Below are 57,671 nucleotides of genomic sequence, written 5' to 3' on the forward strand. Positions count from 1 at the left end.
CCAATGCCAGTCAGTTAAGCTGACTGGCATTTCTTTTTTTATGTGGGTACTTTGATGGCTTAGGCTTTATCGCTCTTGGGTATCGCCTATCTTCTCTTCTAGGTGGCAGTTTAAATAGTCTCAGCGTACCTAACAGATGCTCCCAGTGAATTGGAATATTACCGGGGCTCATAATTGATATTGATGAAAAGTATTGAATAACTGCCATCGAGCAGCTTGAGAAACTGAGTTGGTTAGGCCATATTCCTTCAGCTTTTGCTGCTAGGGTCATCAACCTTCGAATTAAATTGTATGCGAGGAGGATCCCCCATAGCTCCTGTCTAACCATATCAGGGCGCTTACTCCGAAGGTGGTATGTGCTATCTAGCATTGTTTGCTTTATTTCTCGATACCCTAATTCTATTTCCCAGCGATGGCTGTATAAATCAACTATTTCGCTACTTGGAAAACGAAGTCTATCTACCATCGAGGTTAATATTCGGTAATTTTTACCTTTTATGGTTTTACTAACCAGTCTTGCTTTAATAACTTCGGGAACATCGGGGAAATTCTTTTGCGCATGCTTAGTGGTTTTGAGCTCAATTATCAGGTCATTGTTACCAACCTTAGAAACGACTTCGTATTGTAAATCAGGTCTTGCAGGTATTAGCCAATGCCTTTCTTCTCCAGTGCTGTGCCATCGATTTAACAAGCCCAGTGAATAGTACCCTTTATCAAACATGGTCAACGAGTGGTTAGGTGTACGCTCAATCAGTCGTTCAGCAAGCTTCATTTCATTCGTCTTATAGTTATCAAACTCACTGCTTATCAGTTGGTGGCTGGTGAGTTCCATATGACAAACCATGCGAATTTGTGGGAATCCTGTATCACCATATTGGTTGCTAGCCGATGAGAATGCTTCACGATTCTCATCTGAATCGGCCGTACGCCAAACAACACCATCAACCGCTAATAAATTTAACCCAGCCCACGTGTCAAACTCTTCTGTATGGTACATATTATCAGCAGCTTTATTAAAGACTTGCTTAACGGGGTCATCACCTAATCGCTGGCGAGCTTGAACCATGGCACTCGGGGCGACTAACTGATTTTTGCCAGGCAGCATAATGTCTAGTTTATTCGCAATATTCCAGACAGATTCTTTACGAAATAATGCCATGCCAATAACAGACCAAAGCACAGCTTCTAAAGGCAACCTGCGCTTTCTAACTGTGGCTACTCCAGCTTGTTGAAAGCCTTGTTCAATCAGGTCAGAAGATAAAATTTCAGATAATTTTTCAAACGTGTGATAACGAGTGCTTTCTTCGAAAGCAGAATGAAGAGCTTGTTCTATATTCACAAAAAAATCCGTAGTTAGTTGCCTAACTACGGATTGTGCATGATCATTCTGATCGGTCAACTGATCAACTTCTTAACTGATCAGCATTAGGCTTAGCCGCTTTTTTTTATGCTTGTTCATTGAGCTTTTTCAGCTTCATAGCAAGCAACACCATCATTATGCCAAATACGATGGCATAGGTTGCAACTAGCCAAAGTAGAGTGATTATGCCCGCGCCAGGGTTAAATATCAGATAACCACCAAAGATAATCGAAATAATACCGCTACCAATTAACAGCCATTCATTACTGATCTCTTTGCGTAGTTTACTGGCAATCAATATTTCAATCACGCCGATAGCGATGGCCCATGCGGCAATAAAGTACAGCATTAAGATAGCTGTTACGTTGGGAGCAAACAGGGTTACAAGTGCAGCAGCAATTGAAATTAAACCACCCACTAATAGCATCCACCAAAGTGGGTTTTCATTTTTTGAAGCAATAGCTAACCAAGTTCTAATGGCACCATCGACAAAAAAGTAAGCGGCGAAAATAAACATCAGAATCGCTAATGAGGCTTCTGGGGCAAACCAACCACATAAGCCAAAAACGATGGCAATGGCACCGTGGATCATTAATGATGACCAATGAGGGATCAGTGAACTTGAGATTTGCATAATAGTATCCTTTGCTTAAGTCTCTATATAACTAACATTTCAGTGCTTGCTTGCAAAGATTTTTAATTATTTTTTGTACAGTTACACAAACCATGCTCTAATTTAATTAGCTGATTATTTCAGCGATTTAATGTTTATCGAACAAGGAATAGAGTGTGAGCCGTTGTAATACCAAGTTTTCATTACAATTTAGTAAGTTATTAGTGTGTTTTTTACTGTTGTTTAATGCGCCATTATGGGCAACAACCACACCAGAAGTGACCGTTAAATCCTTAATTGATAAAGACAACAAGGAAGAGGAAGCCGAACAAAAACCGGCCAAGCAAGAATCTGAAACGAATACACCTGCTACAACGGAAAAAGTGCAGGAGCCTCTTGAAGATGACTTACCCTATGATGCTTTTGACCGAATTACGCCACGCAGCTCCATGCAGGGGTACTTAAAAGCGGCCCGGGACCGAGATTTTGAACGTGCCAGCCATTATCTTGACTATCGTAACTTACCCAAAGAAGTTGAGGCATTAGGAAAAATTCAGCTTGCTGAAAATCTATCAGTGGTACTTGATCGTACCTTATGGGTCGATGTTGATAACTTGAGCAATAAGCCTAAAGGAAAACAAAAAGAAAGCGTGCCTAGTTATCGTGATTTGGTTGGAGAAATCAGCACTTCACAAGGTAAGGTGCAAATTTTATTGCAAAGTGTACCTGATGATAAAACAGGTAACCGGATCTGGAAAATATCGAATGCCACCGTAAGTCAAATCCCTCTACTCACCAAAGAGTATGGCTATAACCGAGTTGGTGAGTGGCTTTACGATAACCTACCAGACATTGAATTTTTGGGTGTGATGCTTTGGCAGTGGATTTATTTTGCCTTCACATTTGTACTGTTTTTAGCGGTCGCGATTATCATTACCCGCATAATCACGTTTATTCTCGCACACTTAAAAGTCCCTGTAGAAAAAGACGTTATTGGTTTTATTAATGGGCCGGTTAGCCTGTTACTTGCGGTATTTATGGCGCGTTCATTGAACGACCAATCTAATGTAACTATTGCTGTGATGGCGCTATTCCATGGCGCGACCGTGTTATTGATCGCTTGGGGCTGGATTTGCATACGGGCAGTTGATCTTGCCAAACACAGATTAAGCCAGCGCTTTATTAGACAAGATAAACCACAAGCGATTTTCTTATTACGCCCTATAAGTAATGTAGCTAAAACCCTGATTGTCATTTCGTTGCTATTCATGTGGTTTGAAAACTTAGGCTTTAATGCCACTACCTTACTGGCAGGTTTAGGTATTGGTGGCCTTGCAATTGCTCTTGCAGCGCAAAAAACTGTTGAGAATATCATTGCAGCAATCACCTTATATATCTCTGCACCAGTAAAAATAGGTAGCTTATGTAAGTTTGGCAGCCAGTTAGGCACGGTAGAAGAAATAGGGCTAAGAGCAACGCGAATTCGAACCCTTGATCGTTCAGTTATCTATGTAGCGAATGCAAAGTTTGTTGATATGCAGCTTGAGAATATCTCGGAACGGGAGCGTATTTCTTATCGACCTAAATTGATGCTCAGTGCCAATACTAAGCAACAAAACCTAATGTCGTTTATGCAAGCCCTAAGAGAGCTTTTAGAGCAACACAAGCACATTGCCTTTGAGCCTTGCCGTGTTCGCTTTAAAGGCTTCACGCCTTGGGCTTTACAAGTGGATGTACTAAGCTACGTAGAGACCGTCGACTTCGCTTTTTATATGGAAGTAATCGAAGAGTTAAACTTAGCAATCTTAGGCTTATTAAATGAGCATGAATGTGAATTAGCTAACCCAGAATTCGCACGTGTGACTGATTAGTTGCTAAAAAAGGGGTAAATGAAAGCGGCTCTCATTTGTACATAATGTCTACACATTGTTGTAATTAGATGCACAGGACATATGTCCGCTTTGGTGAAAAATAATTGCATAAAATCTTCTAAATGCGGCGATGTTGCCGCTAATTGTTGTAAAAAAATTGTATATTTATAATTTTTAATGCAGTAAAAGTGTCATAAAGTGTTATAATCGTCAGCGTTCGTTCAGCCTCTTTACTTCGTTTTGCACTCTCGAACTAGAGGTCCGCGCAGCTTATTACAAGGCGCGAAAAATTGGCCGAGCCCGTCAAATGAATTGACGCAACATCATCACCGTTGAATAAGAGTGCATAAAAAAGGTTAAAACCCGACATGAAAGCAATGAAAAGATCTACGTTAGCAACACTTATCAATGCAACGTTGTTCTCTGCCGTAGCAGGTACTTCATTTTCAACTCTTGCTGCCGACGAAGCGACAGCAGAAAAAAACAACCAACTAGAAGTTATTCAAATCACCGCTCGTAAACGTGTAGAAAACGCTCAGGAAGTACCTGTAGCTGTATCTGCATTACAAGGTGACAGCTTAGACGCTTACAGCTCAGCTGGTATGGATATTCGTTTTATGAATGCGAAGATCCCAAGCTTATCAATCGAATCTTCGTTTGGTCGTTCTTTCCCACGCTTTTATGTTCGTGGTCTAGGTAACACAGACTTTGACCTAAATGCTTCTCAACCAGTTTCGTTAGTTGTAGACGAAGTTGTTCAAGAGAACGCAATCTTAAAAGGTTTCCCTGTATTTGACGTAGCACGTGTAGAAGTTCTACGTGGCCCACAAGGTACTTTATTCGGTCGTAACACACCGGCTGGCCTTGTTAAATTTGATACAGTTAAGCCATCACAAGAATTTGAAGGCTATGGCTCAGTTTCTTACGGTAGCCGTGGCGCAGTTGATTTTGAAGGTGCTGTTGGCGGTGGCCTAACAGACCGTTTATCAACGCGTGTTTCTGTACTTTGGCAAGAAAAAGACGATTACATCGATAACCGTGCACCTGGTTTTGAACAAGATGACGTTTTAGGTGGTTACACTGAAAAAGCGGCACGTGTTCAGTTCTTATATGAAGGTGACGATTTCACAGGTCTTTTCAACTACCACGTACGTGATATGGACGGTACGCCAATCGCATTCCGTGGTAACGCTATTAAAGCAGGCACAAACGATTTAGCTGATAACTACGAACATGATGTGGTTTACCACGATGCTGCTTCTCGTGCGACACAACAAGTTGAATCTCAAGGCGCAAGCTTGAAGCTTGAGTGGGATATCAATGATTTAACTCTTACGTCAATCTCTGCATGGGAAAGCGCTGAAATCTATTCTCGCGCTGACATCGACGGTGGTTACGGTGCAAGCTACTTACCAGATATGGGCCCAGGTTTTATCCCGTTTTATTCTGAAAGTGCTGACGGTATTCCAGATCAAGACCAATACACGCAAGAACTTCGTTTATCTAGCAACTATGCTGGCGATGTAAACTTCCAAGTAGGTGTTTTCTACTTTGATGAAGCGCTAACAATCGAAAACTTCAGCTACGACACTTATGGTTCAACACCAGGTGAGTTAAACGGCTATGTTATCCAGCAGCAAGATACAAAAGCATGGGCGGTATTCGGTTCATTAGATTACACAATCACTGATGATCTAAAAGTCACTGCAGGTCTACGTTACTCAGATGACGAAAAAGAGTTCTCTGCAAACCGTACTTTAAGCCCAGCAGGTGGCGGTGCGTTATTCCTAACAGAAAATCCAAGTGACGACCACGTTAGCTGGGATTTATCTGCTAACTACAAGATCAACGACGACGTAAACTGGTACGCGCGTGTTGCTAACAGCTTCCGTGCACCAAGTATCCAAGGTCGTATCTTATTCGGTGACGAAGTAACTGTTGCTGAGTCTGAAACTGTGACGTCTTTCGAAACAGGTATCAAATCAGACGTACTTGACGGCCAAGGTCGTGTAAACGCAACTGTGTTCTACTACACAATGGATGACCAACAATTAACAGCTGTAGGTGGTGGTGCAAACTTCAACCGTTTAGTTAATGCCGATAAGACAACTGGTTACGGTTTTGAGTTAGACACTGAGTGGGTATTAACTGACAACCTAAACGCTACATTTAACTTAAGCTACAACAACACTGAGCTTGATGATAAAGACCTAGCCGTTGACGTATGTGCGCAGTGTACTGTAACAAACTCATTAAACAGCGCAGGCCAAGCTATCCTTGATGGTAACAGCTTACCTCACGCACCTGAGTGGATCTCTAACCTTACATTACGCTATAGCCGCGAAATGGCTGACGGTGAATTCTTCACTTACGCTGACGTGTCTTACCGCAGCGAAATCAACTACTTCTTATACGAGTCAGTTGAGTTTGAAGGCAAGCCATTAACTGAAGTAGGTTTACGTGCAGGTTATGCTTGGGCCGAAGGCGACAACGAATATGAAGTATCAGCATTCGTTCGTAACATGTTCGACGAGCAACAATCAATCGGTGCTATCGACTTCAATAACAACACAGCAATGGTGAACGAAGAGCGTTACATCGGTGCTGAGTTCAAAGTAAGCTTCTTCTAAGCTGAAATAATAAGTCCTATTAAAACCCGCTGTATAGCGGGTTTTTTCGTTTATAATCGCGTTGGTAACTGCTAAAGTGGCAGGATTAATTGAAGAGAAAGAGAATAACTATGGCTGGATTTTGGAACTACCGTGTAATTTTTTGTGAAGCAACAAAAGATGAAGCGGCACAATATCAAATTCATGAAGTTGAATATAACTTAAATGGTAAAGTGACTAACTGGTCAGAAACCGGTGCAGCACCATTTGGTAATACAGTCGAAGAACTTGAAGCAGATGCAGATCGTTTAAAAACAGCGTTTTCTAAGCCGATTTTAAAAGTGGTAAGAAAGCAACGTGGCTACGAGCTGGTTGATGTAGAAACAGGCGAAGAAGCGTTTGCTGAGCCACCTGCGGGCTTAACTGAATAATCATATTTAAGGGTGCCTATGGCACCTTTTTACTTTGAAGGAATGAGGATGACTTTAAAAGCAGTATTGTTTGATATGGATGGCACCTTGGTTGACTCTGAAAGTGTGCATTTTAATATTTGGAATGATTTGTTAGCTCCTTTTGGCGTGCAGTATGATGAAGCTACGTTTTGTCAGCGCTTCTCAGGAAGACCAACACTTGAAGCCGCTAAAGAGGTTGTGACAAATTATGGGCTTACTATTAGCCCAGAGCAATTAACGGATGATAAGTACGCTGCATTTGGCCGTTTTGTTAGTACTAATTTGCCTGCCTTTATGCCACACGCAAAAGCGGTGCTTGAGCAAGTCAAAGCCAGTGGTTTAAAAATGGCATTAGTAACAGGTAGTGCAAAAGATGAAGCCTATCCTATTTTAAAAGGCTATGGCATTTTCGATTGGTTTGACTGTGTGGTTACCAAAGATGATGTTAATAATCCTAAACCTGCTGGTGACCCTTATCAATTAGCTCTAGATACGCTAGATATAAAGGCTAATGAGGCTGTAGCCGTCGAAGATACCTTTACAGGTGTCACTGCAGCAAGCAATGCCGGTGTTGCTGTGTATGCGGTGCCGAATCATTTCACGTTAGAGCATGATTTTAGTAAAGCCGCGGGTGTGTTTGCTGATTTGAACGAATTTTTCAAATGGCTACAAACTAAACTATAATTAGCTGACTGTTGCTAAGCTGCTTTTGTTAAGTAGTCAAAGCCAGGCCAGTTAATACTCACAAATTTGCAAGGAAGCAATGATGGTTAAATTCACTCGTGCGCTTTTGTGCGCAATCACGTTATTTATAGGCTTTTCAGCCGAAGCGCAACAAGCCCCTTCAGTCCTTTTAGCAAACGTCTATCAAGCCGAAAAGGTAAATGTATCTGACTATTTAGTTAGTGAAAAATATGATGGCGTTCGGGCTATTTGGACAGGGAGTCAATTAGTAACCAGAAATGGTAACCCAATTTATGCCCCCAAGTGGTTCACAGATCCACTGCCAGGTGTATGGCTTGATGGAGAGCTTTGGACTAAGCACCAAGATTTTGCCAATGTGAGCGGGATCGTTCGAAAAATCACACCTGTAGAATCAGAATGGCAAACCGTCAATTACATGATATTTGATATGCCGGATGCGACAACGCCATTTAGTCAACGCTATGAAAACTACACAAGGTTAGTAAACCAGCTGCAAAGTGAGCATATTAAAGCCGTTGCGCAAATGCACTTTAATGATAACAAGCAACTTAGTTTGTTTATGGATGAACTAATCGCACAAGGAGCTGAGGGCGTCATGCTGCATCTAGCAGCTGCAAAGCATAGTGCAGGGAGAAGTGATGCATTGCTAAAGTTAAAGCCTTATTTTGATGCTGAAGCGATTGTAATCGGTTATATCGCAGGAAAGGGTAAGTATAAAAATATGCTTGGTGCACTCAAGGTGCGCAGCAGTGACGGTACCGAGTTTAAAATTGGCTCGGGGTTTACCGATCAACAAAGATCATCGCCCCCAGCGATAGGTAGTACAATTACCTACAAATATCATGGCTTTACTAAGAATGGCCTACCACGTTTTGCAAGCTTTTTACATGAAACGCCATAGCGTCATTCAAAAACGGCTGCGACTATGGTAAATTTCGCGGCCTTTTTATTGATGTATAGGTGTTAGAATGTTTGCAGGCTTTGATTACGGTAGCTCAAATTGTGCAATCGGTGTAATGAATAACGAGCAACAAGTCTCTTTAGTGCCGCTTGAGCAGGGTAAGCAATATTTACCATCAACACTTTATACTCATCACAGTGCATTAGTTGTCGATTTTGTGACAAAACACCTTACGGGTAGCCCATTTGAGCACGACTTTAAAACTGAGCGACAAGCGCTTTTAAATACCATTCCTCGTATTAAATCTGACCTAGATATTCAAGCTGGTGATGAGACCTTATTTATAGGTCGAGAAGCAATTAGTGAGTATGTGCAATTTCCTGAAGAAGGTTACTTTGTAAAGTCACCTAAGTCATTCTTTGGTGCAGTAGGCTTAAAGCAAGGGCAAATAAACTTCTTTGAAGACATTGCCACGGCGATGATTTTAAAAATTAAACAACGCGCCGAGCAATCTTTGCAAGACACATTAACAGAAACGGTAATTGGACGACCGGTAAACTTTCAATCAGTCGGTGGTGAAGAGTCTAATCAACAAGCGCTGGGCATATTAGAGCGAGCAGCAAAGCGTGCAGGCTTTAAAGAGGTGTCTTTTTTGTATGAGCCATTAGCGGCGGGGATTGATTATGAAACCTCATTACAGCAAGACCAAAAAGTGTTGGTTGTCGATATTGGCGGGGGTACTAGCGATTGCTCATTTGTACAAATGGGGCCTAGCTTTCGTGATAAGCAATGCCGTGACAATGACTTTTTAGCTCACAGTGGTAAGCGTGTGGGTGGAAATGATTTAGATATTGCGCTGAGCTTTCATGGTTTAATGCCATTGCTAGGTTTAGGCACTGAGTTTAAATCGGGTCTTCCTCTTCCGAATCAACCGTTTTGGCAAGCTTGTAAAATCAATGATGTAAATCTGCAAAGCCAGTTTTATAGCGATGCCCATTATCGTGAGTTACTGACTCAACTTCGTGAAGTTAAAGAGCCTGCGCTTTTTAAACGCTTAATTCAATTGCAGCAAAATAAGCAAGGTCATCAATTAGTGCAGCAAGGCGAGGCGGCAAAAATTGCGCTCTCGTCAGCGAATGAATTTACTACAGATTTGCGCTTTTTAGATTCAGACTTAACGCAGTGCTTAACGCTAAAAGATCTCGCTTTAGCTGTTGATGATTCGATAAGCCAGATAGTGAGCCTAGCTAAACAAGCGATTCAAGAAGCAGGCACAACGCCTGATGTCATTTACTTAACTGGCGGTAGCGCGCAATCACCACTGATCAAAGCCGCGTTAAAAGCCCATTTGGGTGATATTACTATGCTGAACGGGGATCACTTTGGTAGTGTTACTGCAGGTTTAACTAAGTGGGCGCACAAGCTTTATAGCTAATAGCCCCCACTTTGATATATCGACTTATAGAACTAAAGAGTCACTTGGCGCGTTGCAAGGTATTTTTCGTAATCTGGCAACGTGCGGCACAGCTCAGTTTCCATCATAGGTGAGCTTAATAGCATATCCGCACTGACTTCATTACAGGCAACAGGAATATTCCAAACCGCAGCTAAACGCAGTAATGCTTTTACATCAGGGTCGTGAGGCTGCGATGCAAGTGGATCCCAGAAAAACACCAGCATGTGCACTTCATGTTCAGCAATTTTAGCACCGAGTTGTTGATCGCCCCCCATAGGGCCACTTAGCAGCTTAATCACTTCAAGCCCTGTTGTACGCTCAATTAAATGACCTGTTGTGCCCGTACCGTATAGCGTGTGCTTACTTAAAATGTCTTGGTGTTTTTCACACCACGCCTGAAGGGCAGCTTTTTTACCATCATGGGCTACGAGGGCAATATTCTTTTTGGCTGGTAAGGCTTGTTGTTTTTGTTCCATAAGTGCTCTTATATCAATAGGTTAATTGCTAGTGCAATAAACACCAGCCCCGTGATCCGATCAATCCAAATTTGGGTTTGTGGGTGCTCACGAAAATAACTGGCTATCTTATCGCCGAAATAAATATACGTGCAGTCGATAGGAAAAGCAAAAAGCGGGTAGAGTAAACCAAAAAAAGCGAGCTGAAAGGTCGTTGAAGACAAGCTCGGATCGACGAACTGCGGAATAAACGCAATAAAGAATAGAGCGACTTTTGGATTAAGTACCTCGGTCATCATTGCTTGAAACATCACATTTTGCTTTTTACTGGTACTTACATGGGGTTTTTCTTCGCACTCTGACTCAGGCTGTGTAAAGGTGTCTTTTAGCGTCATTATGCCCAAATAGCACAGGTACGCTGCACCTAAATACTGCACTGTGGTATAGGCAACAGTCGACGCTTTTAAAATTGCTGTTAAACCCACCACCGCAAAAAAAGTATGCACCACACCACCTAAGGCAAAACCAAAGGCACTTTGCATCCCGGCTTTACGGCCATTGGCAAAGGTTTGTGCCATTAAAAATGCATTAGAAGGGCCGGGAGCTACGGCAATTAAAAAGCTGGCGCCTAAAAACGACAGTAGAAATTCTGGATTGATCATCGGCACAAAGATAAAAAGCTAGGTAGTTGATTTTAACAAGCTTCTAGAAAAAGAAAAAGCGGGCAATCAATGCCCGCTGATTTGGGTTGGGGAAAGTATTAGAATGTCACAGTGCTATTGTTTGAACAAACAGTTGTGCTTTGTGCCTCACATACTTGGTAAGTGTAAGTACCACCGCCTTTTGTTGTGATAGTGTCAGTGTAGCTGTTAGTGTTTGCCACTGAGCCTACTTTGCTGCCGTTACGGTAAACATCTACAGTGCTTGTAGCAGCGCCACTCCAGCTTAAATCTACATACGCTGTACCTTTCGATTTGTAACCTGAAGTAGAAAGGCTAATATCATCGCTACCTGGTGTTGTGCCACCGCCATTATCGCCACCACCTGCACAGCCATTGGCTGTTAGGTATGCATCTGCGTCAGCTGCTTTAACAATACCGTGACCGAAGTAAACATCGTGACCAGAAGCACCTTGATCTTCTGCCGTTGCTTTTAGTGCATCACGGATTTCTGTACCCGTACATTCAGGGTGATTTGACCATACTAGCGCTGCGATACCTGAAACAGCAGGTGTTGCCATTGATGTACCGCTCATGAAACCATAATCACTAGTACCAATTGCGATATCAATAGTTGTGCTTGAAAGAAGAGCTGAACGGTCTTCAAGTGCCGCACCGACAGCTGGAATTGTTGTATCGTTAGTTTCGCCTAATGTAGCGTATAACATGCCTGCTTCGTTATTGATGATAACAGCACCGATACCGCCTGAGTTCTCGCAGTTATTTACCTTGTCATAGAACGAGATATTACCGCGGTCAATCATACAAATTTTGCCCGCTGCGCCAGCATCTACGCTTTCAGCAGTACCCATGTAATACGCTGTGCCTGATGCATTACCTGAGTTTTCCATTGATGAAGTAGCAAAGCCTGCGCCATCAGCTGCTAAGCTAGCTGACGTTGCCATACCAGCAGGGTAAGTAGAAAGAGTATCAACACCGCCTGCTGTTACTTCAACACAGATAGTTTCATCTGTAGTAGCGCGTTTACCACGACCAGATGTACAGCTAGGGAATTGCGAGAAATCTGCAATTTGGTTGTCCGCATCATTTGCACCAACCATCATTACTGATGGATAGCCTGCAGGGTATGAACGTACGTTGTTACCATCGTTACCCGCCGCAGCAACAACTAAACCGCCAGCGCTTGTGAAATTAGCAAATGCGTTAGACTCGGTGCTATTTGAACCACCGCCACCAAGGCTCATGCTGATGATATTTGCACCTGCTTGAGAACATAAATCTGCTGCGTGTGCTAAGTCTGAAGAGTAACCCCAGCCTTCAGCGTTGAATACTTTGATGATGTGCATTGCCACACCGGGTGCCATACCAACCACACCAACATTGTTGTCTGCTGCGCCAATAGTACCTGCTACGTGAGTACCATGAGGGCCACCATTGTCGTACCAGTTGCCTGTGCCACTGTCATTATCACCTGTAATGTTACCCCAAATGAAATCAGGGTTTGTAGCATCTAAACCTGAGTCAATCACACATACTTTCATGCCAGCATTTGCATCGAAGGTAACTTGATCAGCTTGTGATTGGTAAACTGCGTAAGGCGTTAATTGCTGCTGCATTGCATTACCAGCGTCATCGTTATAAAGCGCCATTGGTACACGTTTTTGGTCTTCTTCAACCAGTTTGATGTGAGGGTTGTTTAGTAAGCCTTTTACACTTGCAAGGTCATGACCTGTAAATTGCGCTGCAATAAAGCCATTACCATCAACTTTAATATCACCACCAAGCTTTTTAGCGAGTGCTTTAACTACGCCTTTTTTATTGTTGTCTACTTGAATGATGTAACGGTCATTTGCTGCGTTTGCAGTTCCTGCTGCACATAGTCCACTGATGATCAGTGCTAATGCTAATTTATTCTTTTTCATAATTCGTATCCCAAACATGTTGTTGAGTTAACCAAATGTTAACGTGAGTAAGCAATAGTTTAATGGTGCTATAGGTACAAGCAAAATAATCCATAAAACTGGAACAAATTATTCTAGAAAGATGCTTTTTATAACGGTAGGAAATAACAGGATGTCTAAACGGGTAAATAGAATATAACGATTCTCATTTACCCATTATGACAAAAAGTATGATAAAACTTTTTTATGACAAGTGCTTATGTTTGAACAGTAAGTAGGTGAAAGGGATGAGCATTAAAAAATGCACGCCAATTAATACTGGTGTAGTCAAATTTAACAATTGCGTTATAAACACTAATAAGCTTGCGCCACTCATTTGCATTAAGCCAATAAGTGCTGATGCTGTGCCTGCTTGCTTAGGAAACAAGCTTAGTGCACGGCCTGCTGATGAGCCAAGTGTCAGTGCAAAACCAAACGCAGCAATAAACATCGGAAACATTAACGCAAGCGCAGTACGTTGTTGGCTAAAGGCCAACATTAAGGCACCTGCGATTACAAGCAACAAGAGTCCTGCTTTTAACGCGCGTTTTGGTTGGCGTTTGATGTACAGTGGCATAATAAAGCTTGCAACAATGCTCAAGACCGCATTACAGGTAAACCAGAAAGTAAAGTCGGTAACACTGCCACCTAATTCAGTAATAAGCCAGCCAGGTGCTAAGGTAACAAAGACTAAAATAGCCGACATAGTTACCAAGCAAATTAAGCTATGAAATAAAAACAATGGCGTGCTGATAATTGGCATAAAACGGCGCAGGTCAAGAATATGACCACTATATACACTATCTGCAGGACGGGTTTCTTTATACATTAACAAGGTTATGAATAAACCAATGAGTGCAAATACAGCCATGAATAAAAAGTTCATGCGCCAGCCAAACTGTACTGTGAGCCAAGCGCCTAAAATTGGTGCGAGGGCAGGGATAAAGCAGACGATACCATTAAGATAAGTAATGATTTGGCCGCTACGTTCACTACCAAATCTATCTCTTACAATGGCAAACGCTACTACAAATGTGGCACAGGCCCCCAAACCTTGCAGTGCTCTTGCAATCATCAGGCTTGTAAAATCAGGTGCCAGATAGGCGCCAAAAGCCGCTAAACCATAAATTGTCACACCGTTAATTGCCACAGGCTTACGACCAAATTTATCTGCTAATGGCCCTGCAATGAGCTGTCCAAGCCCAACGGTAAGCATAAAAATAGCGACGGTTTGCTGAATTTGCTTTTCTGAAGCGCTGAATTGTTCTGCAATGGTCGGAAATGCGGGTAAGTAAATATCAATTGCTAACGGGCTAAAGATAACCAGAAGGCCAAGAATAAATAGTAAGCTGAGGTTTTTGTGCTGGCGTGACTGCATTCGCTCTCCTTTAAAACGGTATTTTATGTGCCCCTAAAGGAAAAGAAAAGCGTTCACTTGGCTAAAAGTGTAATACATACGTAATCATTAAAACTGCTAACAAAAATTTTCCATTTCGCTATCTGGTCTGATGTGTTAGCTTTTTATCTCACATCATAAAAATAATGGATAAACGTCGTGAGCTCACAATCATCATTATTAAAAATTTGGACTAAATGCCTGTCACTGCCGAAGGGTAACTGGTTGTTTAGTAAAGCCGTGTGCTTTAAAGCTCCTTACTTTGGTTCAATAAAGCCATTGATCACAAATTTAACTGCTGGGCATTGCAGCGCAACTGTTAAAAATCGCCGAGCAATCCATAATCACATTGGTACCATCCATGCAATTGCACAATGTAATGTTGCTGAGCTATGCGCTGGCTTGATGGTTGATGCAACTGTGCCGGCAAAAACACATCGCTGGATCCCAAAAGGCATGACAGTGAATTATTTAGCGAAAATTGACACAGACATGCGTGCTGTGGCCCAGATAGACGTGCCGAGTGAGTGGTTAGAAAAGCAAGACTTGCTAGTACCCGTGAAGGTTTATAATAGCCGCGATGAACTCGTTTTCACCGCGGATATTACAATGTATGTAACCGCTAAAAAACGTTAAGACTTATCAGCGGCTTGTTTGTTTACAAACGACAGGTCGTTGTCATCATCAGCCAGTATTGAAGAGCTGTTTTGTTCTTCAGGCTTAATAGGCGCCACATTATCTTCTTCATTACGATGTTTTAAGCTGCCTTCAATGATTGCGCCGGCTTCGATGCTCAGGGTGTCATGAAATACATCGCCATGAACTTCTGCAGTGCTTTCAATTGTCACTTTATTGGCAATAAGCGAACCAATAATTTTACCTTTGACGATGACACTGTCAGCTTCAATAACACCTTCAATCATGCCAGTGTGACCAATCACTAAATGTTTAACGCGTAAATCGCCTTCGATGCGACCGTCAAGCTGAACTTCACCTTGGCTGCTGAGGCCGCCAGTTAAACGAACGTCTTCAGAAATAATTGAAGGAGTGTGGTTGGTTCTTTTTAAAGATGAGCCAGACGAGCTAGCTGCTGATTGTTTTTTTTTACCGAACACGAGAAAGCGCCTTTGTTATTTTAACCGGGTTGACATGTTTGCCATTCACTAAAACTTCGTAATGTAGGTGAGTGCTGGTACTACGGCCAGTACTACCCATTAAGCCGATGACATCGTCTTTAGTCACTGTTTGGCCTTTTTTAACCTTAATTTTATTAAGGTGACCGAAGCGAGTAACGAAGCCATTTTTGTGTTGTAGTTCGATAAAGTTGCCATAACCGCCATTACGACCAGCACGTAAAACGGTGCCGTCAGCGGGAGCAAAAATTTCGGTTTTATGCCAACCTGCTAAATCAACGCCTTTGTGAAAAGCGCGGCGGCCATTCATTGGATCTTTTCGTAAACCATAACTACTTGAAATGTAGTAATCGGCAGCAGGAAGTGTTTGTGGTAATTCGCTCAGTAAGTTTTCGAGGTTATTTAATGCCAGCAATTTGTCGGCAATTGCTAAAAACTCAAGAGGGATTTTTGATTCGTCGAATAAGTCTAATGGACCACCCTGTGCGGTATCTGTACCTTCTAATACCGAACCATTGGCAAGGCTACTATCAAGGCCTGCGCCCTCTAACATAGCAACAATTTCTTGGTGGCGAAGTTTAATTTGCTCATCTAATACAACAAAGCTGTTGTTATAAGCTGCATCAAGGCGAGCTAGGCGCTCAGAAATGCTTTCTAAGCGTTTAACTTGCTTTGGTTGCTGTTCATCTTCTAAAGGTGCGTGAAACTCTTCAGCGTGCTCCTGAACAGGTAAAAGCAATGGCTCTGCGTCGGTTGGCAGTGCCGGTTTGTTCATTGATTCTGGTAATGACTCGATCATGCTTTGCAATAGCGCTTGTTTTTGTTCAAGTACGGCTAATTGCTCGAGCTGTTTTTCATAGACAGCTTGTTGCTGATAATGCTGTTTTTGCCATTCTTGCTGTTTGGTAAGCTGGGTTTGTTCAATGCTGGTGATCTTGTCAGCTTGAGAAATGATTTGTAGTGTCGAAATGCTTAACCAAACAATAGCAGTTAAAATGACTAGTAAAGTCGTTAATTGCACCCAAGGGGCTAATACTAAGTGTTTTACCTCGCCATTTTGACGGATCAACAGCTGACGAGCTGGAAAAAACGTGCGATAAAAAGACTTAAGTTTAACTAACATGGCGTACAAAATTTGACTAATAACCGAGCTAAGATAGCAATCTGATTTAAAAAAGCCAGCAAAAAATTGTAACTCAACTGAAAAAAATGCAAAAAAAAGGGCAAAAAATGCCCTTAATCGTTGTTCTGGAAATAAAAATAGCTAGTTATTTTTATTTTGCAGGTAGTACTGTACCTTCGACTGAACCAAAACCAATACGTGCAAAACCGTCTTTTTCACACCAACCACGCATGATTACGTTGTCGCCATCTTCTAAGAAAGCACGTTGTTCGCCATTAGCTAGGGTGATCTTTTCTTTACCACCGCGTGATAGTTCTAATAATGAACCAGCTTCTTCGTGCTCAGGACCTGATTGCGTACCTGAACCTAACATGTCGCCTGGTTGAAAGTTACAGCCATTTACTGTGTGGTGAGTCACCATTTGCGCAACGGTCCAGTAAGAGTGCTTGAAGCTTGATTTAGATACTTGTGTTGGTGCTTCGCCAGCTGCACGCATCTTTTCAGTTTCGATTTGTACATCCATTTTGATATCGAATGCACCAAACTCACGGTTATGAGCTGACTCTAAATAGTCCATTGGTTGAGGATCGTTTTCGTCACGTGTCCAGCTTGTTCTAAATGGTGCCAGTGCTTCTGTGGTAACAATCCAAGGAGATACAGTCGAAGCGAAGTTCTTCGCAAGGAATGGACCAAGAGGCTGGTATTCCCATGCTTGTAAATCACGTGCAGACCAGTCATTAAATACACAGAAACCAAATACGTGGTTTTCAGCATTTTCAATGGCAATCGCATCACCTAATTCATTCCCTTTACCAAGGTAAATACCTAACTCAAGTTCGTAGTCTAGGCGTTTACAAGGGCCGAATGAAGGGACTTCTGCATCTGGCGCTTTAGTTTGACCGTTAGGGCGGTGGAACGTTTGACCAGAAACATCAATTGACGAAGAGCGGCCGTGATAACCGATTGGTACCCATTTGTAGTTAGGTAGAAGTGGGTTATCAGGGCGGAACAAACTACCTACCGCTGTTGCGTGGTAAATAGAAGTATAAAAGTCAGTGTAATCACCAATACGGCACGGTAGCGCAAATTCGATGTCTGCTTGAGCGATAAGCGCTTCGCTTAATTGTGCTTGCTCACTCGCACCTTCACGGAGTGCTTTTGATAGAGCAAGACGAAGTGCAGACCAATACTGCTGACCAAGACCCATAAATTCATTGAGTGTAGCTTGGCTTGCGGCTTTAACGGCAACCTGTGCATCACCAGAGAATAAACCAAGCTCATTTACTTTTGCTAAATCGATAACTTGATCACCAATTGCTACAGCGCCACGGAACGCTTCGTCTGAATTTTTACGACGTACTTCTGCAAAAGGAAGGTTTTGAATTGGGAAGTCACAGTTCGCTTCGTTAGCAGATGCAACCCAGCTTTTTAGATTAATATCGTGGGTTTCGTTAATTAGGCTCATACTCTTTCCTTATTTGTTCGCGCTGATTTATTAGTTATCTATATGGAGGCAATCAACGCAATTTAAACAGTTAGTTTAAAACAGAATTTAAAACGACAAAAAGCAGCGTGTGAATAACGCTGCTTTTTATTCATCATGATGAACTAGATTACACCACGACGCTCTTGATCACGTTCGATTGACTCGAAAAGGGCTTGGAAGTTACCTTCACCGAAACCGCCGTCATCTACACGTTGGATCATCTCGATGAAGATAGGACCAAATAGGTTCTTCGAGAAGATTTGCAGTAAGTAACAGTTTTCGCTTTGGCTATCTACAAGGATTTGATGCTTACGGATCTTCTCTTTGTCTTCTTTAACCCAAGGTACACGGTCGAAAATGGTGTCGTAGTACTCAGGGATGATATCAAGCGTGGCTATCGTTGATTGGTCAAGCTTATCAAGTGAGCTAACTAGGTCATTCGTTAGGAATGCTAAATGCTGTACACCCGGACCATTGTACTCATTTAAGTACTCATCGATTTGGTTATTATTGTTATCTTTACCTTCGTTGATTGGAATCGAGAAAGTACCGCACGGAGATTTAAGTGCGTAAGATAATAACGCTGTTTTTTGACCTTTAATGTCGAAGTAACGAACTTCAGTAAAACCAAATACGTCTTTGTAGAAGTTAGCCCATGTTTCCATCGTGCCTTTATAAACGTTATTGGTTAAATGGTCGATACGGATGAAGCCTTTGTCTTCAACAATGTTTTGCTCGCTTAAATCTTCAAAATCTGACTCATAGATAGAACCTTTGTCGCCAAATTGCTCAATGAAATAGATTAAGCTGTCGCCGATACCGTAGATAGCTGGGTAAGGTAAATCTTTGTGTGTTGAATCTGTGGCAGGTTTTGCACCGCGCTCAACAGCAACTTCGAATGCTTTTTGTGCATTCTCTACACGCCAACCCATAGAACAGATCGCTGGACCGTGGCTTTTAGCGAATTCAGCAGAGAAACCATCACGCTCATTGTTTAGTAAGAAATGAATGTCATGCTGGTTATAATAAACAATGTCTTTACCTTTGAATTTTTTTAGCTTTGAAAAGCCAAAATCAGTAAACACTTTGTCCATGTAATCTGCATCTGGTGTTGCGTATTCAGTGAATTCAATGCCCACTAGGCCTAACGGATTATTTACTTCGCTCATTGTCATTACTCCCGCAATTATAAGCACTGCGCTAAAAAGAATTATTGTTCTGTAATGAGCGGATGATTAACCAGAATCTTAATAAGGGGAAGATCTCGACTACATTTAGTCAAAGCAGCCTTTGTAAATTAAATGGGACAATGATTTTAATTTCAGCAATTGCACTTTCAAAGGCAATGAGTAAGCCACTAGGTTGACTAAAATAGGTCAGCCTCTTTTATATCTATCCATATGAAATTAATAGTGAATTTCAGTATTTTCCAGGCGATAAAAAAGGCCTGGAACGGCCTTTTTTATTAAGTTGATTGTATATTTTAGTTTACAGTTTGGCGCGCTTTGTTAAAAAACTTGCTGCGTTGTTGTAACCAAGGGTTACTCATAATTTGTGGCGCAGCTTGATAATGGCGCTCAACCACTTGGTTTAAGGTACGGGTTGATTGCGTAAAATTAAGTTGCTGCTGGGCTGCACCCATATTGGCAATCTCGGCATCAGTCATGGCACGACCAGCAAATAACAAGGCGTTTAAGTAACCCGGCTTAGTTTCGTAGTCATTATCGGTTAAAAGTAAGGCCGCATCGTTGATTGCCCAGCGCTCATTGATTTCACCTTCATCTTTAATACCAATCAGCTCGCCATCAAGATAAATTTTTAGTGCCCCGTTGTTTGGAGCAGCATAAAACACAAAAGCAATACGATGCCAACTGTTTGCCAAAAGCTCGCCAAAGTAACCACTGTCACTGGTGGCAATACCAATGGCGTTATCTCGGCTAACGTAAAGGTCTGCGTCATCACTATTAGTAATATCGGTTTGTAATAATGAACGCCACTCATTGGTGCTTTGTTCTGGCCACATAATATCCATCACTAAGGTGTAATCAGCGATAAGGCCTTCTGTTTGGTAATCACCGTTTGCGGCACTATTAGCCGTTAAGGTTAAGCCTTGCGTTGGGCTATGGCGAGCAAAGGCGAGCACGCCTGAGGCACCCGTCGGTAAATCAGCAATTTCAAGCTCACTGGTGGTGGCAAATTGGCTATCTTCTGGCCCCCAATTTTTGTCTTCAGGGTCATAAAAGCTGAGTGTTGCAGGGCCAAAGTCACTGCTAAAGCCTTGCTCAGAGTTGTTAAAATTCCATACTGTGACCGCATCATCTGCTTTACACGCATTAAGCATGTTATCGGTATCGATATATAAACATTGGCTGGTGCGTGCTCGCGCGTAGTTATCAAGTAGCCACCAACTTTCAGCGACCAATTGTGCTTCTAAGTTTGGCAGAGCAGGGAAGAACAATTCGCTATTTAGCGCTGGGCCTTTAAATAGAGCAACGAGGTAAGTGCTTGCATCATCAATGTTATCTGGCACAACCGAGACCCATTCTGGCTGGCTTTCGAGCATGCTTTTCAACTGGCTGCCTGTCACCTCAACTTGATAAATTGAATTAAAGCCCGGGGTATTCGATGGTTGGCGTTCAACCTTAAACGCGGCATGAAAATCTTCTTGGGTTAATGTACCCGGTAGCCAACGATCTTGTACTTGGCTTGCATCAAGTAAGGCGGCCTCAATCGCAGGGAACTGCTGCATAGTTGCTTTGGCTGTAATCGTGGTGAGCTCTTCTGCAGTAGGGTAATTTTCTGAAACGGCAATTTCGGTGTTTGCATCTGGGGCATAGCGACCCATGATTTCATCGATGGCGTTTTTAGTGCTTTCATCTTGGGTCGTAATGCTGGTGGTTGCGATGGTTTTGTAATCAACATCCGCAAGTGTCTTGTCTTCAAGGTTGAAGGTTAAGGTAAGATCGGTCAGACCTTGTGCAAAAAAGTTTGGCTGAATAACAATGCTGCCGTTATCTAAGGTTTGATAACTTTCACCGCCATGGGTATGCCCACCAAGCACTAAATCAATTCCCGTAACATTTTGTGCAATTCGGGTGTCAGTGCCTTCACCTAAGTGACTCACCATAACCATGTAATCAACATCTTGACGGTATTGGTTAACAAGCTGCTCAGCCACTTCTTGCCACTGCCAATTCATTTTGAAATTAGCGATAAAATCAGGAATAGGCTCGTCTTCAACTGGTTCATCAAGTTCATTCCAAGGCACTGAAGTCATACCAAAAAAGCCAATTCGAAGACAACCTACTTGAACAACTGAAAAATCGACACCGGCAAACGGCGTATCATCGTTACCATCATATTCGGTGTTACTTGAAAGCACGATGGCATTATCGTCATCGGCAAAGTCTAGTAGTTGCTCAGGTCCCCATGCGTAGTCGTGATTACCAATCACACGTACGTCAAAAGCCATGGCTTTTATTGCTTCGACTGTGGCTAACCCTTGTGATGTTTGTTCTGCTACGGTGCCTTTTTCATAATCGTCACCGCCATTGGTGAATAAAGTATTAGGGTTTTCAAGTTTAGCCTTGTCGTAGTAACTGCGAATACGGCTGAATAACTGCTCTTTAAAGCCAAAGCGCGCGTGTAAATCTGCAACATGAATAAAGCGTACCGTTTGGTTACTGGCTGTGTCATTACATTGCTCGCCAATGGTTTTACTGGCTGCAGGAACGGTGCGAGACATTAAAGCAAAACTACCAAATTCTGTAATATCACTGACAGCAAATCCATCATCGCTTTGTTCAGTACTGAGAGTTTGCCACTGCTCATCAACTAACTGCACTATGCTAAAGGCAAGGTTGGTTTGTTCATCTGGTAACTTAATCGCTAAACTTAATGGCTCAGCAAATATCAGGTTATTGGGGCGAAAGGTATGAATACTCGAGACAATACCTTGCTCTATATCTGTGCTTGAAGCGGTTGTTTCAGTGTAAGTAAACGTGGTATCTGTTGTAACCGTGTTACTTGTTGCGTTAAGTGTGACATCGCCTTGTGCAAATTGTGCGGAAAAACCATTTTCAACAGAAATAATTAAACCAGACTGTTCAGGAGCTGTTGCGACTTCTTTTGTTGTTTTATCGCCACCGCATGCTGTTAATAATAAGCTGGTCAGAATAATGACCAGTAGTTGAGTGTTTAAGCGCACTTGCTCAGTTCCTTTGCATACCAAATTAATATCGGAATATAGTATCAGTTTTAAGGACGCAGAGGGAATAGGGAAGAGAGAAATACCCCGCAGCGGGCGCTACGGGGAATAAAAATTATTGCTTTTCAGCTGTCACTTCTAGCTCTTCAGCTAGGATGTGCTCAGTAGTTTGTGGCTCATGTTGGCCTTCAGCTCCATGCATCCAAGCTACTAGTTTGTCGCTTAGTAAGTACATGATAACAGCAGAAAGAACCGCTGTTGCGCCTAAACCAATGAAGATACCCATAGCGTTATCTAGCGCTTCTTCACCTTCACCTAGGAATGAACCTACGAAACCAGCAATCTTGTTTGCAACCGCTGTACATAGGAACCAAATACCCATAAGCATTGAAGCTAAACGTAGAGGTGCAAGTTTACTTACCATAGATAGGCCAATTGGAGATAAACATAACTCACCTAGCGTGTGGAATAAGTAGAATAAAACTAACCACATCATGCTGATTTGTAGGTGCTCACCTTGACCTTGTGTCATAAGCGCTAGGATCATAGTGATGAAACCAAGTGCTAAGAAGATAAGTGCAATAGCAAACTTAACCGGTGAATTTGGTTCACGTTTATCAAGCTTTAACCAAATAATGGCAACTAAAGGTGCAAAAACAATGATGAAAATTGAGTTTAAAGATTGGAACCAAGAAGCTGGTACTTCAAAGTTAAATAGCATACGGTCAGTGTAATCGTTAGCGAAAAGGTTCATTAAACCACCCGCTTGTTCAAAGCCCATCCAGAAGATGATGCTGAATACACTCATAGTAAAGATAACTTTAATACGGTCAGTTTCAACTTTAGTTAGTGGCTCTTTAGTGTTTGATTCAGACTGTGCTTGAGAAAGCTTAGCAGAAGGCACAACACCGATATCGCCTAAGTATTTGTTGCTTAATGCAAGCTGTAAAAGTACAGATAACACCATACCAACACCGGCTACGATGAAGCCCCATTGCCAGCCCATTGCAGCTGCAGCATAACCCGCAACTAGAGGACCTAATGCACCACCTAGGTTGATACCCATGTAGAAGATAGTGAACGCGCCATCACGACGTTGATCACCTTCTTTGTATAGATCACCTACCATAGTTGAGATGTTTGGCTTGAATAAACCGTTACCAATACAAAGAAGTGTTAAACCAATATAGAATACGTTTTCTTCTTGGCCAGCTAAGTAGCTGTGTGGGATACCCATAGTGAAATGGCCTGCAGCCATCAATAAACCACCAAGGATAATTGCTTTACGTTGTCCTAATACGTTATCGGCTAACCAACCACCGAATAGTGGGGTGATGTATACAGCCATTGTGAAGGTACCATAAAGGCTTAATGCGTCTGCATTTGACCAACCAAAACCACCTTCTTGTACAAGCGCTACTAAGTATAAAACTAAGATGGCGCGCATGCCGTAATAACCGAATCGTTCCCACATTTCTGTGCCGAACAACAGGAATAACCCTTTAGGATGCCCTAAAAAGTCACCTGCTTTAGGTAATGAACTCATATTTACTTCCTAACTCTAAGTTTTTATTTGAGGCCTTATTGTTTTTGCTTTGGTCGTTCTATGTATTTATTTAGTGAACGGGCGGCCATGTTTTTTGATGCAGCTAAGATAATGGTTTGTTGCTCAAGTTTTGTACTTGAAGGAAAGGGACACACCCTTATCCTAGCTACAAGTGCGCTACAGTATACATAGACCTTATGGAGAGGGGAAGAACTTGCGACACTTGCCCCTTGTGATGCGACAGTTAGTAGCTTGCATAAGGCACAACAGGTTTACCTGGGAAAGCCAGTTCGCTATACACCGGATTAAAGTAATAACGGAAGTACAGCTGAGCATAATTCGGCTCGTAAAAATCGGCCCGATCTAAGTTGACGTAACCACCAAAGAACCAATGAGGCGTGAATCGATACTCAAAACTTGCCCCTAAGTTATACGATAAACCGTTGCTGGTATCGCCTTCAAAGTAAGGCACAACACCCGTTACAGCTGTTTGAGCCTCTGCTTGGCCTTGCAAAATCGGGTCGTTAGGGAAAAATGCGATGTCGTCTGTCGTGGTGGTTGACCAAGATACGCCAGCGCGCAGTCGGTATACAAAATTATGACCAACTCGCTTATCAAAAATCACAGGTAATGAAGCGCCCAAGTAGTTTTGTGGACTGTAATAGCCACCATGTCCCCAGGTTTCTTCACTTAAATTATACTTATACGACCAGTGCAATAAGTTAAGACCTAGACTTAATTCGGTGTTTCTTTCGCGAATATAACGATAATAGCTGCCACCCAATAGGCTGTAGCTTTGATTGTCTTTTACGTTTTTACCTTGCAAGATTTGGTAATTAGTACTGCCCCAAAAACCCCAATCTAGGCCAAGGTCATGAGATAGACTAAGTTGTAATTGCGTAGCTCTAACACCGCCCCATACTTGGTTGGTAAAGACATCTTCAAGTCCGGCGTAAGATAATACAGAGCTGGTAACCGGGCGTTTATTAAACGTGACGCCATAACCAAAGTCGCCTAAATCACCATTGTAATTAACGCCCCACACGATATCTTCGACTAAAAAGCCAAGTGGAGTGGTACCAACATCAATTCGCCATTGCTCGTTTTGCCAAGCAAGGCCAATATCCATACCTTGTTGCTTTGGTTTTATACTTAAAAGTGGGCAGTCAAAAATACACAGGGCTCCTTGACCATAGCGGCTACCAGCAAAGGTTTCATCAAAGCGGGTTTCTTGGCTCGATATTGTCATTGGGTCTAATTTCACAATCCCAGTGCCACCCCATAGCGGGAAACCTGCTTCAATAGGCGTTGCCCCAGCGCCCAGTGTGGACTCATTTTGTGTGCTGGTTTGGCTACTTAAGTTGATTGCAGCAGTGATATACGCTTGCTCATCGCGCTCAATACCTTGCAATTGACGCTTGGCATTATTGACATACCAAGCTTCATTTTCATCAAGGGCATACAGTTCATAGTTCTGCTCATCGCTTAAGGTGCTCGTTGCCGTATCTGGATCAACGGCAGCGCGGTACCAGCTTTGCGCAAGCGTAGTTTGTTGCTTAGCTTGCGCAACCGCTGCTGCTTGATAATAAAGCTCTTGGTTGTTGTTGGATTTAGCTAGCAATTGCTCAGCTAGATTTATTGCGCTCTGTTTATCTTCAAATTGTTCAAGGGCTGCCATTAATTGCTGCTGACGATAGCTTTGCTCACTCGAAACTTGATTAATTTGCCCAGCAATGATGCGATCTGCTAAATCATCTCTTTGCTGCTGACGAGCAAGTGTCGCAATAGCTAAAGCAGTATCCGTTGACACAGTTTGTCCTTTTGCAACGTGCTGCTCAAAACGGGTAATGGCCTGGTTACTATTGCCTTGCTCGATATGAGCATTGATCAGCGCCTCTGACAGTTCTGGGTTATCAGGGTAACGTGTTGCAAGCTCTGAGAGCTTAGCAACTCGTTGGTTACTATCACTAAAGCGATTAACGTAATTAACTTGTAGTGCTAACCATTGTGATTGCTCTGCATCGGTTGCGTTACTCGGCAGTTGATAGTCTGCAAACCAGCTATCAGCAGCGTTTTTATCGTTGCTTTCAATTAGCCAATTTGCATATGTCATGTGCCAATATGGGCTCAAACTTGGGTCACGAGTAAGAGCTTTTTTCAGTTGCCTTATTGCATACTGCTGCTCATTAATTTGTTGCCATTGACTGGCAAGCTCAGCTTGCATTAAAGGTGTTAATGGCTGTGCTTCTAACTCGGTGAGCTTATAAATCACCGTGGCTTTATTAGTGGCTGTATTGTTGGCAGAGAGCCTTTCTAGTTTGGTATTAATACTTAGCTGCTCTGTAAGCACATTAATTTGTTCAGTGCGCGCGTTATTAGGAATGTAATCTAAGGTTGCCAGTGCTCCTTGGTAATCGTTCAACGAACGTAAAAATAGTGCATGGCTATAACGCAACTCTGCATCTAGCGGAAATTGCCACAAGGTTTTTTTATACAGAGCTTTGGCATGATCAACTAAACCTTGTTGTTGATATAAATTTGCAAGGTCGTAGTAAAGCCAGCTTTGACGTGGGCTTTGTTTGATTGCCATAAGTAGCACATCAACTGCTTCATCTAGCTTACCTTCAGCAGTAAGCTCATCAGCACGGGCTCGCAATTGCTGTGTTTGTAACAGGGTGTAATCTTCAGCAATTAATGCCTGTTGCTGACGAGTTAAGCCATTATAAAAACGATGACTACGAGCATAATTACCATCTGAGGCGGTTAACTCAAGCATGGCACGCAAAGTAGGCTGTTGCAGAGGATCGTCTTTTAGCACTTGCTTATAAAGGTTCATCGCGTTTTGAAGTTGGCCTGCTTGTTTGGCAAGTTCAGCACGGTAAAACAATACCGTATTAGGGTCTTCATTTAAGGTGTCAGCTAAATCCAGCTTAAGCGTAGCCTGTTTGAGTTCATTGCTACTAATGGCTGATTTAGCTTCATCTATGTATTGCCAAAAACGAGCAGTATTGGCGAGGCCTTTTAACACCGTTATACGGTTTGCATCTATGCTGTATTTTTGAGCTTTTTTAAAGTACTGGTAAGCATTGGCATTACGACCTTGCCTTAAGTTCAATAAACCTAAGCTATTGTATATTTCAGGATCTTGAGGACGACCTCGCAGTGCTTTATTGAAAAGCTTTTCTGCTGCATCAAAGTGGCGTTTTTCAAGTTCGACACAGCCTTTAAGCCATGTCTGATAAGCAGGGTCTGCTTGCTTTTTTTGTTCAGCTAAATGCGTTTTTTTAAAGTCACTAAATTGTAGCTGACCTTTACTGCTTTTAGGGTAGGCTGCAAAGTAACGCTGATATTCGCGCTCAGTTTGTTTATTGAGCGGCATATCCTCAAGGGCTGCAAGCCACGCAAACTCAGCTTCAACACCATATTGGTTACTGTGTGCATAATGGCTCAGTAATTCTATGGCTTCTTTGTTTGTTGGGTTTTGCTTTAACAGATGTCTTGCGTAGGCAAGCTCAAAACGGCCACTATTTGGGTAGCGTTTTAGTAAAGAACGATAACCGCGCAGTGCTTGCTGATATTGATTTGGATCTTGAGCAAGCCAGTTTATGTGCTCCAGCTCATATTCAATATTAGGGTAGGCGGATTTAAATAGCCGATTGTAGATTTTTACCGCGTCACTGTATTGTCCGGCCCTGGCACGCAGCCTGGCTTGTTGAACCGCTTCTTTGTCTTGGTTATTGACGCGTGCAAGTAGGTTTAAGCTTGTTACGCACGGATGTGATAGGTTACTAAGCTCTGCTAAATGCGCATTGGCTTTGTCGGTTTCTTTGAGGCTATATAAAACGCGCACCTGGGCACATTGCACCTGGATATTTTTAGGTGCAATGCTTTGCAGCTTTTCTAAGCTGTCGCTCATCAATTGATTATCACGCTCAATTTCACCAAGTTGTACTTGGCTAATTAACCAATCAATTGATTGACTATCAAGGTCTTTGTTTATTGCTGCGGATGCACTGGAGCTTGCTAAAACTGCAGCAAGTAGCCACTTTATCGGCATTCATTGCTCCAGTTAGTTGTTAAAGCCCCGTTTTTATCAATACTAAAACGTTTGTTCAATGCGCTGTTACCAAATAAATACAACACGCTGTCGTAGTAGCGGCTGGTGGTAAAGCGGGTATCCATCATTATTTGCTGTTGTAAAGCCGTCACAGTTTGTGATGCATTATCTTCAGCAAGCAATGGCAATAAGGCGGCAACAAAACCACTTGGGGCGTTGCCTGCCGTTTTGCCTGTGGCAGCATTGGTTTCTAATGGCACTTTGCCTGAAGAAACAATGCTATCAACAAAAGGTTTAAACTGCTCTGTAAGGGCATTTTTATAGGGGGCATCTTCTGCCATCATACTGGCCCAAAGGTAGACGCGGATAGCATTGTAACTACCTGTAGCAGGGGCGCTTTTATCATGATAAAAGCCTTTTTCCACGCTGTAATTAACCCAATCAGGGCTCACGCCTTTTGGTGCTGTATCTATTAATAACTGCGCTGAGTTATCGTGTAATGTTTGCCAAGGCGAGTGCGGGTATAGGTGCGCAAATTGCGCAAATATAAATAGCGGTGCATAGCTTGGATTTAATTTCCAGCTACTGTCTTTTTCAAAACCTGTTGGCCCAGGTAAAAGAGTCAGACCGAGGTTTGGTATCTGCGCTGTTTCTTCACGAATGATGCGCTCAGCAAGCACTGAGCTGAGCACTGCGTAGCGTCTTTCATTCCATAAGATAGCCGCTTGCGACAGGGTATAAGCAATCCATAAATCTGAATCAGAAGCTGGATTTGAATCAAGGATTTGTCCTTGATTTTGCTTTATTCCCCATTGCCACGCTGGTAAACGGGTACTTAAATCACCTTCAGAAAGGTGTACTTCAGTCCACTCAAGCAACTTATCGAAGCTGGCTTTATCATTGGCAAGTAAAGCAAAGAATAACGCATAAGATTGCCCCTCTGAGGTGGTAATACTGTAATCACTACCCAAATCAATTACGCGTCCTTCTGGTGTAATGAAGTGAGTTTTAAAGTTATTCCATTGCGGCCAAGCGCTGCAGCTTAACTGAGCTAAGGCGTTGCTTGAAAAAACAAAAACGAATAGTAAAGAAGCGATAGTTTTCATTATGCCTGATCTCCTTCAGATAAACGTTTTTTGGTAAGTAGCGCGAGCACTCGCCACAACATAAATGAAATAAGTAATAGGGTTAGTAGTGATAGAATCGCTAACAATACTGGGCGGTCTGAAAAGTGGAACCAAATGAGGGTATGAATAGGCACGTGACCGACAAAATACTGTTCATCGGTTTTAATCGTTTTGATGCCTTGGCTATTGATAATGGCTGAGCTTCCCATTATTTGAGCTGTTTTATCATCATTCAGTAGAGCATCAGTGAGAAGTGCAAAAGCATTTTCATTACTGGCAATCAAAGAGACTACTGAGCGGTCTGAATCAAACGGTGACTGGAACCCGGACATCACGGCTAAACGACCAATGCTGCTTATATTTACTTTAATTTTTTCAGCACCTTTAGTGTCGTAGGCACCATTATAGATAGCTTGATCAACAATGCGTTGGTTGTTGTTGATAAGCACACTTAGGGCGCTGTCTTTGGCAAGTGAGTTTAAGAAAGAGTCAGGCTTACCAATAATAATAATGTCTTTATCGTTTAGCGCCAATTGGTTACTTGGAAATTGAATGTCTAAACGGTGCGCTGGGTAGCCTGTTATGGCACCCAAATGACCTGTGAAATTAAGCAATAAACTAATCGCGTTAACTGAGCTGTTAGCTTCCATTACAAGCGTGCTTTGGTGTAAATCGGCATATTTGGTGAATGGGAAACCGCCATTTGCAAAGGCGCGTAGGTTTGGCATGGCAATATAGTGATGGAAGTCACTTACATCAATGGTAGAGCTGCCATCAATTGCACCAAATTCACCGCCGGCAGGAATGGCGCTACACTCACCGGTTTTTACGACTGCAAAATTAAAATCATAAGTCAGCTGGTTATTTGTTGTTAAATCTAACCCTGTTAGCTCAAAGTCTTGACGAGTTTTGGTTGGATTGAATTCAGATAAAAGCGGTAACAAGGTATCGGTTGTAATCGTTTTACCACCTTCGTTATCAAGAATAAAACCATCCACAAACTTACCGTTAATCAACATATTCAAACGCGACAACATGTTCTGCTCAACAGGCGTGTTGCGGTAATTCAAGGTAATAGGAATACCATTTTCACGCCAAGTGAATAAATCTGGTGCAAAACGCAAGTCTAACCGAACAGGTAGACCGCGATAGCCTTCCGATTGCAGCTGAGTTGGGTATTCAATAAATTCATCAAAGCTTACTGGGCGATCAGAACGCACCCACAGTGGCGCATCGTAGGCTTCTCGAAGCGGTAAGTTGCTAATTGCATCAATGGTTGCACTGCGACCAGTCATGACTTTATAGCCAAAGACTAAACCTACTACGGCTTCTTTCAATTGTGCTGTGTCTTTACCTAAAACAAGCAGAACTTTGGCGTAGCGCTGAGTAGGGCTGCTGATAATTTCTACAGTTGGCTTTTCAACATCAGGGTAATTCAATAAAAAATCAGGCTTGTTGTCGTTTGTTGCGAATACGACACTATGTTCTGTCGGTGTTGCATTAATTTGCACAGGGAACTGTGCTTTGCGCCATTTTGCTTGAGCGCCAAAAAAGCTTGATAGTGCAGCCGCTGCTTCGAGTGTGTTTTCATCAGGTTGTGATGCAAACACAAAAGGCAAAGTGACCTTGTTGTAATCTCGCGAATCAAAAAATGGTGCAGGGAAATACTCAAGTAAGCTTTCAAGAGCAAGTGACTGACGGTCAATAGAAATACGGCTGCTTTTACTAAGCTCAGCCCATATTGTTTTACTATAGTCATCCTGACAAACCAGATCGTAAAAACCGACTAGTTCGAAGCGAATTTGGTTAAAGTCTTTAATTAGCTTAGGGTTAAGAACAATACTGCGCTCAGAGACTGTGCCAATTGGCGTTGTCTTATCATCAATAGGTAGCACAGTGACAAGGTTTTCATTTAAGAAAATTTTCAAATGTGAGACACGACCAATAAGTGATGGTGAAGTTGTGTATGAAAAGTCTAGGGTCAGTTTTTTCCCTAATTTATCGAGGCGGTTTGTAAAATCAACACGGGTACTATTACTCACTCCATCAAGCTTGAACTTGCTTAAACCAAGCTTTTCAAAGCTTAGCGTCATGCTTTCAATTGGTGCTTGCTCTGGGTAACCATCATCAAAAATCGCTTTATTAGAGAGAGGCTCAGCACTTATCGCCCAGCCAGATATGCCGAGTGTGCCAAAAGCTAATAACAAGGTTAAAAAAGTTTTTATCATGATGTTTTTAGTACTTTTGTTGGTTTTTTAGGTAATAATGACGCCACAAAGTACAAGACTCTTGATGCAAACGCAATCGCGGGTCTTAATTCATTTGGGGCATGGAAAATCAAGTTCTTAAAGCCTCTTAGACTGGTATAAAAAACGTGAGAAAAGCTGTATGAAGGCTTGTCGTGTTTAAAGTTTTCTTGCCAATCAAGCCAAGCATCAGCACGTGAGAAAGTGCATTGAATAAAGGCTTTTTGTTTTTCTAAATCTAAATCCCTGAGGGTAAGACCCAGTTGTTTATCGCGGGTGTTACAGATATAAGTTGGGAATGAAAACTGCTTCAAACCACGGCTCATGAGTAGCTCGACTTTATCATTTACACGGCAAAGGTGATTATGGTCAGTTTCAAGACCAACACCATTATTTGAGTAGTCCGTAATTTTTACTTTAATAGTACGGCCATTAGCAAGGCGAATAGCTGCAGGGAAATTTGCTTTAATGCGGTGTGAGCTGCGTACTTGTTTGGCTTCAGCGGCAACAGCCACAGCTGCACCTAAAATTATCACGTTATAGCTTGCCCACAGCATGCTAATGACGAGTACACCTATTTGTGAACTATCGCCGAAGAGCAATCTAAACACGCCGTAGGTCATACCCAAAACGTTAACAAGCAACAAGATTATATAAGGCTTTGAAATCGTCCAATCGTAGTGATCTTGCTTGTTTAAACCGCCTTTTTCAGTCACGTTAAATTTACCCTTATTCGGGTTGATAAGCGCAACTGTCGTGGGTTTTAAAATATACCAAGCAAGTACTGACTCATAAACTTCGCCCCAAAATGAATAGCGGTATTTACCTTGAATTCGAGAGTTGGTTATTTTTACCTGTAACAGGGTTGGCACAATATAAAGAAAGATGGCAACAAACGGTGCATAGATAATTTGCGCATTAAAATAAATTAATGCCAGTGGCGCTGTTAAGAATACAATTCGCGGAATGCCTGATAAAAAGTGCAACATAGCGTTTAAATAGCACAAGCGCTGCGCGATATTTAGGCCCTTACCAAACAGCGGGTTATCTAATCGGAATATTTGTGCCATGCCGCGTGCCCAGCGAATACGTTGACCAACGTGGGCAGATAAACTATCTGTAGCCAGGCCGGCGGCTTGTGGAATATTAATATATGTTGTTTTGTAGCCAGCGCGCTGCATTCTTAGCGCGGTGTGGGCATCTTCAGTGACGGTTTCTACGGCAAAACCACCAATTTCTTCAAGGGCACTGCGCCTTAAAACAGCACACGAACCACAAAAGAAGGTTGCGTCCCACATATCATTACCATCTTGGATTAAACCATAGAACAGCATGTTTTCATTAGGGATTTTTCGATGGTTCTTTAGATTGCGCTCAAATGGATCGGCAGAAAAAAAGTGGTGAGGTGTTTGTACTAAACACACTTTACTGTCATTGATGAATTGTCCCATTGTCATTTGTAAGAATGAGCGAGCAGGGATATGGTCACAGTCAAAAATAGCAATGTAGTCGCCACTAGTTACTTTCATCGCATGGTTCATGTTACCGGCTTTGGCATGTTTGTTATCAGGGCGAGTTAAATAACCAACACCAATTTGCTTTGCGAATTCGGCAAATTCAGGGCGCTTACCATCATCTAAAATATAAATGTTAAGCTTATCTGCAGGCCAATCAATACTTTGCGCGGCGATTGTTGTTGGCTTCACAACATCAAGCGGCTCATTATAAGTAGGAATATAAATATCAACTGTTGGCCAGTTTGCAGTGTCTTTTCCTAACGCGATTGGTTTACGGTTTAATGGATTAATGGTTTGGAAAAAGCCTAATATTAGTACTAACCAAGCGTAACTTTCAGCAAGCAATAAACCAATCCCGAGTGCTAGGGCTAACGGGTCACCCCAGTTCAGGGTATCTGTGTAGCGCCACCATAGATAACGTGTAGAGGTTGTAACAGAAAGGGTGATCATCACAATAGTGGCCATTTTCCCTTCAACCCGCCTTAGAGAATAAGCAACCACCAAAATTAAACTAATGAACACTGCTTGCGCTTCAATACTAAATGGCACGGTTACAAATATAGCCACCGCAAAAATAATGAGAGTGAAAAAAGCGACCTTTAAGGTGCTGTTTCTCCAAAGTGGAGAGCGACTCACTGCTTTATATGATTTAGTTTTTGTTTGTTTTCTAGCAACTAACCAAAGCCCTTTAAAAGAGCGTACTAGTTTACTGTCTGCCAGTCTCAATAAGCGAGCTGAACGCGTGATTTTACGCCAAGATTTACGCTGTTCAACGGCGATATGTTGCTGTGAGGTTGTGGTGGTATTGAATAGCGCAAGGTACACACTTTGCAATACAATCCGAATGCAATTGCTTGGTGTAAGTACTGGTTGAGAAACATGAGGATACAAGCGTTTAAGTTTAAGCTTTAACTCACGTTTTTTATTGTTATCTAATTTAATAAACAATGACAAAAAAAGCACAAAGAAGGGGAGTAAAATCGCTCCCAATAGGCTCATTTTGTGTTGGTTGTAATAACTATAAAATTTTATAAATACGAAGCGCACAAGTTGCTTCGTTAAAAACAACCCTAAAATACCTTTAAATAGTCGGTGTGTGACACCGAGTGAATGGATGCTATTGGTCATTCTGACTCGCGCGGCTTACAAGCCAACCGGCTAGCGTTTCAAAGTCATCATTAGCAACGCTGTATGGAGCACAGTTAATCGCCACATTTCTAAATGCAGTTGCTTCTTTGATGACTTCATCTTTGTTGATATATAAAGGTGCAATTAATGGTAATTCAGTTTGCCAAAGCTGCAATAAATCTGATTCAAGCTCAGAGGCTGAATTATATTTATTGGTTAAAAAATAATGCTGCCATGATGATTCAGTCTGCTTTAGAGTGTTTAAACGTTTGAAAGCAAAACTGTGACAAATTGCATCACAATTAATAATCTCAAGGAATATATCGTCTTCATTTAGCGAATAGCGGTGCACATCAACATGGGCTGGGCAGTCAAATAAAAACCAGCTGTCATCGCTGTCATTAAGCTGCTGACAACTCTCTATAATACATGAAAAGTCTAACCCTAAGTTCGAACGGCTGCCATAGGGTAAAAACTTTACGCCATCATTATCTTGGTGAAACTGCTCACATGCAGAGGCAAAGTTTGGGTAATCACTCCAGCCTAGCTGATGCTCCCAAGCAAGACCAAGGTGTAGGCCTAAGTCGCCTTTTGGATCTAAATCGATGGCATACACAGGCACATTTGATTTTCTCAAAGCACAAGCAAGGTTGGCCACAATAGATGTTGTACCAGTGCCACCTTTAATTCCTTTTAAAAAAATTCGCTTCATTTATGATTCTTTATTGCGTTTTTGTTAATTTTTTTTGTGCTCTGTGTTTGTGTTGTTGCTAATGCGATATCGTTAAGCAAGGGGTACTTTTCAATCGTTTTTCGATTTTTTTCAACATCAACAATTTCAACATAATCCGTTTCCTTACCGCCAAATTGGCGTAACAGCTTTTCAATATCGTATTGAGTTAAGGTGTGTGAATTTTTTACTGCAAAGTCATTCATCTAAAAAAACCGTTATGAGAAAAATTAGCTTAAAAATGTTCACGATCCATGGACATAATCTGCATTATATATAGAATAGCGTTTAAAACTAGTACTAAAGTATCTTTTTTAAGGGTTTGTTGGTGCCTCATTTAAATATTACAGGACTAAACGGAGCTTTCTCTGAGCTAAAGCGAGGCGCAAACTATGCTTTACTTGCCCCGCTAGATAATCAGCTAATAGAGTTAACAAGGCATCTTTTAACCAATCATAAAGACTCGGTTTTTTTACTCTCTGAACAAGTCGAACTATTTTTCGAAGGAGAGGGAAGCGAGTTATTATTCACCTTGTTCGAACAAGGGGTACTACGTCCTTTCCATTTACATCATAATGAGAATGTATCAAAAAGTTTGCATTTTTCCCGTGGTGTTATTAACGAAATAAAACAGTATGAGCAACTGAAAAACAGTACGGTTATCGTGCATGTCGATTCAGAACATTTAGTCTCTTTGAACGAACAGCAGCTTGGTGAAAAACTCAAGCTCTATGTTGCTTTGTCACAATCAAAAAATGTCACTTTAGTGTTTTTAATGTCAGGTGCTTATGTCAGTGAATTGAGACGTCAGTTATTAGCCTTAAACCGTTTCTTTGATGGCCTTATTTATATAACTCAAGAGGCATCAATTCGCACTCTTGAGTATGATTATTGGTGTCATAAAGAAGGAGTTATCGCTGGGCGTTCGGTTAATTTACAGCTTCATGATGGTCAACTTGCATTAGTTGAGGTAGAGCAAGAGGCTGATGATAAGTCTCTTGCAACGGAGCAAGACTTTGATGAAGACGAGGTGTGGCTTACTCGCAGTGCTGTACCTGAGGGTACAAAGCTACCCGTGTTTTATAAAATAATTGATGATAATGATGCTCTTTTTTCTAAAGGGCTTACCAAAAAATCAGCGACGTTAGTTTTTGCAGTTACCCGATACACTGATTTAAAAGCGTTAGCCAAAGATTGTTTCTCTCTTCGAAAGAAATGTGGTCGCCGACTGAAATTAGTAATTCAAAATGTTGATGGCATTATTCGTCACCAGGACGAGTGCTTATTTTTAACTTTAGGGGTTAACCTTATTTTATATAGTTATTCTGAGCCTTCGCGTTTACTGTCACAAATTCAGTCAATTCAAGGGTTTCAGTTTACTAGGCCACTACCGAAATCTATTGATGATGTTCTAAAATACAGTGAAAATGTATTGGCTAAAGGTTATTTGTCTCCAGATAAGTTCGTACAGCAGGTTGCTAAACATAGTGACTCAGCTGCCAATCTGGGTGTAAGTGGCGTGCTTGTTATGTTGCAGCTTTTACCGCGTATTGATGCCATACACCCATTACATTTATTTCATGTAAAACGTGAAGGGGATATTTTTAGTTTTGCTGATGGCACGGTTTACCTTTATCTACATGCTTGTCGAGAACACGATGTGGAAAGTGCGATTAAACATTTATTTAAATTACAGGTAAGCGACTTTTTTATGTCAAAAAATGTCATTGCTGATCATTTTTATATTCAGCAAGAATGTCGCCGTATGCAACGTCATTTTGCTAATACTGAAATAACCGACTTTACCCAACAATTACAAGAAAACGTCAGTTACATTTTTGATACAAAAACAGCAGACATTGCAAATTTAAATACAGAGACACCGGAATTTAAAAAAGTGATTCGACCTATATCTGAGCCAGTAAAAGTGACCTTAAAAGGTGAGCTATCATGAGCTTAAATCAGTTTTTTATTACTTTTATCATCGCAATGTTAATCGGCATTTTGCTGAGTAATACGGGTAAGGTATTGTTTAATAAAGCAGTCGTGCTCTACCGAAAACTAACATTTAGGCATGTATTATTAACGCCTTATACGCCAAAACGACACAAGAAGGATAACAAGTGAGGCTTTCAGGATTAGGTATTTGGAATTTATACTTTTTAGTTAAGTTTGTTCTGTATAGCCGAGGTGATATTTCTTTTGATTTATTTGCAAACTTAGCATTTTTTGCTTTTCTAGCTATCTCTTTTCAACATGTTTGGTTGTCTCGTATCAAACACGCTATGAGTGTGCTGATAGGTGCGGCTTTATTGTATCACGATTCGTGGTTGCCCCCGATTTCTAGGCTCACCAAGCAAGCTGGCAATGTACAAGACTTTAGCGTCGGCTACTTTTTTGAGATCACAGCGCGCGTTGTTAGCCTCGATATGATTTTTGCGCTCTTTGCTTTAGTGGTTTTTTATTGGTTTACTGTTAAGTGGTTGCGTTACACCAGTATTTCAATAATTGGCTTTTTGTATGCGTTTTGGTTAGGTGGGGTTGTTACGAGTGATGAGGTTACAACTCAAGTTGCAAGCAATAGCCAAACTACAAAAAAGCAAGTACCCGTTTTAGTTTCTGATACAGCAAAACAAAAGACACCGGATCAACAGTTACAAGACTTTTACCAGCAACAGAATTTACTACAAAGCCAGTTTCCTGATGTATTTAATGGTCAACCATTTGATGTTGTTGTGCTAAATATTTGCTCTTTAGCGACGGCTGATTTAAATGCAATTGGTGTTGAGCCACGTAACTTATTTGCTGATTTTGATATTTTGTTTAGCCAATTTAACTCAGCAACGTCGTACAGTGGCCCTGCGGCAATTCGTTTATTACGAGCAAGTTGCGGGCAAACAAGTCAAGAGCAACTATTTAAACCTGTTGATGAGCAATGTCAGCTATTCACTAATCTTGCTGAGCTTGGCTATAAAACCAGTGTGGCTCTTAACCACGATGGACATTTTGATGATTTTATAGGTTTGATCAGACAATACGGTGGTGTTTCTGTGCCAAAACTGGATTTTAGCCAATTTAGTGCTGCGCAGTATGGTTTCGATGGCAAACCGATTTATTCTGATGCGGATATACTCTCTAACTGGTTGAAAAAGCAAGGTTCGAGTGAGCAGCCTAGGGCTCTTTATTACAACACCATTAGCTTACACGATGGCAATCAACTTGCTGGTCGTGAACGTATGAATAGCTTTGAAAGCTATCCGCTTAGACAACAGCGCTTATTTAATGACATCGATAAGTTTATAACTGAGTTAAAAGCGCAAGGTCGTAATGTTATGCTGGTGGTTGTGCCTGAGCATGGGGCAGCCTTACAGGGTGATAAACTACAATTCTCTGGCTTGCGCGAAATTCCGAGCCCTTCAATAGTTTCAGTGCCAACTGCGGTTAAATTCATCGGTCCTGATATAAAGCATGATGGGCTGAATGTCGTTGATGAAACAATGAGTTACTTTTCACTGTCAGAGTTAATCAACAATACGATGAAGTTAGATTTGTTCACAGGTACGGTACCCATTAACCGAGTGCTTGATAATTTACCAACTTCAGCCAAGGTCGCCGAGAATGAAGATACGGTAATGATGTATATAAAAGGGCAGCCTTACATCCAATTAGATGGTGGAGAATGGACCAAGTACCCGACTAATTAAGTTATTTGTCCAAAATTGTTTACAATAGACTACCCAGCTGCAGGGAGTTAGCGTATTATTCTCATACTATAGGTTCCCGTTTTTTGAGGATGTAATGCGTTTAGATATCCACTGTGCTGACCGAATTGGTATCGCACAAGAGATTCTCAATATCTTGGTTAGTTACCAAGTTGATTTAAAAGGCATCGAAGTAGATTCGGTTAATTGTCGAATGTACGTGAGCTTTCCGCCTATTGAGTTTGAACAATTCCAAAAAATCATGCCATCTATCCGATTGATAGATGGTGTGAAAGACGTTCGTACAACTGCATTTTTACCTTCTGAGCGAGAGCATAATGAGTTAAATACATTACTGCGTGCATTGCCTGACGGTGTGATATCTATTGACGCTAAAGGCTGGGTGCGTTTATGTAATGATGCTGCGTGTCGCGACCTGCAATTATCTGAAAGCGAAGTGATTGGCGCTAACATCAATAATCTGCTTAAAGGCTTTAATTTTACGCGTTGGTTAGAAGGCAAAGAAGTACTTGGCCAAACAACCCGAGTTGAAGTAGCTGGCGAAGACTTTATTGCCGATATTCTGCCTATTTCAGTACCACAAGGGGCTGAAGGAGATGTATTAGCCGGTGCCGTTATCAATATCAAATCACAAAGCCGATTAGGTCAACAAGTCAGTGCGTTTCGCCGTTATGGCCAAGAAAGCTTTGCAACTATACATAACTTTAGTACTGCAATGCGCCGTGTGGTCCGTGAAGCGCGTAAAATGGCACAGCTTGAAGCACCAATCCTGATTACCGGTGAAACTGGCACAGGTAAAGAGTTACTGGCTCGTGCCTGTCATTACGCATCAAACCGCTCAGTAAAACCGTTTATTGCTTTGTCATGTGCTTCGTTGCCTGATGATGTCGCTGAGTCTGAACTATTTGGTTACGCAGGCTATGAAGAAAACGCGGCACCAAAACGCGGCGTTTTAGAGCAAGCTGATGGTGGCACTGTGTTTTTAGATGAAGTTGGTGAAATGTCGACTCAGCTACAAACTAAGCTACTACGTTTTTTACAAGACGGTACCTTCCGAAAAGTCGGTGATGAAAACGAAGTAAAAGTAAATGTGCGTATTGTTGCTGCAACCCAAAAGGACTTGCCTGCGATGGTGCAAGAAGGGACATTTAGGGAAGACCTCTATTACCGAATTAATGTTTTAACTTTAGAAATAGCCCCATTACGTGATAGAAAAGCTGATATTGGCCCACTAGCGGAGCATTTTATTCAAAAGTATGCCCAGCAAAATGGCCATTCTGTGCCTGTGATGTCTGAAGATTGTTTACGTTTTTTACAAGATTATCCATGGCCGGGTAACGTGCGCCAATTAGAAAATGCGATTTACCGTGCTGTGTCGTTGTTAGATGATAACGAATTGCGTATTGAGCACCTACAGTTACCAACGTTTACCCATGATTTAGGGTATCTGGAGTCTGATTTTGAAGGAACTTTAGACCAAGCGGTAAAACGTTTTGAGGCGACTTTACTTCGTAAGCTTTATCCAGCTTATCCAAGCTCTCGTCAGCTCGCTAAGCGATTAGGTTTGAGCCACACGGCAGTAGCAAATAAGCTTCGAGATTACGGTATTAACCGCAAAACAGTAAAGGTTTAATTATAAAGCTTAATTAAGCAAAAAAGGCTTAGGTAAAACCTAAGCCTTTTTCTTTTCGATTAAAAACTATTGTTTGGTACCCATATCCTTGGTGACACCATCGATAGCGATATTTTTAATACCCTCATCGTCGAACTTAATAACAACACTGATGTTGTTGCGGGCAAAAAAGTAGTCTCGATTATCAAGGCTGATAACATAATCACCTTTGACTGAATCGCTGAATTTGCGCTTTTCGAGTTTTAGGGTGTGATCAGCAATTTGCCAGTTGAAGCCTTCAATAAAGCCATTATTAAATTCCTGAACCCATACCTGTTGCTCGTCTTTGCTGAGTGTAATCGCCACAGAATATGACTCAGGTAATGACATATCATAGCTTTTATCACCAATAGTGAACTTTTCAGCATCTTGTTGCCAAGCAAAGCCAAATTTAAAGGCTTTTTCAACACCCGTTGGGTACTTTAAGGTTCCATCCCCAGCAAAGTTAAAATCTGCAAAGGCAGAGCTGGTAAATAAACTGGCTGAAAACAGAGTGACCAAACTAAATAATTTCATTAGGTTATTCTTTTTTTATACTAATATATGCACAGATTAGAGCAGAATATTCGCCTTAGCAATACGCTGTGATACACTTTGTGCATCATCAACTGGTTAGACCTTTACCGTGAACCTCTATTTTCGACTAATACTGCTGTTTTTTAAAATTAAACGTAATCGTGATTATCAACAATTGTTAGACACGATTGATATTGAATTCAAAGCGTTACCGACCGATTGCGATATTAACTTCCATCTGACTAATTCTCGCTACTTAGCAATGATGGACCTTGCCCGTACTTGGATGACTGAGCGAGTAGGCTTGTTAAAGCACATAATGAAGCGCCGCTGGTTTCCAATCGTTAATGCAACTGCAATTACCTATATTCGCGATATTAAGCCAATGCAAAAGTACACAGTTAGCACTCGCTTGGTTGGCTGGGACCATAAATACTTTTACATTGAGCAAAAGTTTCACTCAGAAAGAGGTTTGCATGCAATTGCTTATGTGCGTGGTGTATTTAAACGTAAAAAAGGTGTTGTGAGCGTTGAAGAGATGCTTGAAGTTGCGGGCTTTAGCGGAGTTGCACCTATTTTGCCAGCAGAAGTGATGCACTGGAAAGAAATGTTAGAGCAAAAGAAGCTCACTAATAAGTGATACCTAAGATTAGCTAAAAAAAATGCCAGCTAAGCTGGCATTTTATGGCTTTAAACACAGTTTACTCTGCTGCGCAAACTGCTTCACTAACAAACGTTAAATCGTTTACGTGTGCCGGACCATCCATCACGAATGTCGCTTCAGCGGTGTTTTGATCTAAGGTGTAGATTTTTGCATTCTCGCCGCTTTCTCTACCTGAAATATAAATTGTACCGTCATCAGCAATCGCAATACCTGACGCCCAATTAACACCGTGCTCACCGATCCGGGTTAATTCAAGGTTACCTTCGTCCACAGTGTAAAGTGCTTGACCTGTTAACACGTAAAGTACGTTGTAATCACTTGAATAAGCGATGTCGCCGTCTGCAAATGTATCGCCTTCATACGATAGTTTACCTAATACCGTTTTTTCACCTGTAGTTAGGTCAAAATCATACATGTATGTTTTGCTTGTCGCACGTAAAGACAGACCATCCGCAGTCACTGTTGAGCGATAAATTGGGAATGATGTCGCATCTGCAACTTCAGCTTGCGTATCAGTGGCTAAATCTAGGCTATAGATTTTTGACGCTTTGCTGCTTTTATCAAGTTGCTCCATGAAATAAAGCACACCGTCATTGCTAGCAATATTTGATGCTGTATTGCTCAGGCCAGCAACTACAGTTACAGCGCTTGATTCTGGATTGAAGTGATATACATAGCCTTCAGTTTCAGAGCCAAAGTTATTAATACCGTATAAACCGGTTACAACTGCACATGGTGCCGGAATTTCAGTCACTACGACGTTATCGATGAATGCACCTACTGAATCAGATGTCCCCGCGCCTGCAAAGCTTAACACTGAGCTTGCGCTGTCAGCCTCAACTGTAAAGCTGTATTTAGTCCAGCCTTTTGTGCTGCTGTTGACAACGGCTAATGATTCACCATTCCAGAAAACTTCTGCTTTATTTGTTTGTTCATTGCCTGTTACACGTGCAGAATAGTAAAAGCTCACTTCATATTGATTCCCAGCAGTCGTCGCAATTGCTTGCGAAATACTGTAGTTGGCTGTTGAATCAAGCTCAATGAGTTGCTCACCATCTTGTGCAGGAATAATTCCAAGTTTATTGGTTTGAATTTCAAATTTAGCGTTAGTGCTACGAGTCCAACCAGGTATTACATCAAATAACTGCCATTGACCATTGTGAGCGGTCACTGTATCTGTATTTTCAAATGATCCGTTTTCTACTAAATTTGTGCCAGCCATTGCGATCGTTGATGCAATAGCTAAAGGTAAAATTGCTAGTTTAGTAACCAAGCTTTTCATGACACTCTCCGTTAGGTGATTAACATAAAATTAATATTGAATAGTATAATTTTACTGCTTTAAATGGCTTTTGTTCAATTAAGGAACAAGCCGGATTTGCGGTGATTTTACGTTTAATCGTTTAACTTTATGATTTGTAAAAGCTTGTTTTTTGATCGGAAATTTCTGATTTTTCAAGATTTTTTTATAGCTCAAAAAAACCAAACCCGTAAGTATTGGGGTTTGGTCTTGGGTCTAACCATAAAGTTAGTCTTGATTTGACTTGTTCGCGAACCATCCAGACTTTTGATTGCGACTAAGTTTACCGAGTAGCTTAATCGCTTTTTCTAGAGTGATACGCTGATCTGCAATATCGCGATAAATTTGGTTTGCGCGCTTTTTCCGTTTTACTGCAGCACCGGCATCTAAAAATGATTCAATTAGTTGATTGAAGTATTTCACAAGTAAGGCTTGTTGTTGCTCCTGCTTTTGGTTTGATTCATCTTCTTCAAGTTTTTCTAACAGGCTAGATATTTCAGCCTGGCAAAACTCATTTTGCGCAAGGTGAGTTTTCTTTAAAGTTGCTAAATGTTGTTTCATATAGTCTATTTCAATGAGATTGAACGAAACAATCATATTTAAGTTTGTAAGTGCGGTACGAAACTCTTTAGCTGAACACTGTTCAGTAAATAAGTGGCGAATGGTTTGATGTATTTTCTGCCACTGTTGCCATGCGTACACGTAGTTTAAACCCGCACCTTTTATGTTTTGCATACCTACAATAACCTGATGTGTATTTGGCAGAGCTAAATCGGCGGTTGAAATAGTAAGTTCATCGGCAGATAAATTGCTGTTTTCATGGACTGTTATTTTAGACTTAGTAATAGTTAATAGGCGCTCTTTTATTTCATTTGCATTTTCAGCTATGTTTTCTTGTAAAGCAGCAAGCGCATTTCGTTGAAAGTGGTGGCGGAAATAACTCAAAATAACACCTACTTGTGAGTCTAAAATATCTCCGAGAATTTCTTTTACGCAGGCTTTATTGAGTGTCCCTTCACTCAGCGACATTAATTTATCTGCATTAGTTTGCCCATATGCATGGACAAAGCGGGCATGAAGCTGCTCTGCAGTTAATAAGTTAAGTTGTACCGATAGGCTTTCAAGTTCTTCAATATCATTATTTTCAATGAGCTTATCAATTCGCTCTGTTAATGCATTTATAAAATAACTATAAAAGCCATCTACATTAGTACCTATCACTACAATTCGGTCAAACCTTAAGTCATGGCTCAAAATATTAGCGAATACTTTCGAGCGAGCGACACGATCATTACGGTTATTAATTAATGCAATGACTTGTGTCTTAGGGCAATCATTGAGCTCATAAAGGCTGAGTCTGCGCCAATTCTCAAGCGTTGCTAAGCGCTCATTTGCCGACATACTATTTACAAAAGACTGCTCTATAGAACCTATTGGTGCCCGAGGAAACTGTTGTAATACGCCGATGTCAGGAATAATTCGCGCAGAGGTTTCTTTAAATACATAATCTTTGCTGAGGCCAATGTGTTTGGCCATTTTACAAACTAAGGCAATATTTGCAGGATGCTCTTGATATGGATAAAGGGCTCGAATATCTTCGGTAATTTGTAGGCCGTCAGCCCAATGAACCTGAATTAAATTTGAATTCTTTTGCTTCGCATTCGCCTCAAGTATAGGGGCCATGTTTTGCTCGCTGGTGAATACTAAGCTGTTTTCACCAATAAAATGGCTTGTTTCATTAGCAACATCGATACCTGTTGGTCCTAAAATGTCTTCATGATCCGGGTAGGCGTTAGTGATAGTTGAAAAGCTATCTTGCATCCAGTTGCGCAAAATTCTGACATAACGCGGAGTTAAGCCCATGCATTCCCATAAAAAAACATCCGCATTAACATTTTTGGCAAAATGTAAAACGTCACTTTGTTCCCAAATACTGGCTTTATCAAAGGGTCTAAATAGAGGGATTTCGAACTGTTCACCACTGGCTCGGGCATAGATCATGGTCGCTTCACAGCCTGTGGTTTTACTAACAACTTTTAACGTGAGGCTACTAAAAAGTGCGGCTTTTAAACGCTCAGTTCCTGACTTTCCTCGCGTTCCCCAACCACCAATTGAAACCGGAATGTGTGCTCTATCAGACTTTATTTGACGACTTATTTTCAAATGCCTTGCCCAAAAGTAGGCGATAAAGCTGAGCACAAAGAATATAAGCTGGCCTATGCTATTTTGGTAAATTGAATAAGCATACTCTTTAAAGCTTGACCATAGATTAAACAGAAATGGTGTAATTGCGAGTTTGTTATATAAACTACTGATACTTGTTTCTACCGGGAAGTTTGTATCAAGTACGCTACCATACGGCTGAAAATCAAGTGTAAACCCTTTACTTTTTAATATCTCTAAAAACTGTTTTTGTTCAACTTCTGAGCCATTTCTCAGCTCGTTTAATTTTTCATAGTTAAACGATATCCAGCTATAGCAGTAAAGCCTTTTAAATAGGCTCTTCGGTGGGGTCACTATGAGAATACCATCCGGTGTATAGGTTTTTGCTGGCGTTTTTAGGTTGTCTTGAGAAAGGCTGCTCAAAAGAAAGTCGAGTAATGGCAAGTGTTCACGAGCACTAAATTGCTGTTCATCAAAGCGTGGTTCGCCAGGGACTTCTGTTTGACTAATTTCAGCCACTGTACTACTAGGTACATGCATAAATGCACTTGGTTTTCTTGCATGCATGTGGTTAAAACTCTGGCGTTTATCAGTACTCGGCGTTTTGAATTCATGCCAAAGTCGCCAAAAACGAAAGCCTCGCTTGTAGCCATATTGTACTTGCCATGATTTCTTTCGCGCACTGACATTGTAGGCTTCATAATTTTGCGCTTGATTACTTAATAACCTGCCGAGTAACTGCTCATTCCAATCAGCTAAATCTAGATTTTTGTGGGCGCTCAGGTCAACTTCAAGTTGTGCTACTTGCTGCTGGTGCATAAAGCTGACAAGTTGTTCTCGTACACGGCTGATAATGCGACGAATAGCGAGGCTTGGCTCATCTTCTAGGCGCTGATTTAAAAATTCCACAAATGATTTAAATAAACTATTAGCTTGCTGCTCTGTATGGCAATCCACTTGCAGGTTAAACATAATGCGAGGACTTAACTCGAGTAATAAGCGCTTTTCAGCAAAGCTAGCCGTTGCTATTAATTGTTGTTGCCAAACTTTGAATCCTTGCTGATGCTCACTGAAACGTGGATCGGCTAATTGCTTAATCAGAGTTAACCTAACAGCCTGTTGAGTCTCATTTTGTAAGCCCTCTAAAATAAGCTGTTGAGAGCATGGCCATGGCAATACAGCACATTGCTCATAGACACTTTGCCTTACTCTTGGGTAGCGATGTTTGGCGAGTAAAAATAATAGTTTAATGTTAACCTCACTGAGGTTAAGCTGTTTGCTAAGAATGCCAGCAAAGGCACTGAGTAAAAATAACTGCCTTCGGTCAATTTGCTCATTTTCAGGTAGCTCTAAATCAATATGAGAGCGCATATAGTAGCGTGTGAATGTTGGCCTTAAATTAATTAAAATTTCTAAGATATCGACTTTTGCAGCATGCGGGGTTGTTATTTTTTCAAGAGACTGCAGTAAGTTTTCTACTAATTCGGCATTAAACTCAGGATCATCTACATATTCACTTATTAGCTGCACTTGATTTGCCAAAGCGCGAAAAATTGAGTTGCGAATGGCTTCATTGTCAGTTTTTTCTAATAACGACAAGAAAAAGCTTTCTAAATTTAGAGTCAGCCATGATTGCGCAATTTCGTCAGCGTGGCTACGTAAATAGCGGTTCGCTAAATCCCCAAGTTTACCAATTAAAAATTTCAGTGATTGTTCAAGCTCAGAGGTTTTATCTTGATAGCGATTAATCATCGCACCTTCATCAAACCAGCGCTGAAAAGCCTCTTGATCTTTTTTTAGCTGCAGTCGGTCTGCCCCTAAAATGTATGCGTAATCAAGAATGTGAAACTCTCGTTCTGCTTTTAACTCTGCATGGCTTAAGCGCTCTACAAAACGGCGATGGTCGGTATCAAGTTTAAGCAACTGATTCTGCAAGGTTTCAATCTTGTGAGTAAGGAAAGCAATCGCTTGTAATAAAAGCCAGTCATCTTCATCGTCATCGTCAGGTTGATTTTTTATCAGCTCCCATTGGCTTAATTCATCAACAAGTTCATGATACTTCTGACGGTATAAGTCTAGCCAAAAACTAGCTATATCAGCAAATAGCAAGGTTTCTAGGCGTTGTTTAAGTTGTTTACTGCTCATAATCACTGTGCTCTAGCAAATGGTTAAGTTGAAGTGCAGGGAAAATAATTTCATCATGAGCAAAAGGTGCAAAGCCGGTGTGCTGGTTATTACCTGATGAAAACTCGAGACTAATATTATGATTGTTCCAGACCCAGTCTTGCTGCCAGCTTAGTTTCAGCCAGCCATTTGTAAAACTGCCTAAATTGACTTGTTTTTGCCACGCAAAGCGAGTGATGTATTGCCATGTGGCTGTAGCTCTATGCTCATCGGCAAAGCGATAGTAGCTATCTAAACCAACTTGAAAAATGTGGCCACGATAATACTGATTCCAGCTTGAGTTGAAACGTAAGTAGTCTAGGCTTATCCAGTCATCGTTAGAGCCAGAGGAAACACCAAAGTTAAGGTAGTTATCAACCCAAGGTTGATAACGGTACTGGTAATAACTCAACCAGCCAGATGCATGATTTTCACGGTAGAAGTTGAAAACGCTCGAGTTTAGTTGCTCATCTGCTAAGTAATCATCAAGGTCTGCGCTGCTATAGCGAATGTAAGGCGTTACTTGCCATTGGTGACGGTGTACAGTATCGCGCTGCCAAGACTGACCAATACTGATACTTGCATCTAATGCATACTGTAAGTCAAAACTATCATGGCTTGGCTGCCAACGTGAGTTGATTTGCGTGTCGATATACCATGGGCTGTTTTCATCTTGCCAAGAATGGTAACCATTTAGGGCAAAAATATCAGCCTGGCTATCGCTCATAGAGTAATAGCCCTCTAATTGATACCAGTGATTATCATCATTGAGGCGTAAGCGGGCACCTATATCTATTTCTTCACGGGCAGGTATATCTTCGGCACTTTGGAAAATTGTTTGTTGATCGTAGCGAATAAATCCCTGCCAATTTAATTCGTCACTATGTAGGTTTATCTGCTCATTGATAATAGAAGGCTTTTCTGGCGCTTGATAAGTGACTAGTTCAGGCAACAGGGTTTTTGCCTGTGAGTAAGGTGAAATTTTATTGCTTTGCTCACTTAGCTGCCAGCTATACAAACGAACGTATTGTAATTTATCTGCAGTCACTTCAACCTTACCCGCAGGGTGGAAGAAACGCCTTTCTGTTCGCTTAAATTCATTCATCTGTTCTAACTTAATGAGTCTGTCAGCAGGTAATTTGGCCATTAAAGGCGTATCAGGTGTCACTGTGTAAAAGAGTAACGTTGTCGGCAGCTCTAGGTGTTGCCAGCGACCTGCAATATATTGTTCAGCTTCAATTGTTAGGTGCTGCGATAGATACGGGTTCAGCCACCTGACAGAAATGATGTTGTTATCCAATTCACGTTTGTTAAATGTGAAAGGAATGCTTTGCTGCTCTGTGACTGACCAGATCTTTTGATCATTTGCTAATTGCAATGACAGGTTAGCAACATTTGCACGAGCCAATTCAGCAGTAGAAAAGTTAAATTTAAAGCGAATTTGTTGCCCTTCAGTTTGTGCTAAATCAATGTTTAATGTGTGGAATGGGCGCAGCAGTATGCCTTTATTGGAGCCTGCCTGTGTATTAAGCAATGTAAAACGATCTGCAAAGCTACTTTGTGCTGTACTTTGCATGTCAAATAATCGCGTACCAGCAAAGTCGAGCAAACTATCTAATGGCTGCCATTGACCATAACTTTCTATTCTGTTTTGTAAAAAGGTCGATTTAGCATCCGCACCTAAGGTTTCTAAGCGCTGAAGAAGTTGTGTGTATTGGTTATTGGTAATGCGCTTTTTACTAAGTAAATAAAGCCCATTTAATAAAAGTTCGGCTTGTGTAGCGTCTGCAGAGTAGATAAGCGACATAATATCATTTGATGGGGATTTATTTGCGGCGTCAGACACATAATCGAACTGACTAAATAAAGAGTCTGGAATGAAGCTCACATCAAGATAACTCGTATGGTCAGCTGTTATTTTCAGCGCTTCACCAGCTTTAAGGCGAATTACTAGTGTGGCTGCAATTGAGGCCGCTTGTTGGTTTTTAACAAACAAAGTAGTTGCGGGGATATCACTAAAAATAGGCATGAGTTTATGCTGATATTGACTCTCAGCCATAAGCCAAGCGGTTTGATACTCACCGTTCTGCTTGGCTGCTGTGCGAGCCTTAATAACTAAATTAATAGGTGTTTGGGCTGTAAATTGCCATGGCATTGTTTGTGTGATGACAGTATTTTGAGATTTCCCCTGGCTGTTAATAAAGGTTTCTTGCATACCTGCTTTTACTAAATAACGCGCTTCATCAATGAAGGGAGGGGCACTGAGAGTTTGATAGTTAAGCGCTTTAAAGCTTTCAGACACTTTAGTTGGCACAGTTGATGAGTGAGCCAGCCACGCAGCCAAACGATGTTTTTGCTGTTTTACCGCTAAATCAATCAAAACTGGCGGGCACTCATTTATGGTTGTTAAGTTACCTGCACACAGTGCAAATAGTTTAATATCTTGACGTTCTGTTTGATAACTATCAATCAAGGCTTTTGCTGCAAATTGCTTCAGCTCTAATTGCTGTGTACTTTTGTATAGGCCTTCTAAATAACTATTGGCTAAGTGGAACTGTTGCTGTTTACGTAAAATTGCGACTCTAAGTTGCCAAGCTTGTTTAGCAATCGTTGTATTCGCATTTTGGGTCAGAGGTTTTAAAAATGCTAAGGCATCGAGAGGGGCGCTATTAGCTAAGTCTTTCGCTGTTAATAATGATTGTTCGGCATTAAATGCAGAGACGTTTTTACGTGCTGGCGCGTAGGGCTCGATGGCCGCTAAATAATCAGCATGTTGTTTGTATAGGTCATCTGCAATCAGTTTTGATATCGCAGGGCTAATATTCTTAGCATTAACTGCTTGTTGATATATCACTTCGTCGCTGGGCAGATCAGCAAGCGTTCTTGCATACAGCGCAAACTCAACTTTATTTGATTGACTACTTAAGCTTTGAATTGTTAATGACTGACTGCTCAGTGGCACAGAGATAAATAATGTTTGAAAGTCATTTGTTGCTTTTAGGTTTACTAACCAACTATTTTCACCTGCAGATAGTTTCAATTGGCTGTCTTTAGTGCTCCTTGCAATTAAAGTTAACCGAGGTGTTGCACGTTTTTCACTAGATAAATCAAATAGCTGTGCAGATTGGCTTAAAGTGGCTATAAGGCGGAGCTGTTGATTTATACGTGGATAAAACTGATCGTCTACTAAGCGTTGCTCAACGAGTTCAGTAACCATACTATTTTGAGACTCAACTGCGTTCAAAGTGCGATAACTACCCTTAAGCTGAGATTGCCCAGTCATCATAGATAGCAAGTTGGTACGGCGTTTTAGGGCAAGTGAGTTATTTGCTTTAAATACATCATCACTAAACACTTGCAATGAGTGGTCGCGATAAACCGCTGTAATTGCATCATCAGCGATTTGATACCAGTAGGGTAACAGTAATTTTTCTTGTTCTTTTTCTGCTGCCTTATCATCATAAATTGCGCGGTGACTTTGCTCCAGTTTGATAAATGCATCGGTTTTACTTTTTATCGTTAAGTATTGTCCGGCAGCGATAGCTAGGTACTCAGTATTTTCAAGGCCTAGCGACTGTTCTTTATATTCTAAGGCTTGGCTATTAATGGTATTGATTTTAGCAATCAGTTGTTTATCGACATACGCATAGATAACGCCTTTTTCATCAGGCTGTTGCATATTTTGGCGAACAGATAATTTAAGCTTTTTTGCTGCCGAGAAAAACAAGGTGACTTCGTCATCTTTGCTTAGTTGATAATAACGTTCACCGCCATTGCGGTTTTTAGTTACAACTGAGGGCTTAGCAAGCGACAAGGCTCGTCTAAAGCTATCTACATTTTGTGGTATATGACCAATCATAGCGCTGAACGTGGCACCCTCATCTAGGTGATTTTGGATGGCGACAATTCGGTTATGGCCCAAAGCGGGGAGTTGGCATCGCTTCGTATCGCATAATAAATCGCGATGCACTTGTAGGCGTTGTTGTATGTATTGCGTATTCCCCGCACTAATAATGAATTTATTAAGAAGCTCAGGGTCAATGTCTAGCCAATGTCCTTTAGGAAGCCAAAGATAGCGATGTTGCTTGGCACTAAAGCTCATATCTTGGCTGGTGGTATAGGGCGCGAGCTTTGGCGAAGTTTGCAGCCAAATTGCGGGCTCAAGAACACCTCTATTTGTATCAACAGCGTATGCAGGCTGCATTGAAAGTAGCAGTAAAATAATAGCAATTATGAGATAAGGCATTGGTTAAACAACTTAAATAGCTGGTTATTAGAAACTAATCGCTCACGCAACTGGCGACTTAACTCGATATGGAAAAACTGACTGTTCTTAGGAGCCAGCGATGCAAGAATATTGGTGGTGCCTCCAAGTTCTTTAACATCAAGGCCATAAACCATAGCTGTAATATCTAGCTGTTCATTTAAACAGGCTGTGATTGCAATCGTCCGCTTGCTAGGTATTGCATGACCATTACTTATAATTGCATCAGCTTTTTTACCCTCTGGAGTCTTCCTTTTTTCTTTTGCGTAACCATGGATCTGATAAATCGAAAATGACTCAACATGTTCAGAGTATGCAAGAATAAAGGCATTACTCGCGCTTGGTTTATACTTACCAAAGTCAATAAGTTCTCCATGCTCATCACGGTCGCTGCGGTGTTTAGTGTTGCTTAAAAATACTTGGCAGTGTGCATATAGTGCCTTTGCAATAGTATGTGTGTGTTTGTCATAAAAGCGATGTGGTGCATAAGCAATGCACTTTTCACCTTGCTGTTTATAATGAATTTCACCACCGGAATTTAAAGATTCATTTGCAAATAGAGCACCTTGGTTGGCATTAAAGTGTGTGGGAGTCTGTTGCTGATCAACAAGCCATAACTTTAAGCTCAAGGTAAGCTCATTTAAACTAGGTGTTGCGTGGCATGTAGATACAAAGAGCCAAACTATAATCATCATTATTTTAGTTTTCATGGTTCCACCACCTTACTTTTTGCTCCTGCAAAGGATATTCCTCAAGTATAGAAACCCACACCGTGTCAGTTGTTTGCAGTGTTAGGGAATGTAACTCAGCAATGTCATTAGTGATTGTTTGAGTAACGCTAGGATAGCTTGTTAACTGACTATTTTTTGGGTGAATTAAAAAAGCATCGAGTAATGCCGATTGATGTAGCATAAAGCGTTGTTTAGCGATGCTGTATTCACTGGTCAGCCCTGCTTTGTAGTCGGCATTTTGTGTAAGCGATAACTCTACAGGTTCGCTGCTATTTGCACGAAACACTTTAAATACTAAGCTCATCGGGCGCTGTTGCTTTGTGAAATCAAGTGTCAAAGGGGTATTTTTATCAAGCTGGTAAATGCGTTGCTTTATCCATGGGCGATCTCCATACCAATTTTGGTAAATAGTTTTCGCCTGTGACTGTAATTGTTGTAATGCCTCGACCGATAGCTCAGACACCGCGACTTCTTTGCTGCTTTTGTTAGTTAAGCGATAAACTAAACTATTGTCCTCAGAGTCGTCATAAGGTGAATAGTTATTTTTGTTATATAAGCCAAAGTTAAAAACCTGAGGAGGTAACTTCGGCATAAAATAGCGATCAGGACTTAACACTAAAGCGACATTTGATAATGGCAGCTTTGCAAAGAGCTCTTTAGATTGATAAAAAGTTGTCACTAAATCCGGCTCTTTTGGCGGAGTAAAAGTACGGATATTAGTAAAATGTGCTAGCTGCGTTAACTCATAATGATTTGCAGCTCTTTGTTCATACCAAGCGGCAATATCGTAAAAACCATTGATTGGCTCAGGTAGATATTGATGAGAAATTGTTCGTTGATAATTGAAATCTGCTAACCGAGATTTTAATCGAACGTAGACATCTTTTTCAGCGATAATTTTCAGATGATGAGCATTATCTGGGGTACGTAAATAGTAACTATTTAGCATACCGACACGCTGTCTTTGAGTTGTATCGGTGATCAATCGGTCGAAGTCTGACACTTCACCTTTTAAAGTCACGGTGTAATCTTCTATTGCTAGGTTACGTTCATCATAAATAACCACGTTAAGCTGACTACTTTGCAATGCACGAACGTCAATATTGAGATTACTATTTGGCTCTATATCAAAATCTACACTGGCAAATTCGTTCACCAAATAGCTGCCTGCATAACTCGTTAAAATTGGTGTGCTTGACGCTGTTCGCCAATTAGTCAGTAATGGTTCTTCACTACAAATGGTGACTAGGCCTGGATCAATAAGCTCTGTTTTATAGCTATTTTTGCTATCGGTTGGAGATACACTAATTGGTATTGGCGCCTTGAACTGATGCTTATCATACCAAGTTAGCGATGGTAATAGCTGCTCTGAGTTAACGGCGAAAATAAGGCTGTCAGTCACATCAAGTGTAATACTGGCACAAAGGCCAAGTTCAGTGTAATAAGCGCCTAAGTCATGCTGCTGCATGCTAAAGTCATATGTAGTGACATTGTAAGGCAGAGTTTCATACAAAATGTCAGATTTAAAGTCGATACCAGGGATCCCTTGAGGTGCAATTTTTTGCCACCAAAATGCCATCGCATTACTAATTTCAGCGCTGGTTAGTGTGTTTTCACCCATAGTTAAATAGTCAGTGGCACGTCTTCGCCTTTCTAGAGGGCGTTTAAGCCAACTGTTGAGTGGGTCGATATTTTGCTCAGGAGTTTTTGCATGAACACGGACAACCACGCCTTGTAGTGATTTTTCTTCTGGGATCAGCGTTAAATCAAGGCTTTTGGCATTTGGATAATGAGTGATTGGCAAATAAAAAGACTGCCCAGAAGCAACGTTTAGTGATTGTTTATTCTCTATTATTTGTTTGATCTGTTGTTCTTCACTATTGTTAACTAGCTTTGAAGCGTGATGGTAAATTTTATCTAAAATCACATTACCTTTATCGTCATAAAGAACGTATTTAATTGCGTAATTGACCGGTAATTCAAGAAACACAGATTGGTCAAACACGGCATTCGAGAGAATTCGTAAAGAATGAGTTCGCTGATTAGAAAATGTAAATCTCAGTGGCTTTTCGCTACTTAACCACTGTACATTAGATCGCGTTTCGGTATTGCTACGTGCATCCACGGGCTCTGCTGAGTCTAGCCACACTAAAAAGCTGCGCCCTCCAAAAAATATAGCGAAAAGTAATGTCAAAATAAGTAATAGGGCGAATAAGCGTTTAATTAAATACACGCTGACCTCCTCCCATTAGCAGGTTAAATGCTTTTACATCAATCAGTTGATTGTTTGTCGGGTTATAGATCGCAAGGATGTTATTGTTCTGCTTTATCATTAGTGCGAATTTATCAAGGTGTTCCAGCTTGATGGTTTGTAAACTACAAGCGGGGATTTGGAGGCAAAAATCTCGCAATGATGTGAGACGCTGATTAGCGACATAGTTATTTACAAGGGTTTGTAGCTGTTGGTTCTTGTTAACATCCAACGGTTGCCAGTTAAATGGTGATAGAGTGGCAAGGTTTATTACCTTAACCTTAGAGTTACTCGAAATGGCTAATAAACGCTGTAATACACTACTTTGATCCATCGAAAACTGTTGTTTAAAGTCTGAAGCGAGCCACAAGGTTGCCAGCTCACTATTGGCATTAAACTGCTGGTAACCGGATTGCGGAGAGCTACCAATCTCGAGACCGCGAGTGGCTTGTTGCCCCATGACTGTTTGATAATTGACACCTAACGCATTGAGTTTATTATCAATTTGCTTCATTAATGGAATCGCAGTATCGCTTATTTGTGTTGTTGAGAATGCGATTGCATTTGGACGTATCCATGAAGGTGCGCTATGGCTGCGAATTTGAATATTCAAGCTAGGCTGGTTTTGTGTAAATCGTAAGAAGCTTTGGTGAATAATATTGAATAAAGAATCAACATTATCTGCAGCTAATACATTTGCTTGTGGATGTGCATAAGGGTGCGCTCCTGCAACGAGTAGGTTAGCAGCGTTCGACTTAGCAAATAACTCACTGGCAAAGCTTAACGTATTACTTTCAAATAAAGGTCTAGGGACACTTAAGGTAATTGCTTCGTGCTCGGTCAAATTAAATAGGAATATGCCTTGGCCTTGTTGTAATGCAGCAGGAGTATCTAGCGGGCTCAGCAGTAAATAACGGCCACTGTTGTTTTTCACAAGCCTTAATTGATAGCTCAAAAGCTGCGCGGTGCCATTAATTTGTTTTAGCTGATTTAGCATATCTTCAGTCAGAGCATCATTACCAATGCGAGCAATCAGCTTGTAAAGTGGCGTTAAGACTTCAAACTCCCAAAGTGCGACCTGACTATTAGAAAGTGGTTGATAGTCAAAACTGCCTTTTTTGCTTATGTGAGTCGAATAAATATCAACTATTTGATTAATTTCTTCATTTAATTCATTCAACTGTAGATTACTGTAATTGAAATTATCACGGTATATACTAGCTAAAATATTGGTGTAATTATCACCATCTAAAAACATTTCGAACATTGAACCAGTAAAGCTTGAAGAAGGTAGGCTGCTATTCGTTGCCGTGCCAAAAAAGGTTGTTTCACTGCCAACAAAATCATGTAGCTCGCGCTGACTTACTGAGCTTGGTAATTGGTTATAGATCCAATATTGGCTTTTTGCATGTGTTGTTTTATCTGAAAACAAAGTAGCAGTATGGCGATTGGCCTGTCGAATTTGCAATATCTCTGTACCTTCTAATGCAGAGATAAACGCCTGATAAAATGGGCTTTGCTGGTTTTCTTTCGCTAAGGTCTTTTGTGGCGTTTTACTTGTACCAAATACCAAAGCTTTACTTTGTAGCTGTTCGAAAATTAGGGCCGCAGAATCACTGGCTAAACTTTCAGTAATTGGAAATGGCACGGTGACTAATAAAGGAGTTTTAGGTTGTTTGTTTAAAACAAACAGTCCGCGTTGCCTATCTTCAATTGTATCAATCAGATAAATATAGTTTTCATCACCTTGCAGTAAAAAGCCAATGCTAGAAAATAAAGCTGAGAGCTCAGTGATATCTTGCTGTTTAATAATTGCCTTATTAAGCTGATAAACAGCATACTTAAACTCAGCAACGGCTTGATTTGCTTTATAACTACTTACACTAACTTTATTACTACGACTGGTATAAAGGTAACTTTTATACTGACTAACTTGCTGATTAAGCGTAATAACATGCTGAGTTTCAGTTTCGGGTTTAAGGTTCGGCTTAGATAGTATCGAAGGAATTAGCATAACAATAAAGCCAACGATAATGGCAAGTACACCACCCACTATCGAAGTTTGTAATGTTGCTCTGACGACAAGACCTAAGGCGTTTTTTTGATAAATCTTTAAAGCAAGCAAGGTCGCTAACATATAACCAAACGCGAAAGTATCGGTCACTTTTATGGCAGGGAAATACCAGACCACAATGTAGTTAAGAGTTAGTTTATAAATAAAGCCGATAGTGAAGAACAGCATCAATAATCTGGCACCTTCAATATTGGCGTGTCTAAGCCTAGTAAAATGAATAAGTGACCCGCCAACGGCCAAAATAATGGCTGTTTCAGCAAATGAAGTTAGTAATTTACTCGGTTGAGTAAGTTGAAGGGCAAGAAGTGCTGGTAGCATGATACCGTTAAACTCCCAGCCGTACTTAATATTCGCCCGAGAGGCAAGAAAAGCGGTAATAACTAGGATAATATATGCTTTGGGAGCCGCAATAATCGACGCAGCTACTGCTTCGTACATAATACCCAAGTTAGCAATACTAAAGTTTGTGAAAGGCATGAGCACAAAACGTACGAGAATAAAGGTAATAAGTAACTGAATAAAGGTTACTTTTAAGCCATATTTAAAGCCTCCGTTCCACATTACATTAGCTGTTAAAGCGATAATGATAAGACCAAGAGAGTAGAGCTGTGAAGCATAATCAAAGGTGATATCCCAGCGACTTAATTGGTTTGCAATTAACGGCCAAAACAAGGTATCCATACATACTCGAACTAGGATACTTATCAATATGATGGCAAAAAAACGATCACGACCAAACATTTGGCTATAGCCAAATTTTTCCATCATATAATGTGCGCTGAAACGCATTAAGGCATATACAACAATAGCTTCAATGATAATAACTGCCGCAGAGGTCGGACTAATTATCAACAAAGGAACGATATAACCGGGTACTACAAGGCCTGTTAATGGAAAGCCGAAGCGCAAGTTAAGTAAGCATACAACTGCAGTGCCTACCCAAACTGTTGTAATAACAGATTGACCAAGGCCACTACCTGCAGGGAAGAGTGCTAACACAAAATCCATTAACCTTGCCCCTCATTACGAGCTACATGGTTATCGATAAATTCAAATAATATACCTGATACTTGAAAAGGCTCACCGGATGCCGCTTGTGAGCTGTCAGTGTGTAGGGCTTTAATGTTTAAGGTATAGTCTTGTTCGCCAAACTTAGCTGGTAAGGCTACTTCTGCTTTGTTTAGAGTGATATAACGCAATTTCCCTTTAGCAATTTCAGCGTCTAAATCACAGCTCTTGCAAAGTAGGTCTAGTGCCGTCATTTCAAAAATAGCAAGTTGGTGCTGCTTGGCAAATTGTTCGAGGGATGCGTTTGTTTGAATTACTTGACCAAACAAATTAAATAAAACAGTGGCAGAGCGGGTGTGATTAAACACCATTTCTAAGGTTGTTAGCTTTTGCTCCATTTCATTA

The 57,671-nt window shown here is 41.2% G+C and carries 37 protein-coding genes (1 of these 37 running past the window's edge); 11 read left to right on the forward strand and 26 right to left on the reverse strand.

Annotated elements, in window-relative coordinates; genetic code table 11:
• Positions 1-10 precede the first annotated feature (10 nt).
• Together PASHI_RS00705 and PASHI_RS00710 are read right to left on the reverse strand one after the other, a co-directional pair.
• Positions 11-1,339 (reverse strand): IS4 family transposase, encoded by a 1,329-nt coding sequence (locus PASHI_RS00705; RefSeq protein WP_062564240.1) that lies wholly within the window; start codon positions 1,337-1,339, stop codon positions 11-13.
• A gap of 106 nt (positions 1,340-1,445) precedes the next feature.
• Entirely contained in the window at positions 1,446-1,994 is a 549-nt protein-coding gene (locus PASHI_RS00710) for an HdeD family acid-resistance protein (RefSeq protein WP_062564249.1), read from the reverse strand.
• Between the two features lie 155 nt (positions 1,995-2,149).
• Here PASHI_RS00710 and PASHI_RS00715 point away from each other — a divergent pair, with 155 nt between their 5' ends.
• The 6 genes from PASHI_RS00715 to yegD all read left to right on the forward strand — a co-directional run bounded on the left by PASHI_RS00715 (position 2,150) and on the right by yegD (position 9,946).
• A complete protein-coding gene (locus PASHI_RS00715; RefSeq protein ID WP_062564250.1) occupies positions 2,150-3,844 on the forward strand; it encodes a mechanosensitive ion channel family protein in 1,695 nt (564 codons plus the stop codon).
• Positions 3,845-4,212: 368 nt separating this feature from the next.
• Positions 4,213-6,474 (forward strand): TonB-dependent receptor, encoded by a 2,262-nt coding sequence (locus PASHI_RS00720; RefSeq protein WP_062564251.1) that lies wholly within the window; start codon positions 4,213-4,215, stop codon positions 6,472-6,474.
• 110 nt (positions 6,475-6,584) lie between these two features.
• Positions 6,585-6,884: a hypothetical protein gene (locus tag PASHI_RS00725; RefSeq protein WP_054551791.1), complete on the forward strand. Its 300-nt coding sequence runs from the start codon at positions 6,585-6,587 to the stop codon at positions 6,882-6,884.
• A gap of 48 nt (positions 6,885-6,932) precedes the next feature.
• Positions 6,933-7,589 carry an HAD family hydrolase gene (locus tag PASHI_RS00730; protein ID WP_062564252.1) on the forward strand — a complete coding sequence of 219 codons (657 nt, stop codon included), beginning with the start codon at positions 6,933-6,935 and terminating at the stop codon, positions 7,587-7,589.
• 82 nt (positions 7,590-7,671) lie between these two features.
• Positions 7,672-8,511, forward strand: a complete 840-nt coding sequence (locus tag PASHI_RS00735; RefSeq protein WP_062564253.1) for a DNA ligase — start codon at positions 7,672-7,674, stop codon at positions 8,509-8,511.
• 67 nt (positions 8,512-8,578) lie between these two features.
• Positions 8,579-9,946 (forward strand): molecular chaperone, encoded by a 1,368-nt coding sequence (yegD, locus tag PASHI_RS00740; RefSeq protein ID WP_062564254.1) that lies wholly within the window; start codon positions 8,579-8,581, stop codon positions 9,944-9,946.
• 32 nt (positions 9,947-9,978) lie between these two features.
• Here yegD and PASHI_RS00745 read toward each other — a convergent pair whose 3' ends face one another.
• The 4 genes from PASHI_RS00745 to PASHI_RS00760 all read right to left on the reverse strand — a co-directional run bounded on the left by PASHI_RS00745 (position 9,979) and on the right by PASHI_RS00760 (position 14,420).
• The gene (locus tag PASHI_RS00745) at positions 9,979-10,443 is read right to left on the reverse strand and encodes a methylglyoxal synthase (protein WP_054551787.1); all 465 of its coding nucleotides are present in this window, start codon (positions 10,441-10,443) and stop codon (positions 9,979-9,981) included.
• Positions 10,444-10,451: 8 nt separating this feature from the next.
• The gene (locus tag PASHI_RS00750; protein ID WP_058585503.1) at positions 10,452-11,084 is read right to left on the reverse strand and encodes a LysE family translocator; all 633 of its coding nucleotides are present in this window, start codon (positions 11,082-11,084) and stop codon (positions 10,452-10,454) included.
• A 98-nt stretch (positions 11,085-11,182) separates the two neighbouring features.
• Positions 11,183-13,024: a S8 family serine peptidase gene (locus tag PASHI_RS00755; protein WP_062564255.1), complete on the reverse strand. Its 1,842-nt coding sequence runs from the start codon at positions 13,022-13,024 to the stop codon at positions 11,183-11,185.
• Between the two features lie 223 nt (positions 13,025-13,247).
• Positions 13,248-14,420, reverse strand: coding sequence for a multidrug effflux MFS transporter (locus PASHI_RS00760; protein WP_062564256.1), 1,173 nt, complete (start codon positions 14,418-14,420; stop codon positions 13,248-13,250).
• Positions 14,421-14,597: 177 nt separating this feature from the next.
• Between PASHI_RS00760 and PASHI_RS00765 the strand changes: the two genes are divergently transcribed.
• Complete coding sequence (locus tag PASHI_RS00765) at positions 14,598-15,074, forward strand: hotdog fold domain-containing protein (RefSeq protein WP_062564257.1); 477 nt, start codon at positions 14,598-14,600, stop codon at positions 15,072-15,074.
• Here PASHI_RS00765 and PASHI_RS00770 read toward each other — a convergent pair.
• From PASHI_RS00770 to bcsR, 12 genes are all read right to left on the reverse strand, one after another.
• Positions 15,071-15,553 (reverse strand): bactofilin family protein, encoded by a 483-nt coding sequence (locus PASHI_RS00770; RefSeq protein WP_054561944.1) that lies wholly within the window; start codon positions 15,551-15,553, stop codon positions 15,071-15,073. The two genes, PASHI_RS00765 and PASHI_RS00770, sit on opposite strands and share 4 nt — an antisense overlap.
• Positions 15,543-16,694 (reverse strand): M23 family metallopeptidase, encoded by a 1,152-nt coding sequence (locus PASHI_RS00775; protein ID WP_054561943.1) that lies wholly within the window; start codon positions 16,692-16,694, stop codon positions 15,543-15,545. The genes PASHI_RS00770 and PASHI_RS00775 overlap by 11 nt, the downstream gene beginning before the upstream one ends.
• 151 nt (positions 16,695-16,845) lie before the next feature.
• Positions 16,846-18,159 carry a fumarylacetoacetase gene (fahA, locus tag PASHI_RS00780; protein WP_062564258.1) on the reverse strand — a complete coding sequence of 438 codons (1,314 nt, stop codon included), beginning with the start codon at positions 18,157-18,159 and terminating at the stop codon, positions 16,846-16,848.
• 143 nt (positions 18,160-18,302) lie between these two features.
• Complete coding sequence (gene hppD / locus PASHI_RS00785; RefSeq protein WP_062564358.1) at positions 18,303-19,349, reverse strand: 4-hydroxyphenylpyruvate dioxygenase; 1,047 nt, start codon at positions 19,347-19,349, stop codon at positions 18,303-18,305.
• A gap of 314 nt (positions 19,350-19,663) precedes the next feature.
• Positions 19,664-22,387 carry a metallophosphoesterase gene (locus PASHI_RS00790; protein WP_062564259.1) on the reverse strand — a complete coding sequence of 908 codons (2,724 nt, stop codon included), beginning with the start codon at positions 22,385-22,387 and terminating at the stop codon, positions 19,664-19,666.
• 115 nt (positions 22,388-22,502) lie between these two features.
• On the reverse strand, positions 22,503-23,933 hold the full coding sequence (locus PASHI_RS00795; protein ID WP_062564260.1) for a peptide MFS transporter: 1,431 nt from the start codon (positions 23,931-23,933) through the stop codon (positions 22,503-22,505).
• Between the two features lie 244 nt (positions 23,934-24,177).
• A complete protein-coding gene (locus PASHI_RS00800; RefSeq protein WP_062564261.1) occupies positions 24,178-27,990 on the reverse strand; it encodes a cellulose synthase subunit BcsC-related outer membrane protein in 3,813 nt (1,270 codons plus the stop codon).
• Positions 27,981-29,096, reverse strand: a complete 1,116-nt coding sequence (bcsZ, locus tag PASHI_RS00805) for a cellulose synthase complex periplasmic endoglucanase BcsZ (protein WP_062564262.1) — start codon at positions 29,094-29,096, stop codon at positions 27,981-27,983. Before bcsZ ends, PASHI_RS00800 begins: the two co-directional genes overlap by 10 nt.
• Positions 29,096-31,345, reverse strand: a complete 2,250-nt coding sequence (gene bcsB, locus PASHI_RS00810; RefSeq protein WP_062564263.1) for a cellulose biosynthesis cyclic di-GMP-binding regulatory protein BcsB — start codon at positions 31,343-31,345, stop codon at positions 29,096-29,098. The genes bcsZ and bcsB overlap by 1 nt, the downstream gene beginning before the upstream one ends.
• Positions 31,342-34,008 carry a UDP-forming cellulose synthase catalytic subunit gene (gene bcsA / locus PASHI_RS00815; RefSeq protein ID WP_062564264.1) on the reverse strand — a complete coding sequence of 889 codons (2,667 nt, stop codon included), beginning with the start codon at positions 34,006-34,008 and terminating at the stop codon, positions 31,342-31,344. Before bcsA ends, bcsB begins: the two co-directional genes overlap by 4 nt.
• Positions 33,998-34,720: a cellulose biosynthesis protein BcsQ gene (gene bcsQ / locus PASHI_RS00820; RefSeq protein ID WP_062564265.1), complete on the reverse strand. Its 723-nt coding sequence runs from the start codon at positions 34,718-34,720 to the stop codon at positions 33,998-34,000. Before bcsQ ends, bcsA begins: the two co-directional genes overlap by 11 nt.
• Entirely contained in the window at positions 34,717-34,944 is a 228-nt protein-coding gene (bcsR, locus tag PASHI_RS00825; protein ID WP_054561934.1) for a BcsR/BcsP family cellulose biosynthesis protein, read from the reverse strand. The genes bcsQ and bcsR overlap by 4 nt, the downstream gene beginning before the upstream one ends.
• A 122-nt stretch (positions 34,945-35,066) precedes the next feature.
• Here bcsR and bcsE point away from each other — a divergent pair, with 122 nt between their 5' ends.
• The 3 genes from bcsE to tyrR all read left to right on the forward strand — a co-directional run bounded on the left by bcsE (position 35,067) and on the right by tyrR (position 40,093).
• Positions 35,067-36,692: a cellulose biosynthesis protein BcsE gene (gene bcsE, locus PASHI_RS00830; RefSeq protein WP_062564266.1), complete on the forward strand. Its 1,626-nt coding sequence runs from the start codon at positions 35,067-35,069 to the stop codon at positions 36,690-36,692.
• A 169-nt stretch (positions 36,693-36,861) separates the two neighbouring features.
• Positions 36,862-38,442: a cellulose biosynthesis protein BcsG gene (bcsG, locus tag PASHI_RS00835; protein WP_062564267.1), complete on the forward strand. Its 1,581-nt coding sequence runs from the start codon at positions 36,862-36,864 to the stop codon at positions 38,440-38,442.
• A 94-nt stretch (positions 38,443-38,536) separates the two neighbouring features.
• Positions 38,537-40,093: a transcriptional regulator TyrR gene (gene tyrR, locus PASHI_RS00840; RefSeq protein ID WP_054561931.1), complete on the forward strand. Its 1,557-nt coding sequence runs from the start codon at positions 38,537-38,539 to the stop codon at positions 40,091-40,093.
• A 66-nt stretch (positions 40,094-40,159) separates the two neighbouring features.
• On the opposite strand, the gene PASHI_RS00845 is transcribed toward tyrR, so the two are convergent.
• Entirely contained in the window at positions 40,160-40,648 is a 489-nt protein-coding gene (locus tag PASHI_RS00845) for a hypothetical protein (RefSeq protein WP_062564268.1), read from the reverse strand.
• A 109-nt stretch (positions 40,649-40,757) separates the two neighbouring features.
• Here PASHI_RS00845 and PASHI_RS00850 point away from each other — a divergent pair, with 109 nt between their 5' ends.
• Positions 40,758-41,288 carry a thioesterase family protein gene (locus tag PASHI_RS00850; RefSeq protein WP_054561929.1) on the forward strand — a complete coding sequence of 177 codons (531 nt, stop codon included), beginning with the start codon at positions 40,758-40,760 and terminating at the stop codon, positions 41,286-41,288.
• A gap of 61 nt (positions 41,289-41,349) precedes the next feature.
• Here PASHI_RS00850 and PASHI_RS00855 read toward each other — a convergent pair whose 3' ends face one another.
• From PASHI_RS00855 to PASHI_RS00885, 7 genes are all read right to left on the reverse strand, one after another.
• On the reverse strand, positions 41,350-42,594 hold the full coding sequence (locus PASHI_RS00855; protein ID WP_062564269.1) for a DUF642 domain-containing protein: 1,245 nt from the start codon (positions 42,592-42,594) through the stop codon (positions 41,350-41,352).
• Positions 42,595-42,840: 246 nt separating this feature from the next.
• Positions 42,841-46,920, reverse strand: a complete 4,080-nt coding sequence (locus PASHI_RS00860; protein ID WP_062564270.1) for a hypothetical protein — start codon at positions 46,918-46,920, stop codon at positions 42,841-42,843.
• Positions 46,910-51,184 (reverse strand): hypothetical protein, encoded by a 4,275-nt coding sequence (locus PASHI_RS00865; RefSeq protein ID WP_062564271.1) that lies wholly within the window; start codon positions 51,182-51,184, stop codon positions 46,910-46,912. Before PASHI_RS00865 ends, PASHI_RS00860 begins: the two co-directional genes overlap by 11 nt.
• The gene (locus PASHI_RS00870) at positions 51,169-51,912 is read right to left on the reverse strand and encodes a hypothetical protein (RefSeq protein ID WP_062564272.1); all 744 of its coding nucleotides are present in this window, start codon (positions 51,910-51,912) and stop codon (positions 51,169-51,171) included. Before PASHI_RS00870 ends, PASHI_RS00865 begins: the two co-directional genes overlap by 16 nt.
• Positions 51,902-54,166 carry a hypothetical protein gene (locus tag PASHI_RS00875; protein WP_062564273.1) on the reverse strand — a complete coding sequence of 755 codons (2,265 nt, stop codon included), beginning with the start codon at positions 54,164-54,166 and terminating at the stop codon, positions 51,902-51,904. The genes PASHI_RS00870 and PASHI_RS00875 overlap by 11 nt, the downstream gene beginning before the upstream one ends.
• Entirely contained in the window at positions 54,153-57,266 is a 3,114-nt protein-coding gene (locus PASHI_RS00880) for a poly-gamma-glutamate biosynthesis protein PgsC/CapC (protein ID WP_062564274.1), read from the reverse strand. The genes PASHI_RS00875 and PASHI_RS00880 overlap by 14 nt, the downstream gene beginning before the upstream one ends.
• Positions 57,266-57,671, reverse strand: partial view of a CHASE2 domain-containing protein gene (locus PASHI_RS00885; RefSeq protein ID WP_062564275.1) — the 3' end only. The gene runs 1,487 nt beyond the window's last position; only the last 406 of its 1,893 coding nucleotides appear in the window; its start codon lies off the right edge, out of view; the stop codon is at positions 57,266-57,268. Before PASHI_RS00885 ends, PASHI_RS00880 begins: the two co-directional genes overlap by 1 nt.

The sequence above is a fragment of the Pseudoalteromonas shioyasakiensis genome, assembly GCF_001550135.1.
GTDB classification, from domain to species: Bacteria; Pseudomonadota; Gammaproteobacteria; order Enterobacterales; family Alteromonadaceae; genus Pseudoalteromonas; species Pseudoalteromonas shioyasakiensis.

Excerpts from the sequence above, each read along its gene's own strand:
- PASHI_RS00710 (WP_062564249.1), bottom strand. The coding sequence starts at position 1,994 with ATGCAAATCTCAAGTTCACTGATCCCTCATTGGTCATCATTAATGATC.
- PASHI_RS00720 (WP_062564251.1), top strand. The coding sequence starts at position 4,213 with ATGAAAGCAATGAAAAGATCTACGTTAGCAACACTTATCAATGCAACG.
- PASHI_RS00725 (WP_054551791.1), top strand. The coding sequence starts at position 6,585 with ATGGCTGGATTTTGGAACTACCGTGTAATTTTTTGTGAAGCAACAAAA.
- PASHI_RS00730 (WP_062564252.1), top strand. The coding sequence starts at position 6,933 with ATGACTTTAAAAGCAGTATTGTTTGATATGGATGGCACCTTGGTTGAC.
- PASHI_RS00735 (WP_062564253.1), top strand. The coding sequence starts at position 7,672 with ATGGTTAAATTCACTCGTGCGCTTTTGTGCGCAATCACGTTATTTATA.
- yegD (WP_062564254.1), top strand. The coding sequence starts at position 8,579 with ATGTTTGCAGGCTTTGATTACGGTAGCTCAAATTGTGCAATCGGTGTA.
- PASHI_RS00745 (WP_054551787.1), bottom strand. The coding sequence starts at position 10,443 with ATGGAACAAAAACAACAAGCCTTACCAGCCAAAAAGAATATTGCCCTC.
- PASHI_RS00750 (WP_058585503.1), bottom strand. The coding sequence starts at position 11,084 with ATGATCAATCCAGAATTTCTACTGTCGTTTTTAGGCGCCAGCTTTTTA.
- PASHI_RS00755 (WP_062564255.1), bottom strand. The coding sequence starts at position 13,024 with ATGAAAAAGAATAAATTAGCATTAGCACTGATCATCAGTGGACTATGT.
- PASHI_RS00760 (WP_062564256.1), bottom strand. The coding sequence starts at position 14,420 with ATGCAGTCACGCCAGCACAAAAACCTCAGCTTACTATTTATTCTTGGC.
- PASHI_RS00775 (WP_054561943.1), bottom strand. The coding sequence starts at position 16,694 with ATGTTAGTTAAACTTAAGTCTTTTTATCGCACGTTTTTTCCAGCTCGT.
- fahA (WP_062564258.1), bottom strand. The coding sequence starts at position 18,159 with ATGAGCCTAATTAACGAAACCCACGATATTAATCTAAAAAGCTGGGTT.
- hppD (WP_062564358.1), bottom strand. The coding sequence starts at position 19,349 with ATGAGCGAAGTAAATAATCCGTTAGGCCTAGTGGGCATTGAATTCACT.
- PASHI_RS00795 (WP_062564260.1), bottom strand. The coding sequence starts at position 23,933 with ATGAGTTCATTACCTAAAGCAGGTGACTTTTTAGGGCATCCTAAAGGG.
- PASHI_RS00800 (WP_062564261.1), bottom strand. The coding sequence starts at position 27,990 with ATGCCGATAAAGTGGCTACTTGCTGCAGTTTTAGCAAGCTCCAGTGCA.
- bcsZ (WP_062564262.1), bottom strand. The coding sequence starts at position 29,096 with ATGAAAACTATCGCTTCTTTACTATTCGTTTTTGTTTTTTCAAGCAAC.
- bcsB (WP_062564263.1), bottom strand. The coding sequence starts at position 31,345 with ATGATAAAAACTTTTTTAACCTTGTTATTAGCTTTTGGCACACTCGGC.
- bcsA (WP_062564264.1), bottom strand. The coding sequence starts at position 34,008 with ATGACCAATAGCATCCATTCACTCGGTGTCACACACCGACTATTTAAA.
- bcsQ (WP_062564265.1), bottom strand. The coding sequence starts at position 34,720 with ATGAAGCGAATTTTTTTAAAAGGAATTAAAGGTGGCACTGGTACAACA.
- bcsR (WP_054561934.1), bottom strand. The coding sequence starts at position 34,944 with ATGAATGACTTTGCAGTAAAAAATTCACACACCTTAACTCAATACGAT.
- tyrR (WP_054561931.1), top strand. The coding sequence starts at position 38,537 with ATGCGTTTAGATATCCACTGTGCTGACCGAATTGGTATCGCACAAGAG.
- PASHI_RS00845 (WP_062564268.1), bottom strand. The coding sequence starts at position 40,648 with ATGAAATTATTTAGTTTGGTCACTCTGTTTTCAGCCAGTTTATTTACC.
- PASHI_RS00855 (WP_062564269.1), bottom strand. The coding sequence starts at position 42,594 with ATGAAAAGCTTGGTTACTAAACTAGCAATTTTACCTTTAGCTATTGCA.
- PASHI_RS00860 (WP_062564270.1), bottom strand. The coding sequence starts at position 46,920 with ATGAGCAGTAAACAACTTAAACAACGCCTAGAAACCTTGCTATTTGCT.
- PASHI_RS00865 (WP_062564271.1), bottom strand. The coding sequence starts at position 51,184 with ATGCCTTATCTCATAATTGCTATTATTTTACTGCTACTTTCAATGCAG.
- PASHI_RS00870 (WP_062564272.1), bottom strand. The coding sequence starts at position 51,912 with ATGAAAACTAAAATAATGATGATTATAGTTTGGCTCTTTGTATCTACA.
- PASHI_RS00880 (WP_062564274.1), bottom strand. The coding sequence starts at position 57,266 with ATGGATTTTGTGTTAGCACTCTTCCCTGCAGGTAGTGGCCTTGGTCAA.